Genomic DNA, 45,934 nt, shown 5'->3' on the forward strand with positions numbered 1-45,934 from the left:
TGCCAGGCATCAATTAAGCCAAGAGGCCATCCGCAAGGATGGCCTTTTTGCTATGCGCGAAAGAAAAAGGCGCAGCCAGGCTGGGTCTTGTATTCCTCGTCGTCAAATCCCTTTTCCAGCAACACCGTTAATCATCTTTATCCAAAAGAAAAGGCCCCGAAGGGCCTTTGATTAGGGTGTGTTTGCTTTTTTTCACTTATTATTCGTTTAGTGCGAACTGCCCTGGGAGATCCCCAGCCCAGTTTGTGAACGTACAAATTGAGAACGGAAGCGCTCACGCTCTTGTTGCCCTGCCAAAGAGCTGTCGGTAACCGAGAATAGCCAGGTGCCAACGAACGCGACAATCATCGAGAACAGCGCCGGATATTCATACGGATAGATGGGTTTCTCGTGCCCCAAAATCTGCACCCAAATCGTCGGGCCGAGGATCATCAGGATCACCGCAGTGAGCAGACCTAACCATCCGCCGATCATGGCACCACGGGTTGTCAGACGTGACCAATACATCGAAAGAATAATAATCGGGAAGTTACAGCTGGCAGCGATAGAGAAAGCCAAGCCGACCATAAAGGCGATATTCTGTTTCTCAAACAAAATCCCCAGAGCTATCGCCACGATACCCAGAATCACCACGGTAATCTTGGAGACCCGCAGTTCGTCACGCTCAGTCGCTTTGCCGTTTTTAATCACGCTGGCGTACAAATCGTGAGATACCGCTGAAGCACCCGCCAACGTCAGGCCTGCGACTACGGCCAAAATGGTGGCAAAGGCGACAGCAGAGATAAAGCCGAGGAAGAAGTTGCCGCCCACGGCGTTGGCTAAATGCACCGCCGCCATATTGGTACCGCCCAGCAGCGCCCCGGTGGCATCTTTGAACGCCGGGTTAGGGCTGACCAACAAGATGGCGCCGAAGCCGATAATAAAGGTCAGGATATAGAAGTAACCGATAAAACCGGTGGCGTAGAACACGCTCTTGCGGGCCTCTTTAGCGTCGCTCACGGTAAAGAAACGCATCAGAATATGTGGCAGACCAGCGGTACCGAACATCAGTGCCAACCCCAGGGAGAGCGCAGAAATAGGGTCGGAGACCAAACCGCCTGGGCTCATGATGGCGAGGCCTTTTGGATGCACCTTCACGGCTTCGGCAAACAGGGTGTTGAAGTCGAAATTGACCGATTTCATCACCATCAACGCCATAAAGCTGGCACCGGCCAGTAACAGCACCGCCTTGATAATCTGCACCCAGGTGGTGGCCAACATCCCACCGAACAAGACGTACAGCACCATCAGAATACCGACCAGAATGACCGCCACGTGGTAATTGAGGCCGAACAGCAGCTGAATCAGCTTGCCAGCACCGACCATTTGGGCAATCAGATATAGCGCGACCACCACCAGAGAGCCACAGGCGGAGAGCGTACGGATTGGCTTTTGTTTTAACCGGTAGGAAGCCACGTCGGCAAAGGTGTAACGGCCCAGGTTACGCAGGCGTTCTGCAATCAGGAACAAAATGATCGGCCAACCGATCAGGAAACCGATGGAGTAAATCAGTCCGTCATAGCCGGAGGTGTACACCAGGGCAGAAATACCCAGGAAAGAGGCCGCTGACATAAAGTCGCCGGCAATCGCCAGACCGTTCTGGAGACCGGTAATTTTCCCGCCGGCGGTGTAATAGTCCTGACGTGAACGAGTACGTTTTGAGGCCCAATAGGTGATATACAGCGTGGCGCCGACAAACAGGATGAACATGACGATGGCCTGAATGTTCAACGGTTGGCGCTTCACTTCACCGCCAATGGCATCGGCAAAGACCAGACCCGGTAGCATCATCAGAGCGGCGGCGGACAGTAAACGCTTCATTTCTTCACCTCACGCAGGATTTCTGCAGTCAGGCGATCGAATTCGCCGTTGGCGCGGAATACGTAGATCCCGGTGAGCACAAAAGAGATCACGATCAGGCCAACGCCTACCGGGATCCCGCGAGTGATGGTCGATCCTGCGGCGATCGGGGTGCCCAACCACTGAGGATCGAAGGCGATCAATAAAATAAAGCCAACGTAGAGCGCCAGCGTAATCAGCGACAGCAGCCAGGCAAATCGGCTGCGTTTTCGCACCAGCTCGATAAAGCGCGGGTTTTCCTCAATCCCTTGATAAATGGTGTCATTCATCAGAGTGTCTCCAGTAGGTATTGAACGAATACGCCGCGCTTGAAGCCGATCATTGGGTTATCTTCCCGCCGATCGGCCAGAGGCGGCGTAAATTATGACGGCACTTTCATTGATTGTTTTTCTTCCAACAGCTTGTCGACTACGGCCGGATCCGCCAGCGTTGAGGTATCCCCCAGGTTGCTGGTATCGCCGGCGGCAATTTTGCGCAAGATACGGCGCATGATCTTGCCGGAGCGCGTTTTGGGCAGGGAATCTGTCCAGTGCAGCACGTCCGGGGTAGCGATCGGCCCTATTTCTTTACGTACCCAGTTACGGACTTCGGTATAAAGCTCAGGCGAAGGTTCCTCGCCGTGATTGAGCGTGATATAGGCGTAAATTGCCTGGCCTTTAATGTTATGCGGAATGCCGACTACCGCCGCTTCGGCAATTTTCGGGTGAGAGACCAGGGCGGATTCGATTTCGGCGGTGCCCAGACGGTGGCCGGACACGTTCAGTACGTCGTCGACGCGGCCAGTGATCCAGTAGTATCCGTCTTCGTCACGGCGCGCGCCGTCACCGCTGAAATACATGCCTTTAAAGGTGGAGAAGTAGGTTTGCTCGAAGCGATCGTGATCGCCGAACAGGGTTCGCGCCTGACCAGGCCAGGAGTCGGTGATCACCAGATTGCCTTCGCAGGCACCTTCTTGCGGCGTGCCGACATTATCGACCAGCGCCGGCTGTACGCCGAAGAACGGACGCGTTGCCGAGCCGGCTTTCAGCTCGGTGGCGCCCGGTAGGGGGGTGATCATAAAGCCGCCGGTTTCGGTCTGCCACCAGGTGTCTACGATGGGGCATTTGCCGTTGCCGATTTTATTGTAATACCACTCCCAGGCTTCAGGATTGATTGGCTCACCCACCGATCCCATGATACGCAGCGAGTCGCGTTTGGTGCCTTCGATCGCTTTGTCGCCTTCAGCCATCAGGGCACGAATGGCGGTGGGCGCGGTGTACAGAATATTGACCTGATGCTTGTCGATCACCTGTGACAGACGGTTGACGCCAGGGTAGTTCGGCACACCTTCAAACATCAGGGTAATGGCGCCACAGGCCAGTGGGCCGTACAGCAGATAGCTGTGGCCGGTGACCCAACCGACGTCGGCGGTACACCAGTACACGTCGCCATCGTGGTAGTCGAACACGTACTTAAAGGTCAGGGCGGCATAAACCAGGTAGCCGCCTGTGGTGTGCAGCACACCCTTGGGTTTGCCGGTTGAACCTGAGGTATAAAGGATAAACAACGGATCTTCCGCATTCATCTCTTCCGGCGGGCAGTCGGCTGAGACGCCTTCGGTCAGCTCATGCCACCACAGATCGCGGCCTTCCTGCCAGTAGCCCGGTTTGCCGGTGCGCTGGAACACCACAACGTTGGCGACGCTTTTCACTCCAGGATTCTTCAGCGCATCATCGACGTTTTTCTTCAAGGGTACGGCACGTCCGGCACGCAGGCCTTCGTCAGCGGTAATAACCAGTTTTGAGTTGGAATCGATAATGCGTCCGGCGACCGCTTCCGGTGAGAAACCGCCAAAGATGACCGAATGCACGGCCCCGATGCGGGCGCAGGCCAGCATGGCCACCGCGGCTTCCGGTACCATCGGCATATAGATAGCCACGACGTCGCCTTTTTTAACGCCCAGCTTTTTCAGCACGTTGGCGAACTGGCAGACATCGTGGTGCAGTTGTTTGTAGGTCACTTTTTTTGACTGGGTGGGATCGTCACCTTCCCAGATGATGGCGGTTTGGTCACCACGTTCGGCCAGGTGGCGATCGAGGCAGTTGGCCGCCAGGTTCAGGGTACCGTCTTCAAACCAGCGAATGCTGATATGGCCTGGATCAAACGAGGTGTTTTTTACCCGGCTATAAGGCTTTATCCAGTCGAGAATTTTCCCCTGCTCGCCCCAGAACGTTTCTGGGTCTTGCACAGATTGTTGATAATATTGTTGATATTGTGTCGGACTGATCAGGGCGTGTTCTGCAATTGCAGAAGGAATAGCGTGTTTATGCACTTGGCTCATAGCTTTTCTCCTTGAAGTTGTTAATGATATGTCAACTGAAGGTTAAGTATAGTTTGCTCCGATTCTTTGTTTCTTTTTTGCGCGGCAGATCACGCAACGAAGATATTGATTTGTAATAGTTCTGCCCTATTTGTGTGAGGCATCTATCTGCTTGGCAGGAAAAAACGGTCAAATACCAAGTTTTCACCAGAAAACGCTATCTAAAGAACCAAAAAGAATAACCAATCCGCACATATGTCCGCCTTTTATCACTATTAGATAATGTAAAACACGGTGGTTAAAAATCTCATTTAAATCTTTTCGGAACATCGCCGGCCTTTAATATTCTATGTCGATATTAATAGCGGGGCTGTCAGTCGACCTTGCTAATAAGAGAAATACATAGGAAGTATCCCAATAAATAGATGGGTTAATGCATTCATCGTTGCCTTTTTATTTTCATTTTTAAAACTTTGTGTTAACAAAATAAAAACATCGACATCGGATTAAATATGCAAGATTAACGAAAATAAACGCACTTTTACGCGGTTTGAAAAGCAAAGTCTCTGGCTCTTAAGTCGTGCTCAGCGCATAAAATTATGCTTTTAATAACAATAAATTATGCGTGATTAAATTAAATATTGAATTCATTGTTGATTATATTTTACACAAAGCGTAGGTAAAACAAGGCTTGCAGAGCATGCCGTTCAGATGGTACAGATTTAAATAGCGTCGCACTAAGGGCAGGTGAACGCTGCTTTGTCATCAACATAAGCCTGTATTAAATGATTAAGTATTCTTTTCGGTGTATGGCCTTAAATATGCAGAAAAGAGTCTTTGAGGACTTTTTGGGTATGAAAAGTGTAAAAATCAGTCTTGCGTGGCAGATTCTTATTGCGTTAGCGCTGGGTATTATCGTTGGAGCGGTGCTTCATAATCAGACAGAATCAAGAGAGTGGTTAGTCAGTAATATTCTTAGTCCGGCGGGAGATATATTCATTCGCCTGATTAAGATGATTGTCGTGCCGATCGTTATATCTACACTGGTTGTCGGTATCGCCGGGGTAGGGGATGCGAAGAAGTTGGGTCAGCTCGGATTGAAAACCATTATTTACTTCGAAGTGATCACCACTATCGCCATCGTGGTGGGGCTGACGCTAGCTAATGTTTTTCAACCCGGTCACGGCATCGACATGTCGACGCTGACCGCGGTAGATATCTCGCAGTATGAAAAAACCACGGAGCAAGTACAAACGGGCTCGCATAGCCTGGTTGCCACTATCCTGTCGCTGATCCCGTCGAACATCTTCGCTTCGATGGCGAAGGGCGACATGCTGCCGATTATCTTCTTCTCGGTACTCTTTGGTCTTGGCCTGTCGTCATTGCCGAAAGAAACCAAAGAGCCTTTGTTGAAGGTGTTTAAAGCCGTTTCCGAAAGCATGTTCAAAGTCACTCATATGATCATGCGCTATGCACCGATCGGGGTATTTGGGCTGATTTCAGTGACGGTCGCCAACTTTGGCTTCGCCTCGTTGTTGCCTTTGGCCAAATTGGTGGCGCTGGTTTACTTCGCGATCGCCTTTTTCGCTTTGGTGGTGCTGGGTGCCGTTGCCCGCATCTGCAATCTGCGTATATGGACGTTGATTCGTATTTTGAAGGATGAACTGATCCTGGCCTTCTCCACAGCCAGTTCAGAAACGGTACTGCCGCGCATCATTGAAAAAATGGAAGCCTACGGCGCACCGAAGGCGATCACCAGTTTTGTGGTGCCGACGGGTTATTCCTTTAATCTGGACGGCTCGACGCTGTATCAGAGCATCGCCGCCATCTTTATTGCGCAGTTGTACGGTATTGAGCTGTCTCTGGGGCAGGAGATTGTCCTGGTGGTGACGCTGATGCTGACCTCTAAGGGCATTGCCGGCGTGCCGGGCGTTTCCTTTGTGGTGCTGTTGGCCACGCTGGGCAGCGTCGGGATCCCGTTGGAAGGTCTGGCGTTTATCGCCGGGGTTGACCGTATTCTGGATATGGCACGTACCGCGCTGAACGTGGTGGGTAATGCGTTGGCGGTATTGGTGGTCGCGAAATGGGAGCACCAGTTCGACAGCAAAAAGGCGCGGGCTTACGAACAAGCGTTCTTGTCCGGCAAGGTAAAGCAGGTCAACGAGTCTTAACGGCTATTGCGCTTGCTTATGAAAAAACCCGCCTTGTGCGGGTTTTTTTTCGTTCATTTTCCACAGAGGAATTAACAGGAAGGTGCGGAACCTTGCGGTGGCAAGAAGCGCAGCGGATCCAGAGCGGTAGCGCGATAGCGTATTTGGAAGTGCAGCATGACCTTATCGGTACCTGTGCTGCCCATGGTGGCGATTTTTTGCCCGGCTTTCACTTCTTGCGCGTTGCGCACCAGCAGGGTGTTGTTATGCGCGTAGGCGCTGATGTACTCGTCATTGTGTTTGATCATAATCAGGTTGCCGTAGCCCCGCAGCTGGTTCCCCACGTACACCACTCGCCCTTTGGCTGCGGCAAATACCGGCTGCCCGCGGTTACCGGCGATATCAATGCCTTTATTGCCACCGTCAGCGGTAGAATACTTGCTGACGATATTGCCCTGAGTTGGCCAACGCCAGCATTTGATGCTGCTGCGGATCGGTGGCGCAACGGCTGCAAGCTGGCCTGTCGATTTCGTTTTACGCGTTTTACCTTTCTGCGCCGTCGTATTATTCAATGCCAACTTTTGGCCAATCTCGAGATTGTAAGGTTTGGGGATCTTGTTGCGTCGCGCCAGCTCGCTGACTTCGCTATTAGTGATCCAGGCAATATAGAACAGAGTATCACCGCGTTTAACGGTATAGGTGCTGCCGCTATAGCTGCCTCTGGCCAGGCTATCGTAATCGCGGTCATAGGTGTTGGACTTTTTCCCTGAACCACAGCCCATCAACCCAAGACAGACTATGCACACGGCAATCAGCCGCCATACAGCGAATGTGCTTCCCATACTCAAATGTCGTCCTTAAACGTCGTCGCTCTTATTAGTTATGCAGCCAGGCCGAGCCTGTGCGGCGGCATAGTGATCTTCGTATAGTAACATCAACGGCTATGTGGTCAAAAACGCTGCTTGGCAACACCAAGGCGCGTCGCAGAACAGTGTCTGCCTTTCAGCTTTTTTTATGAGATATAATAAACCAATAATTTTCACAGCCTTGGTAACTTCGCCATGCTCATCTTCTCCGCCCGATATTTATTACCAACAGCCGCGTTATTGCTGATTGCATTGCTGATTTACAGCGGTGTTAACCCTTATGATCGAGTGACCTGGCTGATGGAAGTCATGCCGGTTGTGGTAGCGCTGATAGTATTGTGGCTGACCCAGCGTCGTTATCCGCTCACTCCATTGTTGTATCAGCTGATTTTTCTCCACGCGTTAATTTTGATTTTTGGTGGCATGTATAGCTATGCGCGCGTGCCTGCCGGGTTTTATGTGCAGGAATGGCTGGGGTTGGGGCGTAACCCGTACGACAAGCTCGGGCACTTTTTCCAGGGGCTGGTTCCAGCGCTGGTGGCGCGGGAAATCCTGTTGCGTGGGGGCTATGTCCAGGGCCGGAAAATGTTGGGTTTCGTAGTGTGCTGCATTGCGCTGGCCATCAGTGCTGTTTATGAACTGATCGAATGGTGGGCCGCATTGGCGTTGGGACAAGGCGCCGATGAGTTTCTGGGAACACAGGGCGACCCATGGGATACCCAGTCTGACATGTTCTGTGCCCTGTTGGGGGCGGCATGTGGACTGTTGCTGTTCGGCCGTCGACAGGATCGGCAACTTGCTGGTTTAAGCGCGAAATAGCGTTCCTCCGTTTATCAACTAAAGTATTAGGTTTTAGCCTGCAGCTCGCTTCGGGGTAATGGAGTAGGCGGAAATGGATATGCAAGAAACCTTAACGCTCTCAAGCTATCTGGTACTGGCCGCCACCTTGCTGGTGGCCTATGTCATTTTCGGCATTGCCGGTTTTGGCTCGGCGTTGGTCGCCAGTCCGGTGATGGCGCTTTATATTCCGGTAGCGAAAATTGTTCCTTTGCTGGCGCTGCTGGACATGTGCGCGGCCATTGTTAACGTCAGCCGTGATGGTCGCAATGCACAATGGGCAGAATTAAAACGGCTGATCCCGGTGATGATTATCGGCAGCCTTGTGGGCGCGGCGATCCTGCTGAAAACCCGGCCGGATATTCTCTTGTTGGCGTTGGGTATTTTTGTGGTGCTCTATGCTCTCTATTCGCTCAGCGGTTTAAAACCCGATCGGCACTTTTCGCCCATGGCTTCGGTGCCTTTTGGCCTGGTGGGCGGGATTTTCAGCGCATTATTCGGCAGCGGCGGCTTTATCTATGCCATCTATCTCAGCGGACGTATTGAGAAGAAAGAGGCTTTCCGGATGACTCAAACCACACTTATCGGCATGAGTACGTTGACGCGGGTGGTTATTTTCACCTTTGCCGGTGTTTATCTGGACATTGATTTATTGCTACTGGCATTGGTGCTGCTGCCGGGGATGTTGGTGGGGATTACCCTAGGGCGTCATTTCACTTTGAAAATGTCACGTGAGCAATTCATGAAGCTAATCAATGTGATTTTGTTAGCCTCGGGTACCGTGCTGATGGTTAAGTACTTCAGTTGACATGCTGCCGGGGCGAGTGGCGACCGATCCCGCCTGCCATGTGGGCATTTTGCTCTGATTTTAGAGGATTAATTCAAATTTATAGGCTTTGTGTTCCAGGTTAGCGCTATCCTCGCTTAACTTAGCGTTTTCCTCTTGTTTAGATTAACTCTGCGATGCAAGGCGTCGCAATATTAATTTATTTCTTTTATTGCAGGTTTATTCGTGTGAATTGACGCCATTATGAATAATTTTCTTTTTTCGCGGTTATCTGTGATGTAATATTTTCTGGTGATTTTGAGTAGGGATAGGGTTTTTATTTAAGTGAATGGGTGTGTGCGATTTTTTATTTTTTCGATAAATCACCTTTCTAATGATTCTTTAACAGGTGTGTTCTTTCTTTTTTCATGATTTCTCATCCTATCTTTCGTTAAATACCTATTTAAAATATACGAAACAATTCAATTATTGAATTTATGAGGGCGATTATTTTTTGCCCTTTATCGGGTTGCGAGCGCGATGGTTCACTGATGACTAAGGATGGAGCTTCATGAATAAACAGGCAATGTGGGAGAGGATATGGTCGGCTGAATGCCTGTCCAAATGTACCCGAGCCTTGCACCTGACCTTGGGGGGAGCGCTGCTGGTAGCCTGCGGTCTGTTTTTCTCCCCGCCGACGTTGTCCAAAATGGATGCGACCGACGTCAAAATCAATATCACCGGAACCGTGGTCGCCAATGGCCGCTGTAATTTCGCGGGTGGCAGCCCGATAACTGTGGAATACGGCGATGTATTTATCAGCGAAATTGTCGGTGACAAATATCGCCAACCATTGAATTACAACATCTCTTGTTCCGGAGATGCCGGTGGTAAAACCATCCAATTGCAACTGGACGGCTCCGGTGCGGATTTTGACGGCACCTTGTTAAGTACCAATGCGAAAGGCTTGGGTATAAAACTGCTACGGGACAACAACCCGATGGTGCCGGGACGTTGGTATGACCTTAACCCCTCTTCACCACCAAAGCTGGAAGGGGTTCTGGTGAAGCAAGGTGGTGCCGAATTTAATAACGGCCAGGAGTTCAGTGCCTCTGCCACCCTCAAGGTAGCTTACAACTAAGGATGCCTGGGATGACAACCAAACGATTACCGATTAGCGGCAAAATGTCCGCACTTTCTATGGCGGTGGTACTCCTCTTGAACAGCACGATTATGACCGCGGCGAAGGCGGCCCAAACAGGCGACAGTAAACGAGTGAACTTTCACGGCACATTAAAGAAGAAGCCTTGCCATATCGCCAACGATCAGAACATTGACGTGTACTTCGAAAAAGTAGGGGTCAAGCGGGTGGATGGCCAACGCTATATGCAGCCGGTGCCCTATACCCTGAGCTGCGATGAGGTTGACCCATCCTGGATGTTAATGCTGTCAGTGCGGGGGATACCCACGGGGTTTGAGGACACCGCGCTGCAGACCAATGCGAATGGGCTGGGGATCCGTATCTTACAGGACGGCAAACCGATGCAGATTAATAAACCGATTGCCATTAGCTACGGCAGCCCGCCGATGCTGCAGGCAGTACCGGTACAGCAGAGTGGGGTGAAGTTGTCGGAGCAGACTTTCAGCGCTACGGCCACCCTGATGGCGGAGTATCAGTGAGAGACGGTTGTGAAAACATCACACTGGCTGGCAAGGGATTCTTAAAGTGTAGCAGGCAGGTAATCAATTATGATCACAGCACAGGCAGAGAAAAGCATTGTCTATGATATGCAACCCTCTTTCCGGTACGGGCGGAAATTATCTCCATTTGTAGGTTTTTTGGTTTGCATTTTGTGGAGTGGTAGCACGAGTGCATTTACCTGTTTTGGACCTGCTGGGCAATTAGGGTGGTCTGGTGGGGTTTCGAATATCAACGTGATAGTCGGGCCTAAACTTCATGAAGGGAAAAATACGATTGTTAATTTGGATGGGCAAGTTGCATGTCAAAATGATGTGCGCGATCCAAATTGGATCGATTATTTATGGGTAGACCCGGGTAAAGTCTCGTTAAACCCGGCCATTTTTAATGATCTAGCTGGTGGGATTACAGTATATGGTCGGGATTACGCCTTACCGACACCTGAGATAAAAATTTTTGAGCAAATAGGTTGGTTAGGCGCAGGTGTAACAAGGAAAGCAGTACCTGTTTCAATGTACTTCAACTTAAAAAGCGCTGGTTCGCAGTTGTATATCAAAAAAGGTGATTATCTTGGAGAGATAGGCTTGATTCAAGGACAAAATCAAAACTCAAATAGAGTACGTTATATCTGGCGCCTTTATGCATTGAATCAGATAGAAATTAACACCTCAAGCTGCTCTGTGAGCACCGGCGATCCCATCAATATCAGCTTTGGTGAGGTGGAACGTATGGATTTGAAAGTGTCCGGGACTGGAAATAACACAATAAAGAGATCTTTCGGTATTTCATGTACCGGCTCCGTTCCCGTGAACTTTAATATACGGATGAATTCTTCTCCGGCTACGTGGAACGGCGATGCGGTTCAGACCAGCAATAGCAATGTAGGTGTAGTCGTCCTTTGGGGAACGAATGTTATGACTAATGGCAGCACCCAGAGTTTAAGAGTCAATGGCAGTGCGACTACTACACTGAGTTTTACCCCGGTACGTCCAGCAAGTCTATAAATTTTTACCCATATCGAGAACACCGTCGTTTGCAGTGTGTGGACTGGAACTAAGGGAAATAAGCTAACAATGAATACATGGAGAACGGTCATGTTGGGCTGCGCTGTCGCGTCGCTAATCATCCTATGCAGTTTTTATGTAAATGCGAGCCCATTGCTTGCACGCTGTACTGGCCCAGGTGGATATTGCAGCGCCGGTAGTGATGTCATTATTACCTATAACAATGGTGGTAACCTTTTAATAAACAAAAATCGGCGCTTTCCTGTCGTCCCTTCAATGGTTGTTGTTGGTTACTGTAATAAAAGTTCCGGCGGGCTGGCTGGTCATTGTGATTATATGAAAAGTACGGATATCGGAAGCAATATGGTAGACGGTAGCCACCCGTGGATAGAAACAGTTTCTATGGCTACTGGGACATTTCGTATGCCAGCCGTCACGGTGCCTGACCTGGGATACGGATATTGTGTGAGCGCGTGGGTCCGTCGCTCAGCAGGAACAGGAGATGCGCTCTCTTGGGGAGATAACTATTACTCTAACACTGATTACGCACTCTGTTCCGGCGATGCTCCCCCGCCTCCGCCGCCTAATCTTTGTTATGTTAATAGCGGAAACCCGGTTGAGGTAGCATTCGGCAATGTGGAGCGGATGGATATAGGCACTTCGCCAGGGGGCGCTTATGACAGACAAAAAGCGTTAACCGTAAATTGTATGGGGACAGGCACTCATGGCATCAACGTCAGGCTTAATATGTCGCCGACTAACTGGTCGTCGTCGCAGATTGCTACAAGCAACGGTGCTCTGGGCGTGAGTGTATCGGCAGATGGCAAGACACTGAGTAATAATGACAGTTTTAACCTGTCGGTTAACGGTAGTACCACTTCAACGCTGACATTCTCACTGCTGCGCGATCCCAACAAAACGGCGACCGAGATTGCCACCGGTGCATTTAATGCGTCAGCATCGCTGATTGTGACGGAACCTTAGAAAGATTTAGGGTGGATATGATAAGGCGCTAACTGCGCCCGATTAAGAAAAGCAGCATCTGTGAAACGTCTTTCTGGCCGATGACGGCGGTGGCGCGGTTGGCCCTCAATGATGAGGGCCGGGTCGTGATTTACTGCATAGGCGTGCTGGCATCAAGGCGCATTAGTGCGAGCAGTAAGCCGCTGAGCGCGGCATAGAAACCAAAGTTATCGTTACTGCTGCAGCGTTGAGTAAACTCCGGCAGCCAACTCATGCAATGCACTAATGCTTCGCTACGCAGCTCTAGTAGCTCCCTGCGTTCATCCCCAGCTTCTGTTAACGCGAAATTAAGGTGACTTAACAGTTCAACAACCAGAGCTAAATGGTCTTCCGGTTCGCCAAAGGAACTCGCCACCGCCATGCCCGATTGTGCCAACAGCGCTTTCATTTGCGCGCTGGGTTCCTGCTTAAAACGCGAAGATTCCAACTGATAACAAGAGGAATAGGGTAACGCAGCGGATTTCTCCGTCATTAAGAACAGCCCGGCAAAGTCGGCGGCCAGTTCCAACCGGGCATCGGGCCGCTGCTGCAGAGTTTGGACGGCCTGTTTGAACTGGACTACCGGTGTCGTAAGCGCCGGGATGGGTTCAAGTACCGCCAACCAAGCAACCAGCTCAGGGCTGGTCAGTTCAGCAATCTGCACGTCGCTCAGCTCGCGGGCGAAACTGCCGGATAGCCAGGCATAGAGGCATGCGTAATGCGGGCTTCCCAACCCTGGAACCTGATCTTGCATAGAGCCTTCTCCTTACTGCGGCATGTTTGCTGGCGTCATCGATACATAGTCGCATCGAGCGACCATTTCGAACGGGCCATCAAACGCGGTGACGGGTTCGATTTTGCCATTAAAGCGCTCAATCTCAACGAGGGTCGTATGGGCGCTGGTCGCCTGAGCCAGTTCGGATGAGCCGATGTCCAACGTCAACACGTTTGGATTACCGTATTTGCACAGTGTGCCAGCCACGCCACCGCGTTCAGGATCGTACCAGGCACCTTCATGGATGCGGATCACGCCCGGCGAATAGCGATCTGAAACTACAGCGCCGGCTAAAACCTGGCCACGTGCGTTAAATACTCGTACAACATCGCCATTATTGATGCCGCGAGCAATAGCGTCCTGTGGGCTGATAAATACCGGCTCCTTGCCCGCGACGCTGTACTGCGCACGCAAGGTTTCAGATTCACACAGCTGTGAGTGCAGTCGGAAATCGGGATGCACCGACTGCAAATGCAGTGGATAGCTCGCTGAAAGCGGTCCGCCGTGTGAGCGTTCTGCTTTTTCAAACCACATTGGGTAACCTTTGCAGTTCTTATAATTCATATCGGCAATGCTCTTTGAGTAAATCTCGATCAGGCCGCTTGGGGTACCTAAAGGCTCCAGGTCCGGATCTTGACGAAACGCCTGGTGACGCACGAACATTTCGGGATGATGGAACTCGACGTAGCCGTCACCTTCCCAAAATTCATCGAATGCAGGCAAAGCCACGCCGCGTCCTTTGCCCTGGCGTGCGCCGTCCTGGTAGATACGTTTGATCCACCCCATTTCATCCAGGCCTTCGGTGAAATCACGTTCGCGATCGAACAGTTTGCAAAGTTCGCGCAGGATCTCGAAGTCATTGCGCGCCTCAAACTGCGGCGGCACCAGTTGTTTCATCGCGATAATGCCGCGATTGGAGTGGTTGCCAAACTGATCGAGATCGTTGCGTTCGAATTGTGTGGTAGCAGGCAGAACGATATCGGCAAAACGACAGGTTGAGGTCCACTGATTATCAATAGAAATCACGGTCTCCAGTTTCTGCCAGCCGGCAATCATCCGGTTAACCTGCTGATGGCGATGGAACGGATTGGTGCCTGCAAACACGCACATTTTCAGCATTGGGAGCTTGACGCGTTTGCCATTCCAATCGATCTCCTTGCCCGGCTCCAGCATGGCATCGATAAAGCGCGCGATCGGAATGGTACTGCTGTAACCTTTGAAATCCCCTTTGGCATAGCGTGCCGGTGTGTTGGTGGATCCCGAGAAACCGCTCAGGATCACTCCTTTGCGGCTTGGTGTGCCTGCGCCGTTGTAGTGCCAACCAAAACCGAACCCGCCACCAGGTAAGCCGATTTGGCCAAGCATCGCCGCCACCACTACCGTCATCCATGCCCATTGTTCACCGTGTTGCATGCGTTGCACACACCAGCCTGCAATGATTTGCGTACGGTTGGCTGCCATTTGGCGAGCCAGTGCCCGGATGATTTCGGCATCAATACCACACAGCGCCGACGCCCATTTCGCATCTTTGGGCTGGCTGTCCGTTTGGCCCAACAGGTAAGGGAGGAACTGATCGAAGCCAACGCAATAGGTTTTGAGGAAGTGGGCATCATGCAGATTCTCGCTGTACAGTGTGTGCGCCAGTGCTAATTGCAAGGGCACATCCGTTTGCGGGTTTATCGCTATATGCTGCACATGTTCGCGACCTAAAAACTCATGGGTAGATGACACCACAGGGTCAATGCTGACGACGTTGATTTCACCTTTGGCCACCTTGGCCTTTAGTTCGGCGTAATATTCATAGACATCATGATCTGGGCACCACCAGTTGGCCTGCTGATTTTTGACCAGATCCGATCCCCAGAGCACCAGCGTTTTGCTGTTTTTCAGCACCAACGGCCAGGAGGTTTGCTGTTCATACACTTCCATTGATCCCACGACCCGCGGCAAAATCACCTGAGCGGCACCGGTTGAATAGTCACCGCCGGTACCGACAGAATCCCCGTGCAGGGCCAGCGCACGTGCCAGCATGCCGGCGGCATTGTGGAACATACCGGTCGATTGCCAGCCGGTACCGGATAACAAAGCCGACGGGCCATAGGTTTTTTGCACCCGCTCAAGTTCTTGATAGAACAGATTTAGTGCTTCATCCCAGCTCACCCGTACAAAGCGGTTATCGCCGCGCTGTGTGGTATCGCTCAAATGGCGTTTGCGCAGCCAGTCAATTCTCACCATCGGGTAACGGATGCGTGCTGTGCCATGAACGTGATCGGGCAGGCCCGCAATCATTTTTGAGGGATATTTATCCATTTCAAAGGGTTTGGCGGCGATAAACCGCCCGTCCATCACGGTGGCACGGATAGCCCCCCAGTGGGAGCCGGTCAATATGCCTTCTTGCAGGCCACCCTGGGCCAGTGCGTTTTTGGGCACTAACAGCGAAGGACCAATCATGCCAATGGCCGTTAATCCGCCAAGCTGAGCCAGAAAGCGACGGCGGGACAAGCTGATATTCTGTGATGATTTCATGTGCATTCTCCCTTAGTGTTTCTGGTCTGGGCCGCCGGTATCGGAAGCATTCATCTGCAAATACTTCAGCAAGGTGCGTTCTTCGCGCTTATCAAGGCTGGTAAAGCCCACCATGCCGTTCAGCGTTCCGATCCAACCGTTGGCATCAAAGTGCGCAATGTCAGGAGCACCGTGGCACTGGTTACAGGTGCCGGTGTACAGCGCGCTGGTGTAGGCCCAGATAGGCTTGATATCGTTGACCAGATCGCCTTTTTGTACCCATGCGGTAGTTTGCAATTTGCTCCATTCCGCACCGGTGGCGGCTACCGTGGTTTTTTCAAGCGTTTGGGCATGTTTTTGCACTTCATCACGAATGGACGACACAAAAATGCGTTTGCCAGGCAGCAGCGACAGTACGCGTTGGCGCCCCTCGGTTTCTGTCCAACCCACGATTTGCACTTCGAGCCAATCACCGTCACGTTTTAAGACCTTAACTTCTGAGGCCGGCAGCAGTGAGCCAGCCGGTTCTTTATCGCCTTTGGCCGCGTAGATAGGTTTCATGTCCAACGTATACAGCGTGTTGCCGTCGCTGTTTTCGTCGGCGCGCAGGCGCATATCTTCAAACTGTTTGCGGAAACCGCTACTCATGTCCGGCAGTTGGTGAGCAATCCCCTTGTGACAATCAACGCAAGACTGATTGTCTTTCGCTGCGATGCTCATCTGTTTGGCCGCTTCCGGGTGCTGCTTGCTGTGCTCCATGGCTTCGTAGTTATGGCAGGAACGGCAGCCGACGGAGTTGTTGTCTTTCATGCGCTTCCATTCGCGCTTGGCCAGCTCGGCACGTTTCGCTTCGAATTTTTCCGGGGTATCGATCGAATGAGCAATAAAGTTTTGATAGAGATCGTTGGCCGCTTCCAATTTGCGCCACAGCATGCCTGGAACATCCGGTGGGATATGGCAGTCACGGCATTCTGCGCGGACGCCGGACGCATTTTTAAAGTGAACGGACTGTTTATATTCTTGATATACCGGCTGCATCGCATGACAACTGACGCAAAATTCCGTATTGCTGGTCAGCTTAATGCCAGCGTGCGGCACGATGATGATGGCCAATCCGAGAATACAACCGATCCCTAACAGTGCCAGCACTGACCACTTGGCACTGGGCCGTGTCAGTTTTCGCCAAAGTTTGCTCATAAATAAACCTTCTCGTTATTATGGGTACTCCTTTAGTAGGATATTGAGTAAATATGAACGGGGTCACGGGTCTGGATGAATGGAATAAGTCAGAATATGAATGGATATGAACAGACTGGGGCGGGAGTGAAATCATGAGCCATCACATTGTTATCGTTGAGGACGATCCGGTTACGCAAGCGCGCTTACGTGATTATTTTGTTCATGAGGGCTATCAGGTTTCTGTGGCTGAAAGTGGCGCGGGGCTGAAGGAAATTATGCTGCTTCAGCCGGTGGATTTGGTGCTGCTGGATATCAACCTGCCCAATGAAAATGGTTTGTTGTTGACACGAGCCCTGCGTGAACGTTCAAACGTCGGCATTATTCTCGTTACTGGGCGTTGCGATCAGATTGATCGGATTGTAGGGCTGGAGATGGGAGCGGATGACTATGTGACCAAACCACTGGAGTTGCGTGAGCTGGTGGTGCGGGTTAAAAACCTCCTGTGGCGCATCGATCTTGCCAAAATGCCTGCTAGGCAGGGGCAGCAGGAGAACTGCTATCTGTTCGCCGGGTATTGCCTTAATCCTTCCCGGCATACGCTGGAGTGTGAGGGGGAGCAAATTCGCCTGACTCGGGCTGAATATGAAATGCTGTTGGCCTTTATCACCAACCCGGGCACGGTATTGAGCCGTGAGCGGCTGTTACGGATGTTGTCATCCCAGCGGGTGGAACAGCCGGATCTCCGTACCGTGGATGTCCTAATTCGCAGATTGAGAAACAAACTGAGTCACGAACTCTTTGTCACTCGGCACGGGGAGGGTTACTTCCTGGCGGCCGAGGTCAGCTGACGGAAACAGGTACACCGGACGAAAACCCAGGGGAGAAAGGGACAACTTTACCTTCTCTGGGGTGATATTCGCCGGCGTCAGCAGCAGGATTTGCGGGCTGATATTATTTTCCACGCTTTGTTGCTGCAAAACTCTGATGGCTTGATCGATAGCCAGCTCACCCTGGAGCACCATCTGGTCACTGACCGCCATGATTATTCTGTTTCGTTTAAGTCCCCGATACACCTGATGTGACAGATAAAAAGAGACAATCCCCAAGGGATGAGGGCGATTGCGCGCCTCCCCCATGGCCACTTGCGCGGCGATGGCGTTCCCCGCGACCAGATTGATTTCAGGGTGTTTTTCCAACATGTCCTGCAACAAATTACGTTGGATCTCTACGTCATTATCGCCATAAACCACATCGACTATCTGTATCGAACTGCCTTCAACTGCGGTGCGAAACCCGTCGATCATTTCCTGGCTACCGCCTGCATCTTTTGGCCCAGGCATTAGCAGCACGTTGAGTGAAGGGTGAGGGGGATGATCGATCAGGTATCGGCCGGGTTGGTAACCCATTTGAAACCAGGGTACGCCCACCCGGGAGCGGGTAGCCGCAAAGTTCAGCTCATTCACTACGGCAATCACCGGCGTGTCGCCAACGGAAGCCGCCAGATCGGGGAATTGAGCCAGGCTGCTGCCAAGCAAAATCGCATCGGCCTGCCATTGGCGACAGAGCGTTAATTGCTCGCGCTGGGCTTCAAGCTGCGAATACCCGCCGGCTTCAAATATCTTCAGCGTCACATTGGTGCGTTGGGCTTCCTGCACCATGCCGTAGTTGATGGAGAGCCAGTAAGCGTCTTTCAGACTGGGATAGAGGGCGCACAGTTTCCAACGACGTTCCGCCTGCAATACTGGCGTGGCGGCAGCTGGCTCAGATTGACGCTCGTTTAGCCAGCGCACCAGAGGGGCCGGTGAGACCGCCAATGCCGAACAGGTTATCGTGCCGCAGAAAAACGACAGAAGAAAACGGAAAATCGCGTTGCGCATAATAGCCTCATATTTAATAAGCCTTTATGCTAGAGGTTTCGTCACTGATAAAACAACTTTAATTTCATCATCAGGATACCTATGGGGCACCCTTCGTTAACACGACGACTTTGGTTGGCTTTTTTGCTGATGGCAGGGTTAGCGTTGATCAGTTCGTTGATAGGCTGGTTGGGCTTTCGCTTTATTGGCGAAGTCGAACAAAACAATACCCGGTCAGTGATCCCAACGATGAATATAGCTCGTCAACTCAGCGAGGCCAGTGCTTACGAATTGTTTTCCGCTCAAAGCCTGACGAATGCCGATACGCACGCAGATTGGATCGAGCAAGGGAAAATGCTCACGGTACAAAGTTTGCGTATCAGCCGGCTCTTGGAACGTTTACGCAGTCAAGGATTTGATACGGCGGCGATAGAACAACAGGAGTCCGACATTACACACAGTTTAGGCCTGCAGGGCGAATTGGTGGGCCGGCGCCTGGCATTGCGCAAGCAGCAACGCGATCTTTCCCGTGAAATTATGGATGCGGCGGCCCGCATTGCCGAGTTGGCCAAAGGGCAGTTAAACAATGCCGCAACGGCCGCAGGCGTTACGCAGGCAGGGATTTACGATTTGATTGAGCAGCATCGCAATCAGGCCGCGGAGCAGGCGTTAGACCGCCTGATCGATATCGATTATGAATATCAAAATCAAATGGCCGAGCTACGGCTCAATGCGATACAAATTGAGCATCTGATTTTGCTGCTGGAGAAGCAACTTGCCGAGCGTGCGCCAGCAGAATTAATCTCCCGTATCGGCAGCTACGTTCGCATTCTCCAGCGCAGGCAAGAGCGCGTCGAAGATCCCCTCACCAGCGAAAAGATAGCGCGTGAATTGCAGATGCTGACACGTTATCAACAGCTTGCGACACTGTATCAGCGGGAAAGGGATATCCGCGCGCAGCTTCAGGCACTGTCACAAAACAACCTGGATATGTTTACTCGTTTCAGTACTGAAATCAGTCGTCAGGTCGGTGATATTGAACGGCGTAATACTCAGGCGTTAGAGACCCTTCGACAGGCTCGAGAAACGGGTAAGTTCTGGCTGATTATCTTGAGTTTGTTTTCGTTGGTGGCACTGTCGCTAATTTTGTGGCGCGTGGTTTGGCATTCGGTGACGTTGCCATTGGCGAAGCAAACCGCAGCTTTGCAAAGGTTATTGGAGGGCGACCTCAACTCTCCCTTCCCCGCAACATCCGGCGTGCGTGAATTAAATACCATGGGGCAGTTGATGGAGGCTTTCCGCGCAAATGCCGACGCCTTGCAAAATCAGCGGCAATATCTTGCGGCACAAGTTGAATTACGTACGGCCGAATTGGAAGCAATGGTGGTAGAGCACCACCAGGCTCGCGCTGAGGCGGAAAAGGCCAACCGGGCTAAGTCGGCCTTTTTGGCCGCGATGAGCCATGAAATTCGAACCCCGTTGCACGGTATTCTTGGCACGGCTCAACTGTTGTCGGAACAGGCGCTGTCGCTAAAGAACCTTTCCTATGTACAGGCGATCAATGACTCCGGTGAGAGTCTATTGGCAATCCTCAACGATATTCTGGATTATTCAGCGCTAGAGGCGGGCAAGGGCAGCGTGACGCTCAACGACGAGGCATTCGACCCACGTCAGTTACTGGCGAGTATCATGAGGTTAATCTCCGGGCGGGTACGTCATCGTGAGATTACATTGGCTCTCACTTGTTCTGACGAATTGCCGCAATGGCTGAAGGGTGATCCGCGGCGTATTCGCCAAATTGTGATGAATTTGCTGGCTAACGCCCTGCGTTTCACCGATCAAGGCCGGGTGGATATTCGCTGCCATATTGATGGGCCGCGCTGGCAAATTGACGTTGCAGATACGGGGTGTGGCATTGCCGGTGAAGCACTGGCACAGATTTTCAAACCCTTTGTACAGCTGACGGCCAAGCGCGGTGGCACCGGGCTGGGATTGGCGATCAGCCGGGGGCTGGCGGAGGCACTGCAAGGCAGCTTAAGCGTCAACAGCACGCCGGGAAGCGGCAGTTGCTTTTCACTGAATCTGCCGCTGGTTGTTGCAGCCACGCCAATACAGCATCGGGCAGAAGAACGAACGGATCTTTCGGGTTACCGTCTGCTGCTGGTGGAAGATAACCTGGTCACCCAGCGTATTACTGCCGAAATGTTGCTGTCTTGCCATGCCATGGTTGAGGTGGTTGGCGATGGCCAAAGCGCATTGAACCTATTGGCAGTTGATGGCGCATTCAGCGGTGTACTGGTGGATTTGGATCTGCCGGATATGGACGGTGTGACGCTCTCTGGGCTGATTGCTGCGTTGCAGCCACAGTTACCCCTTATTGGTTTCAGCGCCCATGTTGCCGACGAAACGTTAAGGCTCCGCGTCGGCGAAATATTCTGCGGATTGATACAAAAGCCTATCGCCTGTGCAGCATTAAGCCGACTGATTGAGCACTATTTAACAGCAGAAAAACGCCCGATGCGGCTCGCTCCCAGTTTGGATTTCGTTCAGCTAACGCAGGATATGGCGGTGTTCGGTAAAGAGAAAATCAGCGAGTGGCGAGACTTGTTCACAGAACATGCCTTGTTATGGGTTACTGAGCTTGAACAGGCCAGCGAAGCGGGCGATGTGCGCAGAGTTGTGCATTTGGCACATAAACTAAAAAGCAGCTGTGCCAGTTTGGGCATGCAGCGTGCGGTTGAGGCCTGTTCCGAGCTGGAGCAGACACCGGATAAATTGATTCCGCTGCGCCAAATCCTCACGGAGGAATTGCAGCAGCTTTCGGCCTGGATCGATGCGCAATAAGGTCGTGCGATCGAACTTGTCCGATGAAGAGTCCCATTCCAGAAAAGCAAAAAACCAGCCCTTAGGCTGGTTCTTCTAAATAGTGGTGCCCGGACTCGGACAACCGGCGCTTGCGCCGGATTGAACAACGCTTTAGCGTTGGCCCGCAGGGTGAGGCCTCTGGCCGAATAATCGAACTTGTTCGATGAAGAGTCTCACTCCAGAAAAGCAAAAACCCAGCCATTGGCTGGGTTCTCTAAATATGGTGCCCGGACTCGGAATCGAACCAAGGACACGGGGATTTTCAATCCCCTGCTCTACCGACTGAGCTATCCGGGCAACGCGCAGCATTAAACCGTATTGGCCGAAGTCAGTCAACGGCTTTGTGAACGAAATAAGGCAAAACGCGTCCGGTTGCTGGCTTTTCAGTCAAAGGGAGCAAAAAAAGCGCGAGATGGGCGTAAAGTACCGTGGTTGCGCTCGCCGCCACGGTGTCATTCAGCTTAATGCGCCATTTCTGCGGCACTGAGCGACCTGCAAGATGTCTTCCGCCAAGCGCTTGGCAACGGATACGTCCTGGAGCTGACGTTTTATCAGCAGTTTGCTGAGGCAGCCCTCTTGGATCAGTTCCATCTGCTGCGCCACCATATCCGCATCGTCGGCGTCCATTTCTCGCAGCAGGTCACGGGTCAGTTCCAGCGAAGTCAGCTTCTGCTGCTCGGCCAGTTGGTGGATAGGGTGATCTACCTCAGGGAAGAAGCTACAGGCGGCAATAAACAGGCAGCCGGGATAGCGATCGTGTTGTACGTACTCTGCCAGCACGTCGTAGCGTGCCAGCAATTTTTGCTGTGGGCTCAGGGCTTCGTCCAGCAGCAACTGACGACGCCAGGTGTCAATTTGCTGGCCATGATAGCGCAGGCAGTCATACAGCAGCGCTTCGCGATCCGGCCAGAAGCGTTTAAGATCGCTCGGCTGTACGTCGAGTTTTTCTGCCAGCATTTCTAATGTGGTGGTTGCCAGGCCCTGTTGTTCCAACAGACCCAGTGCCGTATCAAGAACTTGTTCGCGTTGCACTTGTGCTCCCTCCAAATTCGGTTCTGAACTTCAGTGTTATTTATTGCACTACTTTCTGCAAATGCGCGTTGAACGTTGGAGCATCCATAAATCCGGTCACCCGCTGGGCCGTCAACTCTTGTCCTGCGCCGTTAAAAAATAGAATTGTCGGCAAACCCAGGACTTTCAAGTGCTTGAGCAGCGCTGCCTGTTCGGCATTGTTGGCGGTCACATCCGCCTGCAGCAGCACGGCATTGGTCAGCTTAGCCTGAACGGCCGCATCACTAAAGGTATACTTTTCGAACTCTTTGCAGGCGACGCACCAATCGGCATACAGATCCAGCATCACCGGTTTACCCTGTGCTTGCTGCAGCGCCAGGTTGAGCTGCTCCACATTACTGATCTGCGTAAAGTTCAGATGTGGTGCTGCCTGCTGAGTGCTGTTAACGCCAAAAGCCCAGTCTTGCAACGGCCGTGCGGCAATCACCGCCGATGCCAGTAATAGCATCTGTAAAACGCGGGCCCAGCCGCGGGAGGTTTTCAGGCTAAGGGCAAATGCCCAGCCGAAGAACGCCAGGCCCAGCAGGCTCCACAGCCGCAGTCCCCACAGATCGCCGATCACACGCTCCAGCAGAAATACCGGCAAGGCGAGGATCACAAAGCCGAAAGCCTCTTTGACATACTGCATCCATGGGCCGCTGCGCGGCAGCAGGCGGTTACCGAACAGGGTGACGAGCACCAGCGGGATCCCCATGCCTAATGCGTAAAGGTACAAGGTACCGCCGCCGGCCCACATATTACCGCTCTGGGCAATGTAGAGCAGGATCGCGCTGAGTGGTGCGGTGGTACAAGGGGAACAGATCAATCCAGCCAGAGCCCCCATCAGGAACACGCCGGGTAACGAACCGCCCTTTTGGGTATTGCTCCAGCCCGCTAAACGCGTTTGCAGCGATGCCGGTAATTGCAATGAATAGAGGCCAAACATCGACAATGCCAAGGCGATAAACAGCACTGAGAGGCCGATCAACACGTACGGATGTTGCAGTGCCGCTTGAAACTGCAGCCCGGCGGCAGCGACCACCAAACCCAGCAAGGTATAGGTCAGCGCCATACCCTGCACGTAAACCACGGCCAACGCCAAAATTCGACCGCTGCTATGCGGTTTTTCACGGCCCAGAATGATGCCGGAAATCAGAGGATACATCGGCAAAACGCAGGGGGTGAAAGCGATACCGATACCGATCAGCAATGCCCACAGCGGTGAAAACGGCAGATCGTTGGGAGCCGGTACCGGCTCTGCCGCAGTAGGGAGTACCGGAGCGGCGGAGGCGCTCACGGTATTCAACGGGATCACGCGCGTTTCCGGTGGGTAGCAGAAACCGGCTTCCGCGCAGCCCTGGTAGGTCACGCTCAGGCTGGCATCTGCCGTTGCTTGTTGCAGCGGAATTTTCAGGTTCAGCTGTTGCTTGAAAATGGCGACCTCGCCGAAAAATTCGTCTTTGTGGCTCAGCCCGGCGGGCAGTTCAAAGGCGCCCAGCGTGGCCTGCTTTGGCACCAGTTTGATCTGCTGGCGATAGAGGTAATAACCGGGACGAATTTGCCAGTCCAGCGACAGCTGATTGCCTTGCTGTTTGAAATCAAAGGGGAAGGCCTGATCGACAGGCACGAACTGGCTACCGCCGTTTTGGCCGAACAGCGAAGCCTGGGCCGCCTGCGGCAGAAAGAACAGGCTGCAAAGCAGAAAAATCAGTTTAATGAGGCGTTGATCCATAACAGGTAGTCTTTATCTCCGGCCATCACCGGCAACACCAACAGTTCTGGCGTCTGGTAGGGGTGATGTTGTTTCAGGTAGCTGAGCAGGGCATCTTGATGGTGGCAATCGCTTTTGAACAGCATCTGCACTTCATATTCCTGTTCCAGTTTCCCTTCCCAGTAATATAACGACGTTGCGCCGGGTAACAGCGTGGCGCAGGCCGCCAGCTTTTCCCCCAGAACCCGGGCCGCCAGGTCTTGTGCCGTGGCCTCATCGGGTGCGGTGCAGAGTATGACGACAGCTTCGCAATCAGACATCTTCAGCCCTCTCATCCAGATTATCAGTGGGCACTATACCTTGAAGGGCGGTCAGCTAGAAGGCGAGTTTATCGCCAGTGGGGCAGGAGAGGGGAAACCGGGGCCGCAGCCCCGGGGTGAAGCATTACAGCATCACGCTGCCCAGCAGGAAGCCAAACAGCACCGCCAATATCACGCCGATGGTGCCGGGGATAAAGAACGGGTGGTTAAACACAAAACGCCCGATGCGGGTGGTGCCGGTATCATCCATTTGTACCGCGGCGACCAGCGTTGGGTAGGTTGGCAGGATAAACAGGCCGGAAACGGCGGCGAAGGAAGCCACTGCGGTCAATGGCGATACGTTCAACGCCAGCGCCATCGGCATCAGCGCCTTGGCGGTGGCGGCCTGAGAATACAGCAGCGCCGAGCAGAAGAAGAAAATCACGGCCAATAGCCACGGATGCGATTGAATCACCGTGCCAGCAGTCTCTTTGATCCAGTCAATGTTGGCTTGAACAAAGGTATCACCCAACCAGGCTACCCCCAGAATACAGATACAGGCGCTCATGCCGGCCTTAAAGGTGCTGGAATTAAGCACCATATCGGTATCGACGCGGCATAGCAGGGTGGTCAGGGTAGCGACGCTAAGCATGATGATCAGAATGGCGTTGGTGGTGTTCATCAGCGGTTTTGCCACCAGGCCCAGGCCCGGGCTGTTGATGATGGCGTAAGCCACCACGCACAGCACGCCGAGCAGGAACAGCAGCACCGACACTTTGGCGCGGGGTTTGATTTCCATGATCTTGTTGCCGCGCAGTGTTACCAAACCTTCTTCCAGGCGCTTCAGGTAAACCGGATCGTCCGACAATTTGGAGTCGAACAGCCAGCTTACCAGCAGCGACATCACCAGTACGGCGCAGAAGGTAGACGGCATCACGACCATCAGCAGGTGCAGATAGCTGACGCCGTGCCCTTCCATCACTGAAGACATGTACACCACCGCGGCAGAAATTGGCGAGGCGGTGATGGCGATCTGTGCGGATACCACGGCGGTAGACAGCGGACGGCAAGGCTTGATGCCCTGTTCTTTCGCGACTTCAGCGATCACCGGCAGCGCGGAAAGCGAAATGTTGCCGGTACCGGCGAAGATAGTCAGAAAATAGGTGACGATCGGTGCCAGAATGGTGATGTGCTTGGGGTTCTTGCGCAGCAGTTTTTCCGTTTGCTGCACCAGATAGTCCATACCGCCAGCGACCTGCATCGCCGAGATCGCAGCAATCACTGCCATGATGATGGAAATGACGTCGAACGGAATACTGCCCGGTTTCACGCCAATCAACGCCAGGACCAAAACCCCCAGCCCGCCTGCAAATCCAATCCCGATACCGCCCAGCCTGGCCCCTAAAAAAATGGCCAGCAGAACGATAACCAATTCTACGGCTAACATAGTGTCTACTCCTTAAAATAAGTTTTTTTGAAAACGAAAAGTTAAAATTTTGTGGGCGATGGAAAGTAAAAAGGCACGCTATCCAGGGGGATTTAGCGTGCCTTTTTGGGCTACCGGGTGTGTCTGTTATTGTTCATTTTCATCCGTATAGCGTTTGGCTTTATAGGCCGGGTGCATCAGGTTCTCCACGGAGAAGATGTCATCCAGCTCGGCTTCGGTCAGCAGACCGCGTTCCAGCACGACTTCACGTACGCTCTTGCCGGTTTCGGCGCAGATCTTCCCGACGATGTCACCGTTGTGGTGGCCAATGAACGGGTTCAGATAGGTGACGATACCGATAGAATTGAAGACGTAGTGCTCGCACACTTCTTTATTCGCGGTGATGCCGTTAATGCATTTTTCCAGCAGGTTATAGCAGGCGTTGGTCAGGATGTGAATGGACTCGAACATCGCCTGGCCAATCACCGGCTCCATGACGTTCAACTGCAGTTGGCCCGCTTCGGCCGCCATGGTAACGCAAGTGTCGTTGCCAATCACCTTGAAACATACCTGATTGACCACTTCCGGTACGACCGGGTTGACCTTGGCCGGCATGATGGATGAGCCCGCTTGCAGTTCCGGCAGGTTAATTTCGTTCAGACCGGCGCGTGGGCCTGAAGACAGCAGGCGCAGGTCGTTGCAAATTTTAGACAGTTTAACTGCGAGGCGTTTCAGCGCACTGTGCACCATTACGTAGGCGCCGCAGTCGGAGGTGGCTTCGATCAAGTCTTCGGCCGGCACGACAGGCAGGTTGCTGACCTCTGCCAATTTTTGAACCGCCAGTTGCGGGTAGCCTTCCGGGGTGTTCAGCGCCGTCCCGATTGCTGTCGCACCCAGGTTCACTTCCAGCAGCAGCTCGGCGGTGCGATGCAGGTTGCGGGTTTCTTCTTTCAGCAACACGCTGAACGCATGGAATTCCTGGCCCAACGTCATTGGCACCGCATCCTGCAACTGGGTGCGCCCCATTTTCAGGATGGTTTCAAACTCTTTTGCCTTGCGGTCAAACCCTTCGCGCAGCTGGTTGATGGCGTCGATAAGCTTCTGATTGGAGGCGTAAACCGCAATGCGGAAACCGGTTGGGTAGGCGTCGTTGGTAGACTGGCACTTGTTGAGATGATCGTTAGGGTTCAGGTATTGGTATTCGCCTTTCTGGTGGCCCATCAGCTCCAGACCAATATTCGCCAGCACTTCGTTGGTGTTCATGTTCAATGAAGTGCCCGCGCCGCCCTGGAACACATCCACCGGGAACTGGTCCATGCATTTGCCTTTATCCAGCACTTCGTCACAGGCCTGGATGATGACATCAGCGATTTTACGTGGAATGGTTTTGAGTTCTTTGTTCGCCATCGCTGCGGCTTTTTTTACCATTACCATGCCGCGAACAAACTCGGGCACATCGCTGATTTTGCTGTTGCTGATATAAAAGTTTTCAATCGCACGCAGAGTGTGAACACCGTAATAGGCTTCTGCGGGGACTTCACGTGTTCCTAACAGGTCTTCTTCGATACGAATGTTATTTGACATGTGAACCTTCTTTGTATTGCTGCCGAATTAATTAATTGTCAGGGAACCAAATTATGTTGCCGAAGGCTTCAGGCATGAAACGATTAACCACTGTGCCCGTTGCTGCCCAGATCATATGCTGGTTAGTAATAAATGACTGAATCCAGATCACCTTCTGAGCCTTCTTAAATTGCCTGTTTCTGGTTCTGTGATCCCTTTCACGTTTATTAACTTTAGCAATAAAAAAGGGCCTTTGGTTGAAATGCACGCCGGCAGACCCCATTGTATTTAGGTCGGCCGTTAACCGGCCCCCTTTTCGCGCCGTCGCCAACGTGCGGTTGCGCAGATCTACCAGAGGAGAACCAGGTGCGCTGGTTACCGTTACTGCTGATATTTCTGTTGGCTTACATAGAGATATCCCTATTTATTAAAGTCGCCGCCGTATTGGGCGTGGCGATTACCCTGTTGCTGGTGGTGTTCACCTCCTGCGTCGGCATTTCGCTGGTGCGCAACCAGGGCATGAAGACCTTCATGCAGATGCAACAAAAGCTGGCTGCGGGTGAAAGCCCTGCGTCGGAAATGGTGAAAAGTGTTTCACTGGTATTAGCGGGCTTCTTGCTGCTGGTGCCGGGATTCTTTACCGATTTCCTCGGCCTGTTGTTGTTACTGCCCCCGGTGCAAAAATCGCTGACGTTGAAGTTGATGCCGCATCTTTCCGTTTACCGCCCCGGCGGTTGGAGCCAGGGCGGTAATGCTGCCAACGGCAACACCTTCGACGGCGAGTTCCAGCGTAAAAACGACGATCGCTATACGCTGGATCATCAGCCCGACGATCATGACAAACGCAACGATCGTTGAAAAAACGCGGCCCAGGCCGCGTTTTTCGCATCAGTAGCTCAGTATTGCCATCAAAAGCGAAAATTTTTTTGGCCGCCCCCTTGAAGGGGGATGGAATGCCCCCATTTCAAATCCCACAAGCCGGTATTCACAATCCGGTGACAACCCTAAATCTGATAGAGACCTTCTTACAGGAGAGCGTTCAATGAGTATTCGTCCATTGCATGACCGCGTTATCGTCAAGCGCAAAGAAGTTGAATCAAAATCTGCTGGCGGCATCGTCCTGACTGGCTCTGCAGCGGGTAAATCTACTCGTGGCGAAGTTGTCGCGGTGGGTAAAGGGCGTGTTCTGGAAAGCGGCAACATCCAGCCGCTGGATGTGAAAGTTGGCGATATCGTGATTTTCAACGACGGTTACGGCGTGAAAGCAGAGAAGATCGACAATGAAGAAGTGTTGATCATGTCCGAAAGCGACATTCTGGCAATTGTTGAAGCGTAAGTGCGCTTTATCTTCTGAACTGAACGAGTTGAAGGGAAATACCAATGGCAGCTAAAGACGTAAAATTCGGCAATGACGCTCGCGTGAAAATGCTCCGCGGCGTGAATGTTCTCGCTGATGCAGTAAAAGTGACCCTGGGCCCGAAAGGCCGTAACGTAGTGCTGGATAAGTCCTTCGGCGCTCCTACCATCACTAAAGATGGCGTATCTGTTGCTCGTGAAATCGAACTGGAAGACAAGTTTGAAAACATGGGCGCGCAAATGGTGAAAGAAGTTGCCTCTAAAGCGAACGACGCTGCGGGCGACGGTACCACCACTGCAACCGTACTGGCTCAATCCATCATCACCGAAGGCCTGAAAGCTGTGGCTGCCGGCATGAACCCAATGGATCTGAAGCGCGGTATCGACAAAGCGGTTATCGCCGCTGTTGAAGAACTGAAAAAACTGTCCGTACCTTGCTCTGACTCCAAAGCTATCGCTCAGGTAGGTACCATCTCTGCAAACTCCGACGAAACCGTGGGTAAACTGATTGCAGAAGCGATGGAGAAAGTGGGCAAAGAAGGCGTTATCACCGTTGAAGAAGGCACTGGCCTGCAAGACGAGCTGGACGTTGTTGAAGGTATGCAGTTCGACCGCGGTTACCTGTCTCCATACTTCATCAACAAGCCAGAAACCGGTTCTATCGAACTGGAAAGCCCGTTCATCCTGCTGGCTGACAAGAAAATCTCCAACATCCGTGAAATGCTGCCAGTACTGGAAGCCGTAGCGAAAGCCGGCAAACCACTGCTGATCATTGCTGAAGATGTTGAAGGCGAAGCGCTGGCTACTCTGGTGGTCAACACCATGCGCGGCATCGTGAAAGTGGCTGCGGTTAAAGCACCTGGTTTCGGCGACCGTCGTAAAGCCATGCTGCAGGACATCGCTACCCTGACTGCCGGTACCGTTATCTCTGAAGAGATTGGTCTGGAGCTGGAAAAAGCGACCCTGGAAGACCTGGGCCAGGCTAAGCGCGTTGTGATCAACAAAGACACCACCATCATCATCGATGGCGTGGGCGACGAAGCGACTATCCAAGGCCGCGTTACCCAGATCCGTCAGCAGATCGAAGAAGCGACCTCTGACTACGATCGTGAAAAACTGCAGGAGCGTGTCGCTAAACTGGCTGGCGGCGTTGCCGTTATCAAAGTGGGCGCAGCAACTGAAGTTGAAATGAAAGAGAAGAAAGCCCGCGTTGAAGATGCCCTGCACGCGACCCGTGCTGCGGTTGAAGAAGGCGTGGTTGCCGGCGGTGGTGTTGCACTGATCCGCGTAGCAAGCAAAATCGCTAACCTGAAAGGCGACAACGAAGACCAGAACGTCGGTATCAAGGTTGCTCTGCGCGCGATGGAATCTCCACTGCGTCAGATCGTAATCAACGCCGGTGAAGAAGCTTCCGTGATTGCCAACAACGTGAAAGCAGGCGAAGGCAGCTACGGTTACAACGCTTACACCGAAGAATACGGCGACATGATCGCGATGGGTATCCTGGATCCAACCAAAGTAACCCGTTCTGCTCTGCAGTACGCGGCTTCTGTGGCTGGCCTGATGATCACCACCGAGTGCATGGTGACCGACCTGCCAAAAAGCGACGCACCTGATTTAGGTGGCGCTGGCGGTATGGGTGGCATGGGCGGCATGGGCGGCATGATGTAATCATCCCCCACGTTCGCGTGTGCAAAAGCCCCGGCCAATTGGTCGGGGCTTTTTTTTGCGTGCTTTGTCTCACTGCTTTTGATGATATTTATGCAGACCGGGCTGATTTAGCTGGTAAACTGATCTTTCATCAGCTGTCGCTCAAGACGTTGGCCAGCACCAGTGGCAACGGATGCTTAAGAGATAGCAACGCTTTCTGATAAGCTTTTGCGAAACTCTCAATATAGATGGGGAACAAGATGCGGATTAAAGCCTTACTGGGTCTTTCGGCAGCCTTGCTGCTGGCAGGTTGCAGCAGCACCAATGAACTTTCCGCCGCAGGTCAGCAGGTTAAATTTACCGATACCAAACCGGCGGCAGAATGCCAGCTGGTGGGCGAAGTGACTGGCACCCAGAGCAACTGGTTGTCCGGTAACGGTGGTGAAGGCAGCTCCATGCGCGGCGCGGCAAACGATCTGCGCAACAAGGCAGCGGCAATGGGCGGCAACGTGATTTATGGCGCGACCAGCCCAAGCCAGAACCTGCTTTCAAGCTTTGCCCCACTGGACAGCAAAATGGCCGGCCAGGTTTATAAGTGCCCGTAACGCAAGATTAATGCGTACGTCATAGCATAAAAAAGAGGCATGCCCAGGCATGCCTCTTTTGTTTTTGTCATTCCGCCGGTCAGTCAATCTTGCATCAGGCGCAGGTCGAGCGGCGTTTTGCTTGGCTTGCCGCCGACTTCACGGGTCAGACGCGGCACCATATATCCGGAAACCTTGCTCAGCAGCGCCTGCATAATGGCGCGCGCTTCATCGTCGCTGACCATAAAGTGTGCCGCGCCTTGTACCTTATCCAGCACGTGGATGTAATAGGGCAGGATACCGGCGTCAAACAGCGCATTGCTCAGCGCCGCCAACGTGTCGGCGTTGTCGTTGATGCCGCGCAGCAACACACTTTGGTTCAGCAAGGTGACGCCGGCCAGACGCAGTTGCGCCATGGCTCCCTGCAGTTCACGGTCAATCTCATTGGCATGATTGATGTGCGTGACCATCAGCACCTGTAGGCGTGAGGCCGACAGCCTGCGGCACAGTTCTGGCGTGATACGTGCCGGGATCACCACTGGCAAACGGGTGTGGATGCGCAGGCGTTTTACGTGCTCAATGGCTTCCAGTTCCTCGATCAGCCAGTCCAGCTCGTGATCTTTGGCCATCAGCGGATCGCCACCGGAGAAAATAATCTCATCCAGTTCCGGGTGTTGGCGGATATAATCCAACGCCTGACGCCAGTTGGCTTTATTGCCCTGGTTGTCCTGATACGGAAAATGGCGACGGAAGCAGTAGCGGCAGTTAACCGCACAGCCGCCTTTAACCAACAGCAAAGCACGATTACGGTATTTGTGCAGCAGGCCTGGCACCACGCTACGCTGTTCGTCCAGCGGATCGGTCGTGAAGCCGGGTGCATTGATGAATTCTTCGCTGGCGGTCAGAACCTGACGCAATAGTGGGTCATTGGCGTCGCCTGGACGCATGCGTGCGGCGAAGGCGCGGGGTACGCGCAATGCAAACAGCCGACGGGCTTCACGGCCCTGCGGCAGGTCCGGATGCGTATTCAGTGACAAAAGCTGCAGTAATTCATCGGGATCGGTAATAACATCGGCGAGTTGATGCAACCAATCTTCTCTATATGCCGTACTTTGGGTTATAATGTGTGCCATTTTTTTGGCTAAGCTACCAGTTTAAATATTCAGAGGGCCATCATGGCGACTTATTCTAGCAACGATTTCCGTCCGGGTCTTAAAATCATGTTCGAGGGCGAACCTTACGCTATCGAATCCAGTGAGTTCGTTAAACCGGGCAAAGGCCAGGCATTTGCGCGCGTTAAAATGCGTCGTCTGCTGACCGGCACTCGCGTTGAGAAAACCTTCAAATCTACCGACTCTTGCGAAGGCGCGGACGTGGTAGATACCAACATGAACTACCTGTACAACGACGGTGAGTTCTACCACTTCATGCACCCTGAGACTTTCGAGCAACACGGTGTTGAAGAAAAAACCGTTTCTGATGCGGCAAAATGGCTGCAAGACAACGCAGAATGTATCGTTACCCTGTGGGACGGTCGTCCAATCGCGGTTCAGCCACCGAACTTTATCGAAGCAGAAATCACTGACACCGATCCAGGTCTGAAAGGTGATACTGCCGGTACCGGCGGCAAGCCTGCAACCCTGAGCACTGGCGCCGTGGTTAAGGTTCCATTGTTCGTACAGATTGGTGAAGTTGTTCGCGTTGACACCCGCTCTGGCGAATACGTTTCACGCGTAAAATAAGTTTCAAAAGAAAGGGGCCCTGCGTGGCTCCTTTGCTTTATCCCCTTCCGCATACCCTTGGCAGAATCAGCATGATAAAGAAAGCTCTGTTGGTCGTTGTCTCCCTGTTAATACTGATGTCCCTTAGCGGCTGTAATACTTTCCGTGGTTTCGGTGAGGACGTTCAGCATCTCGGCGGCGCTATTTCGCGTACTGCCAGCTAATAACCATTAATGCCTCTAATGTAATCGTGCGAAATAAAACCATTTTAAACAGCAACTCTCGCTAATATTTACTACGCTTAGAAAGCCGTACTTTTTCATCACTGACAAATAAGGACTTTCCTATGCTGAAGAAAAGTATTATCGCGATTTTCTCTTTGATGATCTTGACCTCATTGACCGCATGCAACACCACTCAGGGCGTGGGCGAGGACATCCAGGCTGGCGGCAAGGCTATCCAGCGTAGCGCGGAATAACTCCCTTTACTGACTTGCGGTATTCCGCGAAAAGCTGCCCAAAGGCATCGTTGTGGGATACCGCTTCCCCTGTTGGCCTATCTCCTGCCGAAAGCTTTGTACTGTTATCCTCCCCGGTAGTGGGTATAATCCCCTGGCATATCACAACGCTAAATGGGACGACCCGTTTACGCATCTGCATTCGGGGACGACCCCACCGTTATGGAGCCTGTTTCATGGCTTGGATTATTCTGCTTATTGCCGGTTTGTTGGAAGTCGTATGGGCTGTTGGCCTGAAATACACCCATGGTTTTACTCGTTTGACCCCCAGCATTATTACTGTTGCCGCCATGGTGGTCAGCATGCTGCTGTTGGCACATGCGATGAAAACGCTGCCCGCCGGCACGGCTTATGCCGTTTGGACAGGCATTGGTGCGGTAGGCGCGGCAATTATGGGGATGGTGTTACTTGGTGAATCAACCAATATCGCGCGCATCCTCAGCCTGTGCCTGATTGTTGTCGGCATACTTGGGTTGAAGTTCAGCAGTCACTGATGCTGCGTTTGTTTCACCCAGATTAGCTTATCCGTATCAAAGCCGTTGTGTTTCGCGGTTTGCACTAATCTGTCGCGCGTGGCGGCGTCCAGCGTCGGCGTGCGCGACAGTATCCACAAATACCCTCGGTTTGGGCCGCAAACCAGCGCGTAGCGATAATCTGCATCCAACTCAATCACGTTATACCCACCGTAGAAAGGCCCAAAAAAGGACACCTTGAGTGCGGCTACCTGCGGTGAACCGGTATAATAGGCCTTGCCCGTGCTTTCCTGCCATTGTTGTTTTTGCGTATTAAAACCCCGGTTCACCACTTTGAGGCCGCCGTCTTCGCGTGGGCTGTAGTTGGCGGTGACCTGTTCGAGGCCGCGTTCAAAACGGTGATCAAAACGCGCGATTTCATACCAGGTGCCGAGATAGCGCTGGCTGTCGAAATCATTCACTACTTTGATATTCTTCGGCGGGGAAACGCTGCAAGCGGCGGAAAGGAAGGCGGGAATGATCGCACATAGCTTTGACCGAAAACGCATTGGTTACTCCTGTTTACCGGGTTGGAATAAACAGTGTAGCCGAAAGGCAAAGCAGACGGCCAACGGGAGTTGGCCGCCAGAAGTGTTTTACAGCGTCACCACGCCGATAACGGTGACGACGCTGAGGATGGCCGCCAGGCCATAGAAGACCCATTTACCGGCCGGCACGTGGATTTTCAAATCGTGCATCGCATGGTGTATGCGGTGCAGACCGCACCACAGCGGCAGGATAATCATCAGCAGCAGGAACAGCCGGCCAATCAGGCTCTGGCAGAAAGCCAATACGCGGTCATAGCCCAGCGCATCGCCAGGGAACCACCCCAGCGGCAGCAGAATGCCGACCAGCAGCACGATAGCGGGCGCGATGATCGCGCCCCACATGCCGCCGGCGCCGAATAATCCCCAGAAAACCGGTTCGTCTGAGCGTTTAGGTGCTTGATTTATCATGTTTCCTCCGGATTACAGCAGGGCCACGGCCAGGATGAGTACGCTGGCGACCAGCGTTACCGCCCACAGCGCTTTGACGATAGGCCCTGGCCCCATTTTTTCGCTGTTGACCACGATATTGGCGGCTTTCGGTGCCAAATCGAACCAGGTTTTGGTGTGCAGCAGCGCCGCCAGCAGGGCGACCACGTTAATCAGCAGCACCAGCGGGTTTTGCAGAAAACCGACGAACCCTGCCCAGCTCTCCGCACCGCCTTTCAGCGCAAAAACGCCGTAGATCAGCACGATGCTGAACCACACGGCCGGCACCGAGGTCCCTTCACGCAGCATATAGAAACGATAGAAGCCGAGCTTTTGCCACCAGGTTGGCGTCATGGTGCGCACATAGGGCTTACGTTGTGTTGTCATTGCGGTTTCTCTCCCTTATTGCGGCTTCAGCATGGCGATCATGAAGTCTTTGGCACTTTCCACCTTGCCCTGCTGGATAGCAGCGGCCGGGTCGACGTGCTTCGGACACACTTCAGAGCAGTAGCCGACAAAGGTACAGCTCCACACGCCGTTTTGGCCGTTGAGTTGCGCCATGCGCTGTTTCTGGCCGTGGTCGCGATTATCCAGGTTGTAGCGGTGCGCCAGGGTGATTGCCGCCGGGCCGATGAACTCTGGGTTCAAACCGAACTGCGGGCAAGCGGCGTAACACAGCCCGCAGTTGATACAGCCGGAGAACTGGTGGTACTTGGCCATCTGCGCCGGTGTTTGCACGTTAGGGCCGTCTTCCGGTTTGCGGTTATTGCCGATGATGTAAGGCTTAATCGCCTCCAGGCTTTCGATAAAGTGGGTCATATCGACTACCAGATCGCGTTCAATCGGGAAGTTACCCAGTGCCTCTACCTTCATGCCGTCGGTGTATTCGCGCAGGAAGGTCTTGCAGGCCAGCTTCGGTACCCGGTTGACCATCATGCCGCACGAGCCGCAGATGGCCATGCGGCATGACCAGCGGTAGGAAAGGTCGGGCGCCAGGTTATCCTTGATGTAACCCAGCGCGTCGAGCAGCGAGGTTTGTTCATCGTAAGGCACCGCGAAGGTTTCGAAATGTGGCTCTGCGTCGCATTCCGGGTTATAGCGCATGACCTCGATTTTCAGGGTGTTCATCTCAGCCATTTGCCTGCTCCTTATCCTTTTTGTCCTGCGCTTCGGCTTCAGCGCCGTACACACGTTTGGCCGGTGGCAGTTTGGTGATCTTCACGTCGCTGTATTCCAGGCGCGGTGCGCCGTTAGGGTTATGGAACGCCAGCGTATGCTTCAGGAAATTCACGTCGTCACGTTCGGTGCAGCCTTCATCCAGACGCTGGTGGGCGCCGCGGGATTCTTTGCGGTTGAAGGCGGAGTGCGCCATGCACTCGGCGACGTCCAGGCCGTAGCCCAGCTCGATGGTGTACAGCAGATCGGTATTGAACACGCTGGAGTTATCGGTGATTTTGACGCGCTTGAAGCGTTCTTTCAGCTCAGCCAGTTTATCGATGGTTTTTTGCATCAGTTCTGGCGTACGGTAGATACCGCAGCCTTCTTCCATCGACAGCCCCATTTCATCGCGGATCTTCGACCAGTTTTCGCTGCCTTCCTGCTTCATCAAATTGCTGAGTCGGGTTTCGACGTCGCGCCCTTGCGCATCAAGGGCACTGCCATTGGCCGGGCCAGATTCCAGCGAGCGACGAGCTGCATGCTCACCGGCCACCCGGCCGAACACCACCAGTTCCGCCAGCGAGTTGGATCCCAGGCGGTTGGCGCCGTGCAGACCGACGGAAGAGCATTCGCCGACGGCAAACAGCCCCTTGATGCGGGTTTCGCAGTTTTGATCGGTTTCAATGCCGCCCATGGTGTAATGCGCCGTTGGGCGTACCGGGATGGGGTCTTTTACCGGGTCGACGCCGACGTAGGCCTTGGCCAGTTCACAGATGAACGGCAGGCGTTCGAGCAGCTTCTTTTCCCCCAGATGGCGCAGGTCGAGATAGACCACGTCGCCGCGCGGGGTGGCGATGGTGCGACCGGCACGCCATTCGTGCCAGAAGGCCTGCGAAACTTTATCGCGCGGGCCCAGCTCCATGTATTTGTTCTTCGGCTCGCCCAGCGGGGTTTCCGGGCCCATGCCGTAGTCCTGCAAATAACGGTAGCCGTCCTTGTTCACCAGAATACCGCCTTCGCCGCGGCAGCCTTCGGTCATCAGGATGCCGGAACCCGGCAGGCCGGTAGGGTGATATTGGACGAACTCCATATCGCGCAGTGGGATGCCGTGATGGAACGCCATGCCCATGCCATCACCGGTGACGATGCCGCCATTGGTGTTGTAGCGGTACACGCGTCCGGCACCGCCGGTGGCCATGATCACCGCATTGGCGCGGATCTGCACGCGGGTGCCTTCCATCATGTTCATTGCGACCAAACCGCGGACCTGACCGTCATCCACCAGAATATCCAGCACAAAGTGCTCGTCGAAACGTTGGATTTGCGGGTATTTGAGCGAGGTCTGGAACAGGGTATGCAGCATGTGGAAGCCGGTCTTGTCGGCGGCGAACCAGGTTCGTTCAATCTTCATGCCGCCGAAGCGACGCACGTTGACCGAACCGTCCGGTTTACGGCTCCACGGGCAGCCCCACTGTTCCAACTGGGTCATTTCCCGCGGGCAGTTGTGGACGAAATGGTCGACCACGTCTTGCTCACACAACCAGTCGCCACCGGCAACGGTGTCATTGAAGTGGTAGTCAAAAGAGTCGTGATCCTGAGTGACGGCGGCGGATCCCCCTTCGGCGGCTACCGTATGGCTGCGCATCGGGTAGACTTTTGAGATGAGCGCGATTTTCAGTTGGGGGTTGGCTTCCGCTGCGGCTATTGCTGCACGTAAACCAGCACCCCCGGCCCCAATAATGGCAAGATCGGCGTTAAAGGTTTGCACTGCATTCCTCCAATATTCTTGTTAAGAACGGCAAATTAAATATCTATGCTTAATATTTATAAATATTCTTCGGGTGCTAACTAACTGAGTTCATTGTCGTTGCATAAAGCTTAAGGATAGATATCTCCCACCAATAATGTGGAATTAACTATACCTAAAGTTAAGTAGAAGAAATTTGATGTGATCGATTGTTTTGCCTTTTAACCGGCGGGCGGAAGGATAATTGCCTATGGGTTAGATTTAACGTTTATTCAACTTTTATTAACCTTTTTGCCAACTATTTATCAGGTAATGTCGAGGTTAAAGCGGCCGAGCTGTTAAGAATTTGTTTGCATGCCAGGATACGAGTAGACTGCATCCCCTGTTTGATTTCGGAGTAATTACCATGAGCGAAACGGCAAGCTGGCAGCCAAGTGCACCCATCGCCAATTTGTTGAAACGCGCAGCGATCCTGACTGAGATCCGGCGTTTCTTCGCCGATCGTGGCGTGCTGGAAGTTGAGACGCCAACCATGAGCCAGGCGACGGTCACCGATATTCACCTGTTCCCGTTCCAGACGCGTTTTGTCGGGCCCGGTGCGGCGGATGGCATGACGCTGTACATGATGACCAGCCCGGAATACCACATGAAACGTCTGCTGGCGGCGGGCAGCGGGCCGATCTATCAGATGGGGCGCAGTTTCCGCAATGAAGAGGCCGGTCGTCATCACAACCCTGAATTCACCATGCTGGAGTGGTACCGTCCGCACTACGACATGTACCGGCTGATGAACGAGGTGGATGATCTGCTGCAGCAGGTACTGGACTGCGAGAGTGCGGAGACCCTGTCTTATCAGCAGGCTTTCCTGCGCCATCTGGATATCGATCCGCTGTCGGCGGAGAAGGTACAACTGCGTGAAGCGGCGGCCAAACTCGATCTGAGCAACATTGCCGATACCGAAGAGGATCGCGATACGCTGCTGCAATTGTTGTTTACCGTTGGCGTGGAGCCGTACATCGGCCGTGATAAACCGGCGTTCGTTTATCACTTCCCGGCCAGTCAGGCGTCGCTGGCGGAGATCAGCACTGAAGATCACCGCGTGGCGGAGCGTTTCGAAGTCTATTTCAAAGGTATTGAACTGGCGAATGGCTTCCGTGAACTGACCGACAGCCGCGAGCAGCGTCAGCGTTTTGATCAGGACAACCGCAAGCGAGCGGAACGCGGTTTGCCGCAGCACCCGATTGATAACAACCTGCTGGATGCGCTGCAGCACGGTATGCCGGAGTGTTCCGGTGTGGCGCTAGGCGTTGATCGGCTGGTGATGCTGGCGTTGGGCGCTGAAAGCCTGAGTGAAGTGTTGGCCTTCCCGGTCGGGCGCGCATAACCGCTAATTCAGCGCCATTGCGATAAAAAAAGGGTTCGGCCATAGCCGAACCCTTTTTGCATGCGGCGGTTACAAACTGCCCGATTCGCGTTTGGTGTTGGGCGCCGGTGTGGAGGCCGGCGTGCGACCGTTGCTGGTCAGGCGGGACAGCGTCTCGCTGCGAACCTGGAATGGTGGGTACGGCAGCGTAATGCCGTGCTCGCGATAGCCGGACAAGATCAACTGATGGATCTCATGGCGCAACGGCATGCGGTGGCCCATCTCGGCGGCGTAAATACGCAGTTCAAAGATCTGGATACCCTGTTGCAGATCGACCAGATAAACCTCCGGTGCCGGATTATCAAGCACCAGCGAACAGCGTTCGGCGGCATTGGTCAGGATCTTGGTCACTTCTTCGCTGTTGGCTTCTGCCGGTGCCGGTACGGTCAGTACCACACGAGTCAGGTTGTCCGACAGCGACCAGTTAATGAACTGCTCGGTGATAAACGCTTTGTTCGGCACGATGATCTCTTTGCGATCCCAGTCCGAAATGGTGGTGGCGCGGGTGTTGATCTTGGTGACGGTACCGGTCAGGTTGCGGATCGTCACGGTATCACCAATGCGGATCGGTTTTTCAAACAGGATGATCAGGCCGGAGATAAAGTTGGAGAAGATCTCCTGCATACCAAAGCCCAACCCCACGCTGAGCGCGGTCACTACCCACTGCAATTTCGACCATTCGATACCGATCCAGGAAAAGCTGAGGATGGCGCCGAACAACAACAACAGATACTTGGTAATGGTGGTGATGGCGTAGCCGGTGCCCGGTGACAGATCCAGGTGCTGCAGTACCGCCAGCTCCAGCAGGGCCGGCAGGTTACGCACCAACTGCATGGTAACGATCAGCACCAGGATGGCGATCAATACCGCACCCAAGGTGATTGGATGCGCGGTTTCCACGCCGTTGACCGTTGACGTCACGTCCCACAGGGAGATGTTTTCCAGGAAGGCGAAGGCCGAGTGAATTTCTGACCACAGCACGATCACCGACACCAGCGCGATCATCGTCAGGATCGAACGAACCAACCGGAGCGACTGGGCGCTGATGGTATCCAGATCGATCTCTGAATCATCCATGTCCATCGATCCTTCGGTGCTGTTGGGCGTATGCGGCGTTTCTTCTTCACCGCGCGCACGCTGAGCCAGAATATCGGCCCGGCGCTGTTTGGCACGGTCAAAGGCGATACGTCGCCGTTGGATCAGCATCCAGCGGCGAATAATGTGGTAAATCACCAGCAGGAAGAACCAGATGGCCACCGACGTTTCCAACCGAGCCAACAGTGCCTGAGAGGTGGTCAGATAGCCGACGGCGGAGGCCAGCGCCGCCAGCAGCGGCGCGGACAGCAATAGCCCCCACAGCGCGGTGTTGACCATGTTCTCGCCGGAGCCTTTTTTATCCAGATACAGCGGAATGCCGGCGCGTTTCAGGCTATTGGTGACGATGGCCAAAGCCAGACACAGCAGGATAAAGCACAGCCGCCCCAGGGTATTGGCAAACTCGCGTTCTTTCAGGCTGTCGAAGGTGATCAACGCCATGATCAGCGGCACTATCAGCCAGATCGACATTTTGTAATAGCGCATGGCGCGTGAAACCTGCTTCACCGGCCAGCGGAAATGCACGATAAACAACCCCTGCGGGTGGGCGAAGGCGGCGCAAATCATACATACCCAAAGGATCGGCAGCGTAGCAGTGACACCCTTGCCGATCGCTTCGGCTACCGGGTAGTTCCAGGCGCTTTGCAGGCCAAAGCCGAGCGCTGCCCAGAGCACCGGCAGCGGCAGTGCCACCAAAATCGACCAGAATACGGTGCGCAGGGTCAGGAAGAATTCGTCCTGGGTCACTTTGCCAACCCGGCTGCTGGCGCGCGTCAGAAAGGCGTGGTAGTGCTTGCGAGAACTGATACTGAAAATAACCAGCAGCAGGGCACCGAAGATGGGGATCAGCGTTTCGCGGCTGGTCACCATCATCATAAAGGCCCCACCGAGCTGTGACAGCGTATCCAGCGACAGCAGACGCGTCAGGTCGTGCGCGACGTTAATCGGATAGGACAGGGTGATAGGATTGACGTCAGGCACCCAGAACAGATAGCGGTGGGTGGCGTCCTTGATTTCGTTTAACGCCTCGATCAACTGGGTGTTGGCCACTTTCAGCTTGGTCAGCTCGAGGATCTGAGTATCGCACCCGGACAGCAGTGAATTCAGCAGTTCCCTCTGAGTGCGCAACTGGGCGTCGACAATGCGTCTTTCCGCGCTAGTCAGTTCACTGCCGTCGTCACGTTTGAATTCGCGCTGTGACAGTTTTTCCAGTTGGCTTTCAAACTGCAGGCGCTGTACGCGCAGTTGGGCCATATCGCCATCGAGCTGCTGCGGCTTGGGCATTTCCGGCAGCGTGGCGACCTGAGCACGCAGGGTTTCTCCCAGCGCCGATGAGGAGCCGAGCCACTGGGCCTGTTCGATAATGGTGCTTAATGCCTGGCGCACCTGCAGCGTTTGCGCGGCGGCCTGACGTTGTTGGGATGAAATCAGATCCATGCGCTGGGCCTGATTGTTCAGCGCCGCAGACAGTTCACGGTTGATTTGCAACTGCTGACTGATACTTTTCGGCAGATCGCCATTTTGCTCGGCCAACTGCTCGGTTTTTTCCAGTGCCAGTTCGGCTTCGCGCTGTCGCTGGGCATTGAGGTTATTGCGCAGCGCCTGCAGTTGAACGTCAATCTTCTCGTGGCGCTTTTTGTAGACTTCGGCGCGCATCCGCGCCAGTTCCTGGCGGTTGTTGGCCGACAGCTGTGCCAGTTCGAGCTCATCGACTTTGGCTTTGCGTGCAGCGGCTTCCGCCTGCAATAACGCCAGCGCAGCCTGGGCATGCGGAGTGGTCGGGTTGGCGGGTTGGGCCTGCAGGCGACGTTGAACCTCGGTCAATGCACGGCGAGCGTCGGTCTGTTGCTGTGGCAATTGGCCGAGGGAATCGCTGATTTCCCGCGTGCGCTCCTGCTCTTGCTGCAGCAAACGCGCCTGTTCCAGCAGCAGGCTGCTGGTTTGCAGGATTTGCTGTTCCAAATCGCTGGCCGGCAGGTTATCGCCGTTCGGCAGGATTTTGCTGTCTTCCAGCGCTAACTGACGACGCAGTTCCTGCGTCATCTTCGGGAAATCGTCGATCACGCGCTGATACTGCTCAACGCGCGTTAGCGACTCTTTACGCTCCGACAGCCAGTTGAGGGCGCTTTGCAACGCCTCAGTGGTTTCCGCCTGATTAGGCGCGCTCTTGTTGCTCTCGGCCTGCTTCAGCTCCTGTTTGAGCTGTGTTTCGGTGGGCACCGTGGCGGCCAGCACCGGTTGAGCCAGTAAGCAACCGAGCAATAACGTGATAATCAGGCGCACAGCGTCAATTCCTTCAGATCTGCGGTGTTTCAACGGCAGCAGACGCGGCCGGGATTTCTGCGAAGGCTTCGCCCATGCGGGTCACGGTGCCGTTGTTCAGCTGCGGCGCGAACTGTACGCTGCCTGGGGTAAACAGGTTAATGACCGTCGAACCCAGCTTGAAGCGGCCCATTTCTTCGCCTTTCTCCAGCACGATAGCGCCTTCCGCACCTTCTTCAGGATAGGTCCAGCGTTTGATAATGCCTTCGCGTGGCGGGGTTACCGTGCCGGCCCAGACGGTTTCGATGCTGCCGACGATGGTGGCGCCCACCAGGATCTGCACCATTGGCCCGACAGCGGTATCAAACACGCAGATCACACGCTCATTGCGCGCGAACAGGTTTGGCACGTTGGCCGCGGTCAATGGGTTAACGGAGAACAGGTCACCCGGCACATAAATCATTTCGCGCAGCACGCCGTTGCACGGCATATGTACGCGGTGATAATCCCGCGGAGCCAGGTAGGTGGTGGCGAACAGACCGTTACGGAACGGCTCTGCCAGCACATAGTTGCCGGCCAACAGCGCTTCCAGGCTGTAGTTGTGGCCTTTGGCCTGGAAAATTTGGTCGTCGTGGATCTGGCCGAGCTGGCTGATGGCACCGTCTGCGGGCAGGGCCAGCCAGTTGGCGTCGCTGATGATCGGGCGGGCGCCGTCACGCAGCGGGCGTACAAAGAATTCGTTGAAGCTGGCGTAGGCGCTCAGCTCTGGATGTTGCGACTCTTGCATGTTTACGCGGTAATAACGGGCAAAGCCCTTCAGAACCAATTGGGTCAACCAACCGGCCTGCTTGTCCGCACCCCAGCCCGCCAGGCGGGTCAGAGCCAGCTTCGGTAACCAGTACTGCAATTTAATTTTGATGCTATCCAGCACGTTTAACCTCTTAAATCAGGATAAAGGGCGCGCATTGTAACGCTGGCTCTGCCACCGTCAACGCCGCCCGGCATTATCAGTCTGCGGCATCGGTGAAGTTCTTGCGAACCTTCACTTGCGCCATGCTTTCCAGAATACGGTGATAGTTGTCGAAACGTTCTTTGGCGATATCGCCTTTTTCCATTGCGGCACGGATAGCACAGCCTGGATCGGTATCGTGGCGGCAATCACGGAACTTGCAACCGCCTAAATAGTTACGGAATTCGACAAAACCTTGGGTGATTTGTTCCGGTTCAAGGTGCCATAGGCCAAACTCACGTACGCCTGGGGAGTCGATCACGTCGCCGCCGTGCTGGAAATGATACAGCCGTGCAGCGGTGGTGGTATGTTGCCCGAGCCCAGAGACATCGGAAACCTGATTTACCAGAATTTGCTCTTTGGAAGCTGGCAGCAGAGCGTTAAGCAGGCTGGACTTGCCGACCCCCGACTGCCCGGCGAAAATACTGATGCGGCCGACCAGCGCTTGTTCAAACGCTTCCATGCCTTCGCGCGTCTGGCTGGAGACTTCCAGCACCCGATAACCAATCTTGCGATAGGTATCCATCATGCCGTCGACCCGTTTGCGCGCTTCGGCATCCAACAGATCGATCTTGTTCAGTACGATCAGCGGTTCAACTTCCAGCGTTTCACAGGCCACCAGGTAGCGGTCGATGATGTTCAGCGAAAGCTCGGGTAATATCGCCGAAACGATAACGATTTGGTTGATATTGGCGGCGATAGGCTTCACGCCGTCATAGAAATCTGGGCGTGTCAGCACCGAGGTGCGTTCATGCACGGCCTCGACAATGCCTTTGACCCCTTCATGGGTACCGACGCCAGGGCGCCACACCACGCGATCGCCGGTGACCAGCGAACGCAGCGTACGGCGAATATTGCAGCGGTGTTGGGTGCCGTCCGCTGCCTCAACGTCGGCATGCATCCCGAAACGGCTGATGACGATGCCGTCCTGCGGCTCGCCCAGTTGGGAATCATCCAGTTCCGGTTTTTTATCGGTGCGTTTCAGGCGACGTTGATGGTTCGCCTGTACACGGCGTTCTTGACCTTTGGACAGTTTGTTCTTGCTCACTGCGCCTCACTTGAATCCGCTTTATCGCTCATGGCGACCAAAAGGACTATGATACACGCTATTTTATATTAAATAACCGTTGTTGGCCGCCACGCGCAGCGCACCTTGGCCGCTGAACGGCCAGCGCCGGTCGCCGCCTTGCCTACAGTTTGTTTATCTTTTGGCTTTTACGCAGGAAATATCATGACAGGAAACGAAAATAACCTGATTTGGATCGATCTGGAGATGACCGGCTTGGATCCTGAACGCGATCGCATTATCGAGATCGCTACGCTGGTCACCGACGCCAATCTGAACATTCTCGCGGAAGGGCCGGTGATCGCCGTACACCAATCCGATGAACAGCTTGCCCTGATGGATGACTGGAACGTGCGCACCCATACCGGCAGCGGCCTGGTGGAGCGGGTGAAAGCCAGCCAGTTCGACGACCATGCCGCTGAGCTGGCCACCATCGCCTTCCTGCAGCAGTGGGTACCGGCGGGCAAATCGCCGATCTGCGGCAACAGCGTGGGTCAGGACCGCCGTTTCCTGTTCCGCTATATGCCCGAACTGGAAGCCTACTTCCATTACCGTTATCTGGACGTCAGTACGCTGAAAGAACTGGCGCGCCGTTGGAAGCCGGAAATCCTCAGTGGCTTCAAGAAGCAGGGCACCCACCAGGCAATGGACGACATTCGCGAGTCGGTAGGTGAACTGGCCTATTACCGCGAGCATTTCATCCAGTTATAACGAATGCAGGGCCTCTTGAGCGGGCCCTACTGCCGAAAGCAGCCGATTCCGCCGCTTAATTAATCAGTTTGGCGCTTTAATCGGCAATCAAACAAAAATCGCGTTTTTTTGCTTTCAGGGGCTTGCGGCAAAAAGGATTTCTCGTATAATGCGCACCCCGTACCGATGAAGAATTTCGTTTAGTTCCGACATCGATACGCCGGGCGGGAATAGCTCAGTTGGTAGAGCACGACCTTGCCAAGGTCGGGGTCGCGAGTTCGAGTCTCGTTTCCCGCTCCAAATTCAACAATGCTGCTGATGTGGCGTGATGAATAAAAAAAGTATCAGGTAGTACCCATGCGACGCGGGAATAGCTCAGTTGGTAGAGCACGACCTTGCCAAGGTCGGGGTCGCGAGTT

The 45,934-nt window shown here is 53.6% G+C and carries 41 protein-coding genes and 2 tRNA genes; 20 read left to right on the forward strand and 23 right to left on the reverse strand.

What is annotated here, in order from left to right:
- Positions 1 to 207: 207 nt before the first annotated feature.
- From actP to acs, 3 genes are all read right to left on the reverse strand, one after another.
- Positions 208 to 1,860: a cation/acetate symporter ActP gene (gene actP, locus NR114_RS23315; protein WP_046374686.1), complete on the reverse strand. Its 1,653-nt coding sequence runs from the start codon at positions 1,858 to 1,860 to the stop codon at positions 208 to 210.
- The gene (locus tag NR114_RS23320) at positions 1,857 to 2,168 is read right to left on the reverse strand and encodes a DUF485 domain-containing protein (RefSeq protein WP_020824859.1); all 312 of its coding nucleotides are present in this window, start codon (positions 2,166 to 2,168) and stop codon (positions 1,857 to 1,859) included. Before NR114_RS23320 ends, actP begins: the two co-directional genes overlap by 4 nt.
- Positions 2,169 to 2,260: 92 nt before the next feature.
- A complete protein-coding gene (acs, locus tag NR114_RS23325) occupies positions 2,261 to 4,219 on the reverse strand; it encodes an acetate--CoA ligase (RefSeq protein ID WP_020824860.1) in 1,959 nt (652 codons plus the stop codon).
- Between the two features lie 833 nt (positions 4,220 to 5,052).
- Here acs and gltP point away from each other — a divergent pair.
- Positions 5,053 to 6,369 carry a glutamate/aspartate:proton symporter GltP gene (gltP, locus tag NR114_RS23330; protein ID WP_041414125.1) on the forward strand — a complete coding sequence of 439 codons (1,317 nt, stop codon included), beginning with the start codon at positions 5,053 to 5,055 and terminating at the stop codon, positions 6,367 to 6,369.
- Between the two features lie 71 nt (positions 6,370 to 6,440).
- Here gltP and actS read toward each other — a convergent pair whose 3' ends face one another.
- Positions 6,441 to 7,190, reverse strand: coding sequence for an amidase activator ActS (actS, locus tag NR114_RS23335; protein ID WP_041414127.1), 750 nt, complete (start codon positions 7,188 to 7,190; stop codon positions 6,441 to 6,443).
- Positions 7,191 to 7,409: 219 nt separating this feature from the next.
- Between actS and NR114_RS23340 the strand changes: the two genes are divergently transcribed.
- From NR114_RS23340 to NR114_RS23365, 6 genes are all read left to right on the forward strand, one after another.
- Positions 7,410 to 8,033, forward strand: coding sequence for a DUF2238 domain-containing protein (locus NR114_RS23340; RefSeq protein ID WP_234530601.1), 624 nt, complete (start codon positions 7,410 to 7,412; stop codon positions 8,031 to 8,033).
- A gap of 79 nt (positions 8,034 to 8,112) precedes the next feature.
- Positions 8,113 to 8,859 (forward strand): sulfite exporter TauE/SafE family protein, encoded by a 747-nt coding sequence (locus NR114_RS23345; protein WP_234530600.1) that lies wholly within the window; start codon positions 8,113 to 8,115, stop codon positions 8,857 to 8,859.
- Between the two features lie 529 nt (positions 8,860 to 9,388).
- Entirely contained in the window at positions 9,389 to 9,958 is a 570-nt protein-coding gene (locus tag NR114_RS23350) for a fimbrial protein (RefSeq protein ID WP_115057998.1), read from the forward strand.
- 11 nt (positions 9,959 to 9,969) lie between these two features.
- Positions 9,970 to 10,497 carry a fimbrial protein gene (locus NR114_RS23355; RefSeq protein WP_234530599.1) on the forward strand — a complete coding sequence of 176 codons (528 nt, stop codon included), beginning with the start codon at positions 9,970 to 9,972 and terminating at the stop codon, positions 10,495 to 10,497.
- A gap of 69 nt (positions 10,498 to 10,566) precedes the next feature.
- The gene (locus NR114_RS23360; protein ID WP_234530598.1) at positions 10,567 to 11,520 is read left to right on the forward strand and encodes a fimbrial protein; all 954 of its coding nucleotides are present in this window, start codon (positions 10,567 to 10,569) and stop codon (positions 11,518 to 11,520) included.
- Between the two features lie 69 nt (positions 11,521 to 11,589).
- Positions 11,590 to 12,504, forward strand: a complete 915-nt coding sequence (locus NR114_RS23365; RefSeq protein WP_234530597.1) for a fimbrial protein — start codon at positions 11,590 to 11,592, stop codon at positions 12,502 to 12,504.
- A 130-nt stretch (positions 12,505 to 12,634) separates the two neighbouring features.
- Here NR114_RS23365 and torD read toward each other — a convergent pair whose 3' ends face one another.
- Genes torD through torC form a run of 3 tightly spaced genes read right to left on the reverse strand, consistent with a single transcriptional unit; the run spans position 12,635 to position 16,999 of the window.
- Positions 12,635 to 13,276, reverse strand: a complete 642-nt coding sequence (torD, locus tag NR114_RS23370) for a molecular chaperone TorD (RefSeq protein WP_046374680.1) — start codon at positions 13,274 to 13,276, stop codon at positions 12,635 to 12,637.
- 12 nt (positions 13,277 to 13,288) lie between these two features.
- Complete coding sequence (gene torA / locus NR114_RS23375; protein ID WP_234530596.1) at positions 13,289 to 15,823, reverse strand: trimethylamine-N-oxide reductase TorA; 2,535 nt, start codon at positions 15,821 to 15,823, stop codon at positions 13,289 to 13,291.
- A gap of 12 nt (positions 15,824 to 15,835) precedes the next feature.
- Positions 15,836 to 16,999 (reverse strand): pentaheme c-type cytochrome TorC, encoded by a 1,164-nt coding sequence (torC, locus tag NR114_RS23380; protein WP_234530595.1) that lies wholly within the window; start codon positions 16,997 to 16,999, stop codon positions 15,836 to 15,838.
- Positions 17,000 to 17,133: 134 nt separating this feature from the next.
- Here torC and torR point away from each other — a divergent pair, with 134 nt between their 5' ends.
- Positions 17,134 to 17,829: a two-component system response regulator TorR gene (gene torR, locus NR114_RS23385; protein WP_041414129.1), complete on the forward strand. Its 696-nt coding sequence runs from the start codon at positions 17,134 to 17,136 to the stop codon at positions 17,827 to 17,829.
- On the opposite strand, the gene torT is transcribed toward torR, so the two are convergent.
- Entirely contained in the window at positions 17,740 to 18,858 is a 1,119-nt protein-coding gene (torT, locus tag NR114_RS23390) for a TMAO reductase system periplasmic protein TorT (RefSeq protein ID WP_234530594.1), read from the reverse strand. The genes torR and torT overlap by 90 nt on opposite strands.
- A gap of 81 nt (positions 18,859 to 18,939) precedes the next feature.
- Here torT and torS point away from each other — a divergent pair, with 81 nt between their 5' ends.
- Entirely contained in the window at positions 18,940 to 21,681 is a 2,742-nt protein-coding gene (torS, locus tag NR114_RS23395) for a TMAO reductase system sensor histidine kinase/response regulator TorS (RefSeq protein WP_234530592.1), read from the forward strand.
- Positions 21,682 to 21,923: 242 nt separating this feature from the next.
- On the opposite strand, the gene NR114_RS23400 is transcribed toward torS, so the two are convergent.
- From NR114_RS23400 to aspA, 6 genes are all read right to left on the reverse strand, one after another.
- Positions 21,924 to 21,999, reverse strand: a tRNA-Phe gene (locus tag NR114_RS23400).
- 159 nt (positions 22,000 to 22,158) lie between these two features.
- The gene (locus tag NR114_RS23405; protein ID WP_020824878.1) at positions 22,159 to 22,734 is read right to left on the reverse strand and encodes a transcriptional regulator; all 576 of its coding nucleotides are present in this window, start codon (positions 22,732 to 22,734) and stop codon (positions 22,159 to 22,161) included.
- Between the two features lie 40 nt (positions 22,735 to 22,774).
- Positions 22,775 to 24,484: a protein-disulfide reductase DsbD gene (locus NR114_RS23410; protein ID WP_234530590.1), complete on the reverse strand. Its 1,710-nt coding sequence runs from the start codon at positions 24,482 to 24,484 to the stop codon at positions 22,775 to 22,777.
- The gene (gene cutA / locus NR114_RS23415) at positions 24,460 to 24,783 is read right to left on the reverse strand and encodes a divalent cation tolerance protein CutA (protein WP_020824880.1); all 324 of its coding nucleotides are present in this window, start codon (positions 24,781 to 24,783) and stop codon (positions 24,460 to 24,462) included. The genes NR114_RS23410 and cutA overlap by 25 nt, the downstream gene beginning before the upstream one ends.
- Before the next feature lie 124 nt (positions 24,784 to 24,907).
- Positions 24,908 to 26,209, reverse strand: a complete 1,302-nt coding sequence (locus NR114_RS23420; protein ID WP_044553921.1) for an anaerobic C4-dicarboxylate transporter — start codon at positions 26,207 to 26,209, stop codon at positions 24,908 to 24,910.
- A 126-nt stretch (positions 26,210 to 26,335) separates the two neighbouring features.
- On the reverse strand, positions 26,336 to 27,772 hold the full coding sequence (aspA, locus tag NR114_RS23425; RefSeq protein ID WP_020824881.1) for an aspartate ammonia-lyase: 1,437 nt from the start codon (positions 27,770 to 27,772) through the stop codon (positions 26,336 to 26,338).
- A gap of 345 nt (positions 27,773 to 28,117) precedes the next feature.
- On the opposite strand from aspA, the gene NR114_RS23430 reads away from it, so the two are divergent.
- From NR114_RS23430 to NR114_RS23445, 4 genes are all read left to right on the forward strand, one after another.
- Entirely contained in the window at positions 28,118 to 28,609 is a 492-nt protein-coding gene (locus NR114_RS23430; protein ID WP_020824883.1) for an FxsA family protein, read from the forward strand.
- Between the two features lie 184 nt (positions 28,610 to 28,793).
- On the forward strand, positions 28,794 to 29,087 hold the full coding sequence (locus NR114_RS23435) for a co-chaperone GroES (protein WP_004952634.1): 294 nt from the start codon (positions 28,794 to 28,796) through the stop codon (positions 29,085 to 29,087).
- 44 nt (positions 29,088 to 29,131) lie between these two features.
- Complete coding sequence (groL, locus tag NR114_RS23440; protein WP_020824884.1) at positions 29,132 to 30,778, forward strand: chaperonin GroEL; 1,647 nt, start codon at positions 29,132 to 29,134, stop codon at positions 30,776 to 30,778.
- Between the two features lie 239 nt (positions 30,779 to 31,017).
- Positions 31,018 to 31,362 (forward strand): DUF4156 domain-containing protein, encoded by a 345-nt coding sequence (locus tag NR114_RS23445; RefSeq protein ID WP_020824885.1) that lies wholly within the window; start codon positions 31,018 to 31,020, stop codon positions 31,360 to 31,362.
- 83 nt (positions 31,363 to 31,445) lie between these two features.
- Here NR114_RS23445 and epmB read toward each other — a convergent pair whose 3' ends face one another.
- On the reverse strand, positions 31,446 to 32,474 hold the full coding sequence (gene epmB, locus NR114_RS23450) for an EF-P beta-lysylation protein EpmB (protein WP_041414135.1): 1,029 nt from the start codon (positions 32,472 to 32,474) through the stop codon (positions 31,446 to 31,448).
- A 42-nt stretch (positions 32,475 to 32,516) separates the two neighbouring features.
- Here epmB and efp point away from each other — a divergent pair, with 42 nt between their 5' ends.
- The 4 genes from efp (at position 32,517) to sugE (ending at position 34,073) form a co-directional block, all read left to right on the forward strand.
- On the forward strand, positions 32,517 to 33,083 hold the full coding sequence (efp, locus tag NR114_RS23455) for an elongation factor P (protein WP_020824887.1): 567 nt from the start codon (positions 32,517 to 32,519) through the stop codon (positions 33,081 to 33,083).
- 71 nt (positions 33,084 to 33,154) lie between these two features.
- Entirely contained in the window at positions 33,155 to 33,286 is a 132-nt protein-coding gene (locus NR114_RS23460; protein WP_115061111.1) for an entericidin A/B family lipoprotein, read from the forward strand.
- A gap of 122 nt (positions 33,287 to 33,408) precedes the next feature.
- Positions 33,409 to 33,540: an entericidin A/B family lipoprotein gene (locus tag NR114_RS23465; protein ID WP_020824888.1), complete on the forward strand. Its 132-nt coding sequence runs from the start codon at positions 33,409 to 33,411 to the stop codon at positions 33,538 to 33,540.
- Positions 33,541 to 33,755: 215 nt separating this feature from the next.
- Positions 33,756 to 34,073 carry a quaternary ammonium compound efflux SMR transporter SugE gene (sugE, locus tag NR114_RS23470; RefSeq protein WP_020824889.1) on the forward strand — a complete coding sequence of 106 codons (318 nt, stop codon included), beginning with the start codon at positions 33,756 to 33,758 and terminating at the stop codon, positions 34,071 to 34,073.
- Here the strand turns inward: sugE and blc are convergent.
- The 5 genes from blc to frdA form a co-directional block, all read right to left on the reverse strand.
- The gene (blc, locus tag NR114_RS23475; protein ID WP_234530589.1) at positions 34,067 to 34,600 is read right to left on the reverse strand and encodes an outer membrane lipoprotein Blc; all 534 of its coding nucleotides are present in this window, start codon (positions 34,598 to 34,600) and stop codon (positions 34,067 to 34,069) included. The genes sugE and blc overlap by 7 nt on opposite strands.
- Positions 34,601 to 34,687: 87 nt before the next feature.
- Complete coding sequence (gene frdD / locus NR114_RS23480) at positions 34,688 to 35,047, reverse strand: fumarate reductase subunit FrdD (protein ID WP_020824891.1); 360 nt, start codon at positions 35,045 to 35,047, stop codon at positions 34,688 to 34,690.
- A 12-nt stretch (positions 35,048 to 35,059) separates the two neighbouring features.
- The gene (frdC, locus tag NR114_RS23485; RefSeq protein ID WP_234530588.1) at positions 35,060 to 35,452 is read right to left on the reverse strand and encodes a fumarate reductase subunit FrdC; all 393 of its coding nucleotides are present in this window, start codon (positions 35,450 to 35,452) and stop codon (positions 35,060 to 35,062) included.
- 15 nt (positions 35,453 to 35,467) lie between these two features.
- A complete protein-coding gene (locus NR114_RS23490; RefSeq protein WP_020824893.1) occupies positions 35,468 to 36,202 on the reverse strand; it encodes a succinate dehydrogenase/fumarate reductase iron-sulfur subunit in 735 nt (244 codons plus the stop codon).
- A complete protein-coding gene (frdA, locus tag NR114_RS23495) occupies positions 36,195 to 37,991 on the reverse strand; it encodes a fumarate reductase (quinol) flavoprotein subunit (protein WP_020824894.1) in 1,797 nt (598 codons plus the stop codon). The genes NR114_RS23490 and frdA overlap by 8 nt, the downstream gene beginning before the upstream one ends.
- A 385-nt stretch (positions 37,992 to 38,376) precedes the next feature.
- On the opposite strand from frdA, the gene epmA reads away from it, so the two are divergent.
- Positions 38,377 to 39,354: an elongation factor P--(R)-beta-lysine ligase gene (epmA, locus tag NR114_RS23500; protein ID WP_020824895.1), complete on the forward strand. Its 978-nt coding sequence runs from the start codon at positions 38,377 to 38,379 to the stop codon at positions 39,352 to 39,354.
- A gap of 69 nt (positions 39,355 to 39,423) precedes the next feature.
- On the opposite strand, the gene mscM is transcribed toward epmA, so the two are convergent.
- From mscM to rsgA, 3 genes are all read right to left on the reverse strand, one after another.
- A complete protein-coding gene (gene mscM, locus NR114_RS23505; RefSeq protein WP_046374665.1) occupies positions 39,424 to 42,771 on the reverse strand; it encodes a miniconductance mechanosensitive channel MscM in 3,348 nt (1,115 codons plus the stop codon).
- 13 nt (positions 42,772 to 42,784) lie between these two features.
- Positions 42,785 to 43,681 carry an archaetidylserine decarboxylase gene (gene asd, locus NR114_RS23510; RefSeq protein ID WP_020824897.1) on the reverse strand — a complete coding sequence of 299 codons (897 nt, stop codon included), beginning with the start codon at positions 43,679 to 43,681 and terminating at the stop codon, positions 42,785 to 42,787.
- 76 nt (positions 43,682 to 43,757) lie between these two features.
- Positions 43,758 to 44,807, reverse strand: coding sequence for a small ribosomal subunit biogenesis GTPase RsgA (gene rsgA / locus NR114_RS23515; RefSeq protein ID WP_020824898.1), 1,050 nt, complete (start codon positions 44,805 to 44,807; stop codon positions 43,758 to 43,760).
- A gap of 183 nt (positions 44,808 to 44,990) precedes the next feature.
- Between rsgA and orn the strand changes: the two genes are divergently transcribed.
- Positions 44,991 to 45,536, forward strand: coding sequence for an oligoribonuclease (orn, locus tag NR114_RS23520; RefSeq protein WP_020824899.1), 546 nt, complete (start codon positions 44,991 to 44,993; stop codon positions 45,534 to 45,536).
- Positions 45,537 to 45,739: 203 nt separating this feature from the next.
- Positions 45,740 to 45,815, forward strand: a tRNA-Gly gene (locus tag NR114_RS23525).
- Positions 45,816 to 45,934: the final 119 nt, after the last annotated feature.

The organism is Serratia sp. Ser99, from assembly GCF_024519545.1.
GTDB lineage: Bacteria > Pseudomonadota > Gammaproteobacteria > Enterobacterales > Enterobacteriaceae > Serratia > Serratia liquefaciens.

Bases quoted from the DNA above. Each gene is read 5' to 3' on its own strand.
- actP (WP_046374686.1), bottom strand. From the start codon at position 1,860: ATGAAGCGTTTACTGTCCGCCGCCGCTCTGATGATGCTACCGGGTCTG.
- NR114_RS23320 (WP_020824859.1), bottom strand. From the start codon at position 2,168: ATGAATGACACCATTTATCAAGGGATTGAGGAAAACCCGCGCTTTATC.
- acs (WP_020824860.1), bottom strand. From the start codon at position 4,219: ATGAGCCAAGTGCATAAACACGCTATTCCTTCTGCAATTGCAGAACAC.
- gltP (WP_041414125.1), top strand. From the start codon at position 5,053: ATGAAAAGTGTAAAAATCAGTCTTGCGTGGCAGATTCTTATTGCGTTA.
- actS (WP_041414127.1), bottom strand. From the start codon at position 7,190: ATGGGAAGCACATTCGCTGTATGGCGGCTGATTGCCGTGTGCATAGTC.
- NR114_RS23340 (WP_234530601.1), top strand. From the start codon at position 7,410: ATGCTCATCTTCTCCGCCCGATATTTATTACCAACAGCCGCGTTATTG.
- NR114_RS23345 (WP_234530600.1), top strand. From the start codon at position 8,113: ATGCAAGAAACCTTAACGCTCTCAAGCTATCTGGTACTGGCCGCCACC.
- NR114_RS23350 (WP_115057998.1), top strand. From the start codon at position 9,389: ATGAATAAACAGGCAATGTGGGAGAGGATATGGTCGGCTGAATGCCTG.
- NR114_RS23355 (WP_234530599.1), top strand. From the start codon at position 9,970: ATGACAACCAAACGATTACCGATTAGCGGCAAAATGTCCGCACTTTCT.
- NR114_RS23360 (WP_234530598.1), top strand. From the start codon at position 10,567: ATGATCACAGCACAGGCAGAGAAAAGCATTGTCTATGATATGCAACCC.
- NR114_RS23365 (WP_234530597.1), top strand. From the start codon at position 11,590: ATGAATACATGGAGAACGGTCATGTTGGGCTGCGCTGTCGCGTCGCTA.
- torD (WP_046374680.1), bottom strand. From the start codon at position 13,276: ATGCAAGATCAGGTTCCAGGGTTGGGAAGCCCGCATTACGCATGCCTC.
- torA (WP_234530596.1), bottom strand. From the start codon at position 15,823: ATGAAATCATCACAGAATATCAGCTTGTCCCGCCGTCGCTTTCTGGCT.
- torC (WP_234530595.1), bottom strand. From the start codon at position 16,999: ATGAGCAAACTTTGGCGAAAACTGACACGGCCCAGTGCCAAGTGGTCA.
- torR (WP_041414129.1), top strand. From the start codon at position 17,134: ATGAGCCATCACATTGTTATCGTTGAGGACGATCCGGTTACGCAAGCG.
- torT (WP_234530594.1), bottom strand. From the start codon at position 18,858: ATGCGCAACGCGATTTTCCGTTTTCTTCTGTCGTTTTTCTGCGGCACG.
- torS (WP_234530592.1), top strand. From the start codon at position 18,940: ATGGGGCACCCTTCGTTAACACGACGACTTTGGTTGGCTTTTTTGCTG.
- NR114_RS23410 (WP_234530590.1), bottom strand. From the start codon at position 24,484: ATGGATCAACGCCTCATTAAACTGATTTTTCTGCTTTGCAGCCTGTTC.
- cutA (WP_020824880.1), bottom strand. From the start codon at position 24,783: ATGTCTGATTGCGAAGCTGTCGTCATACTCTGCACCGCACCCGATGAG.
- NR114_RS23420 (WP_044553921.1), bottom strand. From the start codon at position 26,209: ATGTTAGCCGTAGAATTGGTTATCGTTCTGCTGGCCATTTTTTTAGGG.
- aspA (WP_020824881.1), bottom strand. From the start codon at position 27,772: ATGTCAAATAACATTCGTATCGAAGAAGACCTGTTAGGAACACGTGAA.
- NR114_RS23435 (WP_004952634.1), top strand. From the start codon at position 28,794: ATGAGTATTCGTCCATTGCATGACCGCGTTATCGTCAAGCGCAAAGAA.
- groL (WP_020824884.1), top strand. From the start codon at position 29,132: ATGGCAGCTAAAGACGTAAAATTCGGCAATGACGCTCGCGTGAAAATG.
- NR114_RS23445 (WP_020824885.1), top strand. From the start codon at position 31,018: ATGCGGATTAAAGCCTTACTGGGTCTTTCGGCAGCCTTGCTGCTGGCA.
- epmB (WP_041414135.1), bottom strand. From the start codon at position 32,474: ATGGCACACATTATAACCCAAAGTACGGCATATAGAGAAGATTGGTTG.
- efp (WP_020824887.1), top strand. From the start codon at position 32,517: ATGGCGACTTATTCTAGCAACGATTTCCGTCCGGGTCTTAAAATCATG.
- NR114_RS23460 (WP_115061111.1), top strand. From the start codon at position 33,155: ATGATAAAGAAAGCTCTGTTGGTCGTTGTCTCCCTGTTAATACTGATG.
- NR114_RS23465 (WP_020824888.1), top strand. From the start codon at position 33,409: ATGCTGAAGAAAAGTATTATCGCGATTTTCTCTTTGATGATCTTGACC.
- sugE (WP_020824889.1), top strand. From the start codon at position 33,756: ATGGCTTGGATTATTCTGCTTATTGCCGGTTTGTTGGAAGTCGTATGG.
- blc (WP_234530589.1), bottom strand. From the start codon at position 34,600: ATGCGTTTTCGGTCAAAGCTATGTGCGATCATTCCCGCCTTCCTTTCC.
- frdD (WP_020824891.1), bottom strand. From the start codon at position 35,047: ATGATAAATCAAGCACCTAAACGCTCAGACGAACCGGTTTTCTGGGGA.
- frdC (WP_234530588.1), bottom strand. From the start codon at position 35,452: ATGACAACACAACGTAAGCCCTATGTGCGCACCATGACGCCAACCTGG.
- NR114_RS23490 (WP_020824893.1), bottom strand. From the start codon at position 36,202: ATGGCTGAGATGAACACCCTGAAAATCGAGGTCATGCGCTATAACCCG.
- epmA (WP_020824895.1), top strand. From the start codon at position 38,377: ATGAGCGAAACGGCAAGCTGGCAGCCAAGTGCACCCATCGCCAATTTG.
- orn (WP_020824899.1), top strand. From the start codon at position 44,991: ATGACAGGAAACGAAAATAACCTGATTTGGATCGATCTGGAGATGACC.